The organism is Bacillus sp. LSHTCR4, from assembly GCF_057197025.1.
The window spans coordinates 1,051,086-1,108,756 of the sequence record NZ_JBXUNO010000002.1 but is presented as its reverse complement, the minus strand read 5'-3'; the positions used below and the strand labels follow the sequence as shown (position 1 = coordinate 1,108,756).

Genomic DNA, 57,671 nt, shown 5'->3' with positions numbered 1-57,671 from the left:
ATACGATAACGTGCTCTACACCTTTTTCGATTAATTTTCTTCCATACGGTAAAATATCTTCTACTGTGGAAATCTCTACTCCAAATAACTCACCAAGTTCATGATGATTTGGCTTTATTAAAAATGGTTTATTTTTAACTACATGCTGCAAGGCACTACCACTTGCATCTACTACTACACGAATACCTTTTTCCGCTCCGAACACTGCGATTGATTCATAAAAAGTAGTGGGGATAGACGCCGGTACACTTCCAGCTAATACAATACAATCTCCTTGCTTCATACTTTCAATTTGTTTCATTAATTGTTCAAATTGTTCATTTGTCACACTAGGCCCTTGCCCATTTAATTCTGTTTCTTCTTGCCCTTTTATTTTCACATTAATTCGAGAATCTCCATCTACTTGGACGAAGTTTGTTGTTACACCTTCCGCCTGTAATACATCTTTAATAAATCCACCGGTAAATCCACCAGTAAATCCAAGCGCTACATTTTCAACACCTAAACGATGAAGAACGCGAGAAACATTAATTCCTTTTCCTCCAGGAAACTTCATATCTTTCTCCGCTCGATTTACTGCACCTAAATCTAAGGAATTAACTTGTACTACATAATCAATAGATGGATTTAAAGTTACTGTATAGATCATTGTTTATCAGCCTCAATTACATTGGTTTGTCTTTTATATTTTTCTAAATCAATTTCTAAATGGTTTGTAATAATATTTGCCTCTTCAACATTGGCAATTTTCGCAAACGCAACTTCTGAAAACTTACTTTCATCAATTAAGAAATATCCTTCATTTGCTAATGTTAATGCCATTTGCTTTAAAAGTGCCTCTTCTGGATCTGGAGTTGTAAAACCAAGCTGTTCATGTACACCATTCGCCCCTAAAAAACATTTATCAAAACGATACTTCTGCATACTTTCCTGCGCCATTGCACCGATTAAAGCTTTCGTCCTACTCTTCATCATTCCACCTAGCAAATATGCACGAATATTATTTTCAACTAAAGCTTCAATATGCATAAGTCCATTCGTAACGACTGTAACATCTTTATTTATTAAAAATGGAATCATTTCAAATGTTGTACTTCCTGCATCTAAATAAATGCAATCACCTTGTTCAACTATGTTAGCCGCATACTTCGCAATTTGTTGTTTTATTTGAATGTTTTTGGAAGATTTTTCGATCATCGTTGGCTCCTGTCCTTTTCCTGTTAAAACAGCCGCACCACCGTGAACTCTTTTTAATAATCTTTGCTTTTCCAATTGCGCTAAATCACGACGAATTGTTGATTCAGAGCTTTCTGTTCTTTCCACTAACTGTTGTAATTTAATAACCTTCTGCTCTTTTACAAGTTGCAATATCATTTGATGACGTTCAGGAGTTAACATTTTATTCACCTCTTCTTTGATTACAGTATAATGAAAACGATCACAAAAATCAACCATAAACAATCACAAATAATCAAAAACAATCAAAAACAGTTATAAACAACAGAAAAGAAACCCATTTGATATAACGATCAAATGGGTTTCTTTTCTCGATTCACTTATAAGGAAGCTTTATATATGCTTAAAACATCGTCTTTATTTAATTTTTTAAAATTACCAAATTCGCCATAAGCCATCGCTTTATCCGCCATTACATCAATTTCATTTTTTCCAATAGCGTAATCAGATAACTTTACTGGTGCCTCAATTGAAGTCCAAAATTGACGTAAAGCCTCAATTCCTTCTAACGCAATTTCTCGATCAGTCTTTCCATCTGTTTCTACATCGAATACACGAATAGCGAACTGTTTAAAACGACTTACATTTTCATCTACAACATGCTTCATCCAGTTCGGGAATAGAATCGCAAGGCCACCCCCGTGTGGTATGTCATGAACCGCAGAAACTGCATGCTCAATATTATGAGTTGCCCAGTCTCCTTTTACCCCCATCGCTAAAATGCCATTTAACGCCATAGTACCGCAATATAAGATCGTTTCTCTATGCTCATAATTTTCTAAATCATTTAAAAGCTTAGGAGCTGTCTCAATTACTGTTTTTAAAACAGATTCACAATAACGATCTTGTAATTCTGTATTTGTGCCATGATGGAAATATTGCTCTAATACATGTGACATAATATCTACCATACCGTAAATCGTTTGATCCCTTGGCACAGACGCAGTATGAACCGGATCTAAAATTGAAAACTGAGGAAAAGTAACAGGGCTACCCCAGCCATATTTTTCATTCGTTTCCCAATTTGTAATGACAGAACCAGCATTCATTTCAGATCCTGTTGCCGCAAGCGTAAGTACAGTACCAAATGGTAATGCCTCATTAGCAAATGCTTTTTTCGTTACAATATCCCATACATCTCCATCATATTTGCTACCAGCTGCAATTGCCTTCGTACAGTCAATTACACTTCCTCCACCAACTGCTAAAATAAATTCAACACCATTCTCTTTACAAATTTGAATTCCTTTCTTTACAGTTGATACACGTGGATTTGGTTCAACACCTGTCAATTCAAATACTTCCGCATTTATATCCTTTAAAATAGAAATTACATTATCATAAATACCGTTTCTTTTAATGCTGCCTCCCCCGTATACGAGAAGAACCTTTTTACCGAACTGTGGAATTTCAGTTTTCAATTGCTCTAATTGACCTTTACCGAAAATAAGTTTCGTTGGATTACGAAATACAAAATTTTGCATATCCCTTTACCATCCCTTCTATATGAAAAGCAACTATACTTTTGTATACCATATTTTTTTCATTTTACAAAAATATTTGCCTAACCAAAAAATCCCAGCCTATAGGCTGGGATTTTTTATTGATAATAAGGTGAGATCATTAAGTAAACAATAACACCAGATAAACTTACATATAACCAGATCGGCATCGTCCAACGTACAATTTTACGATGACGTGTTAATTGATTTGTAAAACCAAATACAAGTGCAAACAATGCAAGTGGTACAATAATTGCTGCAAGGATAATATGTGTAATTAAAATGATGAAATACACATATTTAATGAATCCTTCTCCGCCATAATGTGTTGCCGGCGCTAAGTAATGATACGATAAATAAGAAACACAAAATAGCAATGTCGTCGTAAATGCTGCTAGGATAAAACCACGGTGCATTTTCACATTCTTCTTAATAATAGAGTATAGAGCTGCTAATAAGAATACGAACGTAAAGCTATTAAAAATTGCGTTTAACATTGGTAAAATCGTTACATCAAAATGTACTTCTCCTTCATAGCCAACAGGTCCAAAGAACAAAAATAAAATAATCGCATTTACAATTACAGAAAGCGTTATCACAATAGGAGCATAGCTTTTCTGATTTGTTGATTGATCCACCAAAATGGTCACTCCCTCTTCCTTCAAATATGTATACGTAACCTCACTATTTTAACATACTATTCACAGTGTAAATGTGACAATAGTTTGACACAGCAAGACAAAACAAAGAAAAAATCCTTCTTAATAAAACTTCTTAAGAAGGATTTTATCGCTTTATTATTCAAATAGCAATGCGATTAGTTTTTGTTAAAAAATGTATCGCTATATGCTTGAAAAATTTCAGAAACTTGATATCCCATTAAAGAAATTGCTGTTAATGAAAAGAAACCAATCATAAGAAATCGAAACCACATATAAATCTCCTCCTTGTATTTAGCTTAAAAAACATTCGCTATATTACAAGTTGAGTGGTACTCTTCATCGTCACTTTCCTTTTTCTTTACAATTGCTGTAATAAATCGAATCATAAAGAAAACTACAAAAGGAAATTGTTCGTAATTTACCTTGGCATAGTTTAGCAACGGCTCGCGCTGCATATCGAACGGGGATGAGAAGGAATAGAACATACCTTGCTCTTCCATATATACAATTACAATTTTCATACAAAATACGATTCCTAGAAACGAAACAATATCTTGCCATTCTGTCGTATATAACAGGTTATACAGCTCTAATACGTACTCTTCCACCATCATCCCCCCTTCCTTTTTTACCATTCTGCTCGCCTTCGTATAAAAAGTCAAGAAAAAAGTTTATATTCACTATGACAATAGTAATTACTTGTTTCTATGATTATATATGATTCTTTTATAGCAATGATTGGGTGTAACTCTCTTCGAAAATAAGAAAATTAGAATCGAACAGATTCCTCATTCTTACTTTTAGGATTCAACACTTTACTATTTTTATTTCTACTAAAAATAAAATAAGAAAGTATTATAAGAACAGTAACAAGCATCGTTAAAAGTGCCTGTGAACGTAAAGATTCAATTGCAAGCATCGCAACTAAAACTGCTATAATAGCGGCAATTGTAACATACGTTACATACGGGAAAAACCACATTTTCACTTTCAAATTTTGTTGCTCTACTCTTCCCATTTTTTTACGAATCTTAAAATGCGAAACAGCTATAACGAGATAAACGAGCAACGCAATCCCGCCAGATGCATTCACTAAAAATAAAAAGACTTTATCTGGAGATATGTAACTAAAAACAACTCCAATATAAGCGAAGAACGTTCCGAATAAAACTGCCCGAACTGGAACACCACTATTGTTCAATTTCAAAAACGCCTTTGGAGCATCTCCTCTTTCTGCCATCGAAAAAAGCATTCTTGAATTTGTATATAAACCCGAATTTAAACATGAAAGTACAGCTGTTAGAACGATAAAATTCATAATTTGTGCTGCCGCTGGTATTCCTATATGTTCCAGTACCGCTACAAACGGACTTTTTAGTATGTTCGCTGAATTCCATGGAAGAAGTGTAACAACTACAGCGATAGAACCAATGAAAAATACGAGAATGCGCCAAATTACACTATTTGTTGCTGTTTTTACTGCTTTTACAGGTTCAGCAGACTCTCCAGCAGCTACTGCAACAATCTCAGATCCCATAAATGAAAATATAACGACAGTGATTCCAAGTAGCACCGAACTTATACCATTTGGCATAAATCCTCCTTGCCCTACTAAATTCGAAGTGCCAGGTGCTTCCGTTCCTGGTACAAATCCTAAAATAACAGCTAGTCCAAGAAAAAGGAACAAAACAATACTTATTACTTTAATAAAAGAAAACCAATATTCAAACTCACCAAATGATTTCACCGAAAAAACATTCGTCAATGTTAATAAAATCGTTAATATTAGGCTTAATAACCAAAGCGGAATTTCTGGAATCCAGTATTGAATAATACCCGCACCTGCTGTAGCTTCAATTGCAATAACAATTACCCAGAAAAACCAATATAGCCACCCAATTGTATAACCCGCCCATGGACCAATTGCTTCTCTTGCATATGTTGCAAATGACCCACTTGTCGGGTTAATAGCTGCCATTTCCCCAAGCATTCTCATAACGAAAATAACTAGAAGTCCTGCTAATGCATATGAAACGATAGAACCTGGTCCGGCTGAATGTACAACCGCCCCACTTCCAACAAACAAACCAGCTCCTATTACGCCACCAATAGAAATCATTGTAATGTGGCGTATTTTGAGGTCTTTCTTAAGATTTTTATCCAACTCTTGTACATCCCCTTCCAAACGTAATTTTGAAATTTATGTAAGAGTATTATGCGAAAAACCTTGTCCTATACTTTAAAATATATCAAAATATTCTGAATTTAACAATCGTAATGCAAACTCCTTCAAAAATTATTACATTAGGTTTAATAATTTTCCATATACAATTGTTGAGAAAATTATAGTCACCTTACAAAAGAATGAATTTTCAGATATTATTAAACAAACAAGATTATACATCTAGACAACTTTTTGTATAGGAGTGTTGATATGTTAAACAAGTTCAAATTCATTTGTTGTACGTTAGTAATTTTTTTACTATTACCACTAACCCCCTTTCAAGCACAAGCAGCAAACAATTTAGGATCAAAACTACTCGTTGGATACTGGCATAACTTTGATAACGGTACTGGCATTATTAAATTAAGAGACATTTCACCAAAATGGGATGTAATCAATGTATCTTTCGGAGAAACTGATGGTGATCGTTCTACTGTTGAATTTTCTCCTGTGTATGGTACAGATGCAGAATTCAAATCAGATATTTCTTATTTAAAAAGTAAAGGAAAGAAAGTAGTTCTTTCAATAGGTGGACAAAATGGGGTCGTTTTACTTCCTGACAATGCTGCTAAGCAACGTTTCATTAATTCCATACAATCTCTAATCGATAAATACGGTTTTGATGGAATAGATATTGACCTTGAATCAGGTATTTACTTAAACGGAAATGACACTAATTTCAAAAAACCAACTACTCCTCAAATCGTAAATCTTATTTCGGCTATTCGAACAATCTCAGATCATTATGGTCCCGACTTTCTATTAAGTATGGCTCCTGAAACAGCTTATGTTCAAGGCGGTTATAGCGCATACGGAAGCATCTGGGGTGCATATTTACCGATTATTTACGGAGTGAAAGACAAACTAACATACATTCACGTTCAACACTACAACGCTGGTAGCGGGATTGGAATGGACGGTAATAACTACAATCAAGGTACTGCAGACTACGAGGTCGCTATGGCAGATATGCTCCTACATGGTTTTCCTGTAGGTGGTAATGCAAATAACATTTTCCCAGCTCTTCGTTCGGATCAAGTAATGATTGGACTTCCTGCAGCACCAGCGGCCGCTCCAAGTGGTGGGTATATTTCTCCAGCTGAAATGAAAAAAGCTTTAGATTATATCATTAAGGGAATTCCTTTCGGAGGAAAGTATAAACTTTCAAATCAGAGTGGCTATCCTGCATTCCGCGGTCTAATGTCTTGGTCTATTAATTGGGATGCAAAAAATAACTTTGAATTCTCTAGTAACTATAGAACATATTTCGATGCGATTCCCTTGCAAAAATAATAAAAAACAACAATAGGTTTTATATGACCTATTGTTGTTTTTTATTTACCACCAATTAACATCGCTCGTTCATCAGAATCAAATTAAGAATGATGATGTGGAATTGAATACATTAGTTACTATTTTGCTTTAATACAAATACTGAAAGTTCAGGTACACTCCAAAATCTAACAGGCATTCGAGTTGTCCCAATCCCACGATTTACATATAAATATAATGGCTTATTCTTTCCTTCTAATTCATACATACCTTCCACATGACTCTCAGCTAGTTTTGTCGTAATTAATGGGCCTATAAAAGGAATTTGAACTTGTCCTCCATGACTATGGCCTGACATTTGAAAATCAACTGGGTAACTTGCTACTTTGTCTACAACATCTGGCTCATGTACTAATAGCATATTGAAATCTTGTTGTCTTATATATTTTAAAGTCGAATCTATTTGTGGCTTCCCTAATAAAAAATCATCCAAACCTGATATTGTAATATACTTGCCGTTTTCCGCTTTAATTTTCTGCACTTTATTGACTAACACAGCGAAACCAGCTTCCTCCATATATTTTTTATAAAATAAACTACCTCCACCGCCCCTATCATGATTCCCAAACACTGCATATTTCCCTAAGGGCGCATGTATTTTTTGTAAAATACCTTTCGCTTCTTCTCTTTCGGCTTTATACGATCCAAACTTATCTATTAAATCCCCTGTGAAAACTACTACATCTGGACGTAACGCATTCATCTTCTCCACCAAATTTTCTAGTTGTTTCAGTGTGAATTCTGGTCCTAAATGTACATCTGAGAACTGCAATATTTTTTTATTATGAAACTCTTTAGGAATTGTAGAAGCTTCTATTTCATTCCACGTAACTGTTACTAGTTTTCGTTCTATTTCTGTCGCATAGAAATACAAACTTATAGAAATCATTACTATACTTATGAAACTGATTATAAATTTCTTGACGTTTGATTTTTTCTGTTCTTCTTTTACATGATGCGTATTCATGTTCTCACCTCTAGACGTACTTTAAAGACTTATTGTTACATGAATGTGACAACACGAACAACGTTAGTTATATCGAATCCCATCCTTGCTCACTTTGACAAATTTATACAGAAGTCATAACATATTTTTATAATACGTAGATTCTTAAAAATGTTCCATTTATTTTTTATTATTTTATTTAAGGAGAGATTATTCATGTCTGTATTTACACCAGAAGAAATTACGGAACTTGCTGCTAATTCCGGAAGAAAAAAAGCTCATTTATCATTACTCCCTATGCTAATTCTCGGTTTTTTTGGCGGTGCTTTCATAGCATTAGGGTATTTACTCGATATTCATGTTATTGGAACAATGCCAAAGGCTTGGGGATCATTTACTAGTTTTCTAGGCGCTGCTGTATTCCCTATCGGTCTTATTCTCGTTATTCTTGCAGGCGGTGAACTAGTAACTGGTAACATGATGACAGTTTCCATGGCCTGGCTTCAAAAGAAAATTACTTTATTTTATTTCATACGAAATTTAATTATTGTTACATTGAGCAACTTCATAGGTGCTGTATTCGTTGCTTATTTTTTCGGTCATATCGTCGGATTAACAGAGGGAGCTTTTTTAGCGAAAACGGTTTCTATTGCGCAAGCTAAACTACACGATACACCACTACAAGCTTTCATTTCTGCAATCGGATGTAATTGGCTCGTTTGTTTAGCTGTTTGGCTCAGTATGGGAAGTAAGGAATTTATCGGAAAGATTATCGGCATTTGGTTCCCAGTTATGACTTTTGTTGCGATTGGATTTCAACACGTTGTAGCCAATATGTTTATCATCCCAGCTGCAATTTTTGCTGGTGATTTAACATGGATTGAATATTTTCCAAACTTCATTTTTGTTTTCTTCGGAAACTTAGTAGGAGGTATGTTATTTGTGGCATTACCTTATTTCATATCCTATAAAAAGAAGATGCCTTCCAAAGAAGAACAAACCGCATTAGAGAAAAAATCTGTTTCCGCTTAAATGGAACAACTATACAGCAATCCTGAAAAATATTACAAATTTCATTTTTTTTGTGAATATATGTACGCACACTTGTTCTCGAATGTTTTATACGTTATAATAACAACTTAAATAGCAATATTTACATATGAGGTGAAAAACATGAACAAAACTGAATTAATTAAAAACGTAGCACAAAATGCTGAGATTTCTCAAAAAGAAGCTACTGTAGTTGTACAAACTGTAGTAGAATCAATCACTAACACTTTAGCTGCTGGTGAAAAAGTACAACTTATCGGATTCGGTACATTCGAAGTTCGCGAAAGAGCTGCTCGTACAGGCCGTAACCCACAAACTGGTGAAGAAATGCAAATCGCAGCTTCTAAAGTACCTGCTTTCAAAGCTGGTAAAGAACTAAAAGAAGCTGTAAAATAATGAAAAAATAGCCTTCTCGTTTACGAGAGGGCTATTTTTTTCATTACATAATTAATAAAAATCTGACCATTATGCTGTTTCTTTTGTTCCTTTATGCAAATAAAACCTTTAGTTTCAAAGAAAGGTTTTGCTGTAATACTCGCCTCTGTATATATCTCCCCACGCCCCAAGTTCACTGCTTCTTTTTCTAACTTCTGTAGTATGTATGAAGCTATCCTTTTCCCTTGATAATCTTTATGTGTAAATAAACGATCTACGTAATGATCATCATTATAATCACCAAATCCCACTATCACACCGTTATGATCCGCTACATAACTAATATTTTTCTCTAAAGAATGTAACCAACTTTCTCTATCTAGTCGCTCTGGTGCCCACGCCTGCAGCTGTAACACGTTATAATCTTTTGCATTAATTGTATGAACTGTTTCATAGAACAACTGTAATACTTGTTCTAAATCCTCTTTACGGAATGTTCTAATGATCGTATCATTTAACATATTTGAGCCTCCTTACTAAACTATCTATCATTTAACTTTTCTACCATCTACAATTCAATATTTCTGCTTTATTATATCTTTTTTCTTTCTATATAAACAAAAAACAATACTTATTTCAAAGTATTGTTTTTTGTTTAAAAGCATATGCAATTACTCTATAGATTTTCATTTTTTTAATCTCACTCTTTGCAATCGTAATGCATTTAATACGACCGATACAGAACTAAATGCCATAGCTGCTCCTGCAACCCAAGGTGCTAAGAAGCCGAACGCTGCAATCGGGATTCCTAAGCCGTTATAAGCTAGTGCCCAGAATAAGTTTTGCTTAATATTTCTTATCGTCATCTTACTCATAAAGATTGCATCAGCAATACTATTTAAATCACCACGGATTAACGTAATATCTGCTGCTTCCATCGCTACATCCGTTCCCGTTCCAATTGCCATACCGATATCCGCCGTTGCAAGAGCAGGAGCATCATTTATCCCATCTCCAACCATTGCTACTTTCTTACCTTGCGCTTGCAATTTTTTCACTTCTTCTGCTTTTCCTTCTGGTAATACTTCTGCAATTACGTGATCAATACCAACTTGCCCCGCAATTGCCTGAGCAGTTTGTGTATTATCTCCTGTAATCATAACAACGTCTAGACCCATTTTCTTAAGTCTTGCGATAGCTGATTTTGAAGTATCTTTTACAGTATCTGCAACGGCAACTATACCAGCATATTCTTTATTGATCGCAATAAGCATTGCTGTTTTGCCTTCTCGTTCTAACTCTTCCATTGATTTAGAAACTTCTTCAATATCAATATTGAATTTCTTCATTAATCGGCGTGTACCAATTAATAATTGTTTCCCTTCTACGACTGATTCAATACCGAACCCAGGAATCGCTTCAAACGTTTCTGAACTTGGAATATCAATTTTCTTTTCTTTAATTCCTTCTACAATCGCTTCTGCAAGTGGGTGTTCAGAATTTTTTTCTGCCGCACCTACTAAACGCAGTATTTCTTCTTCATGGAATCTATCTGCTACAATCACATCTGTTAACACAGGCTTCCCGTTTGTCACAGTACCTGTTTTATCTAGAATAACTGTATCTAATCGATGTGTTGCTTCTAAATGCTCTCCGCCTTTAAATAAAATACCATACTCAGCTGATCTTCCTGATCCAGCCATAATAGATGTAGGCGTTGCAAGACCTAATGCACATGGACAAGCGATAACAAGTACTGCTATCATTTTCTCAAGTGCTCCGCCAAAATCGCCTGGTGTAACAAATATCATCCACACTGCAAATGTGATAATAGCAATCGCAACTACAACTGGTACGAAAATACCTGAAATTTGATCTGCTACCCTTTGAATAGGCGCTTTTGAACCTTGAGCCTCTTCTACTACTTTAATAATTTGAGCTAATGCAGTATCTCTTCCTACCTTAGTTGCTTTCACTTTTAAAAATCCATTTTTATTCATTGTAGAACCGATTACTACATCCCCAATTGTTTTATCAACTGGAATACTTTCACCTGTTAACATCGATTCATCTATGGCTGACTTTCCTTCTACAATCTCACCATCTACTGGAATTTTTTCACCAGGCTTTACATAAACGATATCACCAACTACTACTTCTTCGATTAAAATTTTCATTTCTGTTCCATCTCGCACAACTGTAGCTGTCTTTGCTTGTAAACCCATCAACTTTTTAATTGCTTCTGATGAACGTCCCTTTGCTTTTGCTTCAAATAATTTACCTAAAATAATTAGTGTAATAAGTACCGCACTCGTTTCAAAATATAAATCTGTCATATGTTCCGAAGAACCGATAGATTGAATGCTTAAATATACACTATAGAAATAGGCGGCCGACGTTCCAAGTGCCACAAGAACATCCATGTTAGCACTTTTATTACGTAACGCTTTATAAGCCCCAACATAAAACTGTCCACCAATGATAAATTGAACTGGCGTTGCAAGAGCTAGCTGTACCCAAGGGTTCATAAGCATATCAGGTAAATAAATAAACGATGTAAATGAGAAGTGACTTACCATTGCCCATAGTAACGGAAATGATAAAATAAACGAAATAATAAACTTCTTCTTTTGTCGCTCAATTTCTTGTAAGCGATGATCAGTTGATTCATCTTGCTCATCTGATTTCACTTCCAATTTATATCCTAATTTCGTAATTGCACTCTTCATTTCATTTACATTAATTTCATCAGGATTAAAATCTACTGTAGCCGACTCCAAAGCGAAATTTACTGTCGCCTCGTTCACACCTTCTAACTTATTTAAACGCTTTTCTACTCTATTGGCACATGCTGCGCATGTCATTCCTGAAACAGTAAATTCAGCTTTATCACTTACAATTCCATATCCTAACGATTCAACTTTTTCTTTAAATTGTTGCGGATTTGTTTTTTGGGGATCATACATTATTTTGGTTTTTTCAAGTGCAAAATTTACATTTGCAGCATGAACACCTTCTACTTTTTTTAGACCTTTTTCAATTCTATTTGCACATGCTGCACATGTCATTCCTGATATTTGAAGATTGGCCTCTTTTTGTTCATTCATGTCTCTCACCTCTATATACCCTTATGAGGTATAATTATTAGCAAAATAAATCGTACTTCCTATAAAGTACGATTTATTTCCATATCTAAAAATAATTATTGAACATCGTATCCTTGATCTTCAATTACAGCAACGATATCTTTTAATGTTACAGCAGACGAGTCGATAGTAACTTCAACAGTTCCTTCTGCTAATTGAACTTTCACTTGCTCAACACCGTTTAGTTCTTTCACACTGCTTTCGATAGCATTTACACAATGTCCACAAGACATACCTTCAACTTGTAATGTTAACTGTTCCATTTAAAATCCTCCTCTTGTTTATTCATTGTTTGTTAATCACAACTTCATCTTACCATACCCCCCTAAGGTAATCAATGGTTTTTTGTCATGATTTTTCAATTATTTTCTAAAACTTTATATTACGTACACTTTTTCATATCAATACCCCGAAATCCTATATAAAGGTAAACAAAAAAAACAAGCCAGTTACATACTAGCTTGTTTTTACGCTTTTGAAAAACGTTCAAATACTGTCATTAATTCTTCAATCGCTTCGTCACCATTACCATCTTTAATAGCACCTGAAACACAATGACTCGTATGATTTTTGAGAACGCCCATTCCTACTTTTTTCATCGCTGCATTAATCGCTGAAATTTGCACTAAAATATCCACGCAATAACGATCATTTTCAATCATATTTTGAATACCGCGGACTTGTCCTTCAATTCTCTTCAATCTATTTATAATTTGCTCTTTTTCTTTTTCTGATCTATGTGTTACTGCTTCATGCTCTTTATGATCCATATTATCACCTTCTTAAAAGTTCTCTTCATCCAATAAAATAACTATTTTTTATGAGTATACCAATTATAGCATTAAATATCCATGCATGATACCCCATATGAGTATATTTCCACTTTATGATTATTCTTAACACATTGTTAGCTTCTCAGTCTCCATTTTCATTATACCCTTTCCTTTTTTCAAAAAACAATAATAAGCGGGGAGTGTCCATCCCCGCTTATTATTCATCCCAAAATATAAAAGTCTCCATCTTCACACGTGTAAATTGAGACTGTTTTCTTCCTATATATAATTATTGCTGATCACATACTTTTGTATCATCCACTACTGAAGTTCCTTCAACGGTTACCGTATGAAAACAATCATTTACACGAACTGTCACAACATTATCTTGCCGATCAATGATATGATATTCATTAAAATTTTTGTTCAGAGCACTACGAATCTGTTCTCCTTCATAAATTGGGATGCCATGCGATAGAACCCAAATAAGTCCAGCAATAGCAAGAATAGTTTTCATACGATCTACCTCCTTGAGAATATAGTGAACTTTTCATCCATGCTTTTTCAGCTCTACGAATCATGATTGGAATGAACCAAGCCTTTTTGAAATAAGTTCATTGCGTCTATTTTATGTTTATGCTAATTGTGACCGAATTGTGACAACTTTTTGTCTCTTTAGACGAAAAGTTGAAACAAAACTTTCAAAAAGGACAATTCTACTTGTCAAAACAAAAGGCTATGGAGAAATTCTCCATAGCCTTTTGTTTGCATTTTATTAAACAATCGTTCCACTAAATAACCTACTACAGATCATAGAAAAATTTAGATTCACTCAAATCACTAACCGTTTAATCGATGGATATGTAACTAATAAATCTCAACCCTTTACTTAAAGAAGTCGGCACAACAGACGCATGATTCTCCCCCTCAGCCTCATAAAACGTAAATCTAAACTGATCGTGTTTTACCTGAAGAAGACGCTCTGACAATTCATTTGCACCTACAACCATATGGTCTCGTTCTAGTGAACCAACTGTAAGAAATACCCCTGTTTTAACCTTTGCATTGTTTAATTGATTTATGAGATTTTCTTCTTTTTCAAGCACAGATTGGTTATTCCACCAAATAGATGGACTACTAATAAAATAATTTTGAAAGGCATTTACGTTTGTAAATAATATATGTAAAGCAAATAGGCCACCTAAAGAATGCCCAAATAGTGTTTGCTTTGCTTTATCAATTTCAAAATTCTTTTCAATTTGCGGCTTTAATTCTTCTTCAATAAAAGTAAAGAAATGATGTGCTCCTCCTGTTTTAGGCCAAGGTTTACCATCTGGTTTTAAAGCCGCATCTTTTGAAATTACGCTAGGCGTAAAATCATAACATCTCTCTTCACCTGAAAACGCCCCTTCGATTGGATAACCAATACCTACTATAATGGCTGATGAAACACCTGTTTTTTCTGCTCTAACTGATTGTATTTTAACCGCTTCATGGAATGTTTGAAAAAAGGCATTGCCATCTAGTACATATATAACAGGATATCCTGCCTCTGGTGCTGGCTGCCTCGGCTTTGAAATATGAATTTGATATTCCTTACCGTCTAATTTTGAATACATGTTCCACTGTTCGGTATTAGATGTTATAATCTGCCGTTTTTTAATCATAGTGTTCATCTTATATCCCCCCTTCTTAACTCGTCACATATATTTCCACTTTTTCTTCTTGAGGTACAACGCTATCATAACCGAAACAAACAGGAGACCCATTATATGGATCAATCATGACACGTGCATCAATATGAAATACTTCTTTTAACACTTCATTTGTAATGATGTCTTCTGGGATACCAGTTGTAACGATTTTCCCTTCCTTCATTGCAATAATCTCATCTGAAAACCTTGCTGCATGGTTAATATCATGTAGTACCATTACGACTGTACAATTATGTTCTTTATTTAACTTCTCCACAATTTGTAATACATCTAATTGATGAGACATATCAAGATATGTCGTTGGTTCATCTAGTAGTAACACTTCTGTCTCTTGTGCTAAAACCATCGCTAGCCATACCTTTTGCCTTTGACCACCAGATAAATTTGCTATTTGTCTCGTTCGAAATTCAGATGTTTTCGTTATATCTAAAGCCCAATCAATCATCTCTTTATCTTTTGAAGTTAACTTATTTACGTTATTTCGATGTGGATATCGTCCATAAGAAATTAATTCTTCTACTTTAAGCTCTCCTGGCGCAATTGGAGTTTGCGGAAGTAAAGCTAACTGCTTCGCAATTTCTTTCGTTGGAATTGTATGTAAATCCTGTCCTTGTAAATAGACTTTACCGCTCTTTTGCTTTAAAATTCTTCCCATTGTTTTTAACAGTGTGGATTTACCGCACCCGTTTGGTCCTATAATTGTCGTTACTTTTCCTTCTTGTATTTCCACATTTAAATCGCGAAACACTGTAAGCTTTTCATAACTCGTTTCTAAATTTTTTGCACTTAAAATACTCACTTTTATTCCTCCTCTTACGCTTTCGCCTTATAAAGTAAATATAAAAAATACGGTACACCGACAATAGAAATAACGATTCCAACTGGTAACTCTACAGGTGTGAAGACTGTTTTTGCAATAAAGTCTGAAGCAATTACAAGGAACATTCCGATTACTCCGCACGTAGGAATAATATGCTTATGCTGAATACCAACAAGTCTTTTCGCTATATGCGGTGCCATTAGTCCAATGAAACCAATACTTCCTGAAACTGCAACACATGCACTGACAAGTCCGATACTACTTAGTAGTAAAATAGATTTCTCTCTTTCTACTGAAACCCCTAAACTTGTAATACTTGTTTCTTCCAATTGAAATAAATCTAATAAGTAAGCTTTCTTTTGTATAAGCGGAATTAATATGATAAGCCACGGCAACATTGCAATAATATACTTCCAGTTTGCATTATATATACTCCCCGACACCCAAACTGCAGCCATCTCGAAATCAGTTGACTTCATTTTGAGTGATAGGTACATAGAAAATGCTCCAAATCCTGATCCAATCGCAATCCCTGTTAATAAAAGACGCTGCGAATCTAACTTACCGTTTTTCCAAGAAAACAGATAAATGATGATAGCTGCACCTAATCCGCCGACTAAACCAAACATCGGCATCATCATAATAGAAACCCAGTCTGTGCTCTTTAATTGTCCTTGAAAGAAAAACATAAAGATGACGATCGCTGTTCCTGCTCCCGCATTTACTCCTAAAATACCTGGGTCTGCCAGTCCATTTCTTGTAATCCCTTGAATTACAGCACCTGCAACGCCTAGGCCTAATCCTACTAATCCAGCAATTATGATGCGGGGAAAACGAAACTGAAAAATAACTAAATCATGGTCCGGTACTGGATCTATTCTAAGGAGTGTTTTAAATACATCTGTAATCGTAATGTCAAACGTACCATTCGTTAAACTAATATAAATAGCACATAGTATTAAAAATATAATAATCCCCATCGTCATTCCAAAACGTTGACTTGAACTTTTAAGCATGTCTCTCTCCTCCTCTTGTACGAATTAAATACAGGAAGAAAGGAATTCCAATTAAGGAGGTAACGACTCCAATCGGTGTTTCAAATGGATAGTTTACAAATCTACTTAAAACGTCACATAATGCTAAGAAAACGCCACCAATAACGCCTGCACATGGCAAAATCCACTTATAATCTACCCCAATTATAAAGCGAGTAATATGCGGAATAATTAAACCTACAAAACCAACTTTCCCCACTAAAGCAACTGCCGTTCCTGTTAAGAAAATAACTGATAAAATTGCAATCGCTTTAACTAATTTTGTACGTTGCCCTAGATTAATAGAAACTTCTTCGCCTAAAGAGAGAATCGTAATAGATTTTGATATTAACAGTGCTAAAATTATTCCAATTATCCCAAACGGTATCGTAATTTTAATAATATTCGGATCCACTTGATCTAATTTTGCATTAAACCAAAAACTAACATTTTGAGAAATTTGGAAATACGAAGCCATTGCAGCAGATACACTACTTAAAAATGTTCCAATAACTGTTCCGATAATTGCCAACCTAACTGGTGATAAGCCATTTTGAAGGAGTGAACCAAAACCAAATACGATACCGGCTCCTAGTGCAGAACCAATCATTGAACATACAACCATACCAATCGATGATATTCCCGGAAGAAAAATCATGCTAATTGTAATAACAAAGGCAGCACCATCCGTCACACCCATAATAGAAGGGGATGCAAGATAGTTTCTTGTCATCCCCTGCATAAGTGCTCCTGATATGGCTAGAAATGCTCCGACTAAAAGAGCTGCAACTACCCTTGGTAAACGTGAAGTAATAATAATATTATGATTTACATCACTTGAATCAAAATGAAATAATGCGTTCCACACCGTTTCAGCATCAATACTTTTCGCCCCATACAAAATAGAAAGTATAACCGTAAATAAGATGAGTATGGGTGCTATACATAATATAGTTACTGGTACTGCATTTGTTTTCTGCATATCATTCAACGCACCTTACTTAATATATTATTTAGATAAATTTTTCACTGCTTCTTTTAAGAATGCTGTTTTACTCCAAGCAGTACCACCTTGTGCCATTGGATCAACAACGTTTACAAATACTTTCTTTTCTTTCGCAGCATTCATACTTTGCCAAATTGGATTCTTTTCAATTTCTTCTAGCACTTTCGGGTTTTTATTTTCAGTTGTCTCATATTGTAAGAAAATATAATCTGGGTTTAGTTCAGCAAGTTTTTCAAATGAAATTTTCTCTTGTGCTTTTACAGTTTTCAATTGTTCTGGAGCAGTTAATCCAAGATCTTTATAAATTACAGGGTTGAAGTATACTCCTTCTGGGTATAGGAATAATTCGTTTGCTCTAAGTCTAATAACAAGTACTTTTTTGTCTTTTAACTTATCTCCTAGTTTTGCTTTTGCTTTTTCAGCGTCCGCATTATAATCTTTAATAATTTTTTCCGCTTTATCTTTTTTACCAGTTAATTCTCCCATTAACTTTAAGTTATCTTCCCAATTTGTTGAAACGTGTGATACCGGGAATGTAGGAGCTACTTTCGTAAATTTTTCAGCTGTTTCTGCTGGGAATTTCGTACTTGATGTAATCACATCTGGTTTTAATTGAAGTAATGTTTCGAAATTTGGTTCCATTTTCTCACCAACAGATTTCGCACCTTCTAAATCTTTTTCAAGATACTTCGGTAATTTGCCACCAACAGTAATGGCACCAACTGGTTTAATTCCAAGTACTGCTGCATCTTCCATAGACTCTAAACTAGCTGTCGCAATTTTATCTACTTTTGCTGGTACTGTATATTCTTTACCTAAATATGTAATTTTTCGTTTTTCGTCTTTTTTCGTTTCCGTAGCTTTTGTCTGCTGCTTCTGCTCTCCTGAAGTCTTATCCGCACTATTACATGCTGCTAGTCCTACACTTAAAACTGTAACCATCCCTAATGTAAATAACTTCTTATTCATCTTTATATATCTCCTCTCGAATTTTTAAAACTATATTCTCAATAAAATTTAACTATATGAAACTTGTCTCACATATATATTTCATTAGATTAATAATTCTATCCAGAACTCATTCTCGTTCACTTCCCCTAAGCTATAATTCTTTTACACCCCATCCATTGATAATCCTTTTCATTGATAATGATTATCGTTACTAAGTATATATTTAATATGCGATTATTTCAAGAAAGATTTGAAAAATTTTAACAAACTGAATTAAAAAAGAAGTATCCGCCTAATATTAGGGGGATACTTCTTTTTTAGAAATTTATATGTAATTCAACTGGGCAATGGTCTGAACCCATTACTTCACTATTAATTTTCGCCTCTGTTATTTGGTCTTTCATTCTTTCGGAAACAACAAAATAATCTAAACGCCATCCAATATTTTTTGCTCTCGCTCCCATTCGATACGACCACCACGAATATGCGCCTTCCTGATTAGGATATAGATAACGATACGTATCAATAAATCCTTCTTCTAAAATACATGTAAACTTCTCTCTTTCTTCATCAGAAAACCCAGGATTTTTACGATTACTTTTTGGATTTTTCAAATCAATTTCTTTATGAGCAACGTTTAAGTCTCCGCAAAAAATAACTGGTTTTTTCTCATCTAATCCTTTAATATATGCACGGAAATCATCTTCCCATTTCATTCTGTAATCTAATCGTTCTAATCCTCGTTTTGAATTTGGTGTATATAACGTAATGATGTAAAAATCTTCGAACTCTAAAGTAATAACCCGTCCTTCTTGATCATGCTCTTCAATGCCTAAACCATAAGTAACAGAAAGTGGTTCTTTTTTCGAAAAAATAGCCGTCCCTGAATATCCTTTTTTTACAGCATAATTCCAGTATGTATAATATTCTTCTAGATTTAAATCAATTTGCCCATCTTGTAATTTAATCTCTTGTAAACAAAATATATCAGCATTTGATTCCTCGAGATATTCTAAAAATCCACCTTTTGCAATCACTGCTCGCAAACCATTTACATTCCACGAAATTAACTTCACTTATAGTCCTCCTCTTGATGTTTCTTTCCAAATTTCATGCTATCACAAAATAGAAAAACAATCATATTTTCACCTTTGTAATCTTGCTCTTACATTTATGAATACATACATACGCACTTTATTCAGGTTATACTAATTTCAGAGGTGATGTTCTTTGCACAATGAAGGAGTTACGTTAACAAATGAACATTGGCAAGCAATTATCCATAATGATTCTTCCTATGATAGCAAATTCTTTTATGCTGTGAAATCAACTGGAATCTTTTGCAGGCCATCATGCAAATCAAGAATACCGAATAAAAACAATGTACGAATTTTTCATCATGCAGAGCAAGCATTAAATGAAAACTTTCGCCCGTGCAAACGTTGTAAACCAAATGGTCTCACTTTACCTAATGAAGAGTGGGTAGAACAAATAAAAGTTTATATCGAAAAACACTTTAATGAATTATTAACTCTCGACATACTTGCGGAAATGTGCCATGGTAGCCCCTTTCATTTACAACGCACTTTCAAAAAAATGACAGGAATAAGTCCAATAGAATATATACAGCGGTTCAGAATTGTTAAAGCGGCAGAACACCTTTTACAAACCAATCAATCCATTAAAGAAATTAGTACTGCTGTCGGGATAGAAAACCCAGAGTATTTCGCAACTTTATTTAAAAAGAAAACCGGATTTACGCCTACTGAATATCGAAAAAAGAATGAAATGAAAGAGGGATACAATAATGAATTCCTATAAAAATAAGTTTATATATTGGACGCTACTTACACATAAACATTTTCAGTTTCATATTGCTGCAACTGAAAATGGACTATGTTTCATTGGGTCTCAAGATGAAAACTTTGAAGAACTCAATATATGGGCTAGAAAAAAATTGCCCCAACATATTTTGACCTGTAATCCCAATTATCTACAAACATATACGAAAGAATTTATCGAGTATTTAGAAATCCAGCGAGAAGCTTTTACATTCCCTATCGATGCTTACGGAACTGAATTTCAATTATCTGTTTGGAATGCGGTACGTGAAATTCCTTATGGGAAGACATATTCTTATTCAAAAATTGCCAAAATAATACAAAAGCCTACTGCTGTGCGTGCCGTTGCTACCGCTATTGCTGCCAACCCTCTCCTTATTACCATTCCTTGCCATCGTGTTATTGGAAAGAATGGTAAACTAACCGGCTTTAGAGGCGGATTAGAAATGAAGAAAGCGTTGCTTACATTAGAAAAGTCGCAGGTAGCATGCATATGACAGCTAACTATACTAACGCATTAATTTTAGCAGTTCCAACAGAATTTAGTTTCCAAGAAAATTTACGCTATTTATCACGTTCTAACAATGAATGTATGTTCCACATTGAAGATAACAAAATTTATAAAGTTATCCCTGTTCACGATGTAAATCCTTTAGTTGAAATTAGTATGAATATAGATGGAAATATTCAAATACGTTTTTTAGAAGAATTATATACATCTGAAGAATCGATACACGAAGCTATAGCTAACTATGTGAACGAGTGGTTTGATTTAACTACTGATTTAGCTCCCTTTTATACATTGGCTAAACATGATGTACTCCTTCAAAGACCAATTGAACAATATAATGGCCTTCGCACCTTAGGTATTCCAGACTTATTTGAAGCACTTTCCTGGGGAATTATCGGTCAACAAATTAACCTCACATATGCTTATACGCTAAAAAGAAGATTAGTCGAGACATTTGGAAGTTATGTAGAATGGAACGATAGAAAACATTGGATATTCCCTTCTCCTGAAACGATTGCCAATTTACACGTAGAAGATCTCAAAAATTTAAAAATGACGACTCGAAAGTGTGAATATTTAATCGGTATTGCAAAGCTTATTACAGAAGGAAAACTATCAAAAGAATCTTTACTACAAACACAAGATGTAAAGATTGCTGAAAAACAATTAACTGCTATACATGGTGTAGGTCCGTGGACTGCCCACTATGTTTTAATGCGCTGTTTACGATTCCCTTCCGCTTTTCCAATTGACGATGTTGGTTTGCACAATGCAATTAAATGTATAACAGGTTCCGAAAGTAAACCGACTAAAAAGGAAATAAAAGATTTTGCGGCAAATTGGATCAACTGGGAGTCTTACGCAACATTTTATTTGTGGCGAGTATTATACTAAAAAACCAAGTAGCGTGTTTGCACTACTTGGTTTTTTTTAAGCTTGTTCTTCAAATCGTCTTGCAATTTCTATAATAACTTGAACCGCTTTTTCCATAACATCTACCGAAACATACTCAAATTTACCGTGATAGTTTTCACCACCTGTGAAAATGTTTGGGGTTGGTAATCCCATATACGATAATTGTGATCCATCTGTTCCACCGCGAATCGGATGAATATTTGGTTCGATATTTAAACTTTTCATTGCCTCATATGCAATATCAACAATTTCTCTCACTGGTTCGATTTTTTCAAGCATGTTATAGTATTGATCATTCATTTCTAAAACGACTGCATCTTGTCCATACTTCTCTTGCATTTGCTTCACAATAGTTTCAACGTCATGTTTACGCGCTTCAAAATTTTCACGATCAAAATCTCGAATAATATAATATGCTTTACTTTGCTCAACATCACCATTTAAAGAAAGTAAGTGATAGAATCCTTCATACCCCTCTGTATATTCTGGTGCCTCTTCTACTGGTAAATAGCTATTAAACTCCATCGCAAGTTTAGTTGCGTTACGCATTTTATTTTTCGCTGTTCCAGGATGTGTATTCGTTCCGTTAAACGTTAACTTAGCGCCTGCAGCATTAAAGCTTTCATACTCTAAACCACCTAATGGACCTCCGTCCATCGTATAAGCAAATGATGCACCAAACGCTTCTACATCAAAATGTGCTGGGCCGCGGCCAATTTCTTCATCCGGCGTAAACGCAACTCTAATTTTCCCATGTTTAATTTGCGGATTATGTATTAAATAATTCATGGCAACCATAATTTCAGTCAGACCAGCCTTATCATCTGCTCCAAGAAGTGTCGTACCATCAGTTGTAATAATGGTATGCCCTTTATATGATGGTAACTCTGGGAACTGTTCTGGTGTTAACACAACATTTAGCTCTTCATTTAACGTAATTGCATTCCCATCAAAGTTTTCATGAATTTGTGGTTTTACATTTTTTCCTGTAAAATCTGTTGCCGTATCTAAATGTGCTAAAAAGCCGATTACAGGAACATCCTTATCCGTATTAGCCGGAAGTGTCGCCATTACATACCCGTTATCATCCATTGTTACTTCTGTTAACCCAATTTCTTTTAACTCTTCAACTAATAACTTACCAAACTCAATTTGCCCAGGTGTTGTTGGCACTGTATGACTGTCTTCATTTGATTGTGTATCAATTTTTACATATCTCGTAAATCTTTCAATAAGTTCTTGTTTCAAATTCATTCACTCCCTTTTTTCTTCTTTCTCTATTATAATCCTTAAAACGAAATATTTTAACTTTTTTGGCTATGAAAATATATATTCCATTTTACATTTTCATAAACAATAAAAATTCATAATATTTGCTCATCACAACTCTAACATGTAACATACATAATTATAAATATGGGAGGTATTAAAGATGAGGCTAACTCTCTTTCGCTATTTTCTTTTTTTCTTAGGCTTAATTTTTTTTGGCCTTGGAAATGCTCTTGCAGTCAAAGTTAAATTTCTCGGTTTACATCCTTGGGAAGTTTTAAACATGGCTCTCTACCAAAAGTTTGGATGGACGATTGGTACGTGGAGTGTCATATGTGGGTTATGTCTCGTTCTCATTTCTTTACTAGTAGATCGAAAATATATAAATGTGGGAACATTTTTAAATGCACTACTTATCGGTCCGATTATGGACTTTTTCTTACAATCAAATATTCTTCCAAATGCTAGTGATTATTTATGGATAAACTTACTCATTTTATTTTCTGGTATTGCCATTACAGGTATCGGGGGAGGTATGTATGTTGCAGCTGGAATTGGAGCTGGACCTCGTGATGGATTCATGCTTACTATTTCCGACAAAACAGGACTATCTATTAGCCGTGCTCGAATCATTGTAGAATGCGTTGTACTAGTTATTGGATTTATGCTCGGTGGTCCTATTTTTATCGTAACTTTTCTATACACTTTTATTCAAAGTCCAATCTTTCAGCAATCATTTAAGGTATTTCAAACACTTTTACATACTTTACAAAACAAAGATAAAGTGAGTGAGCATATTTAAATTACAACTTAATACAAATAAATTCACCCTATTTACGATTCTCACCGCAAATAGGGTGTTTCTTTTTTATTTCATAATTTAAGAATATATACTACTCATTCACAATAAAAGTATATATATCATCATAAGTACAACCGTTTACTCTAATAACATACTTCCCGGGTTTACTAAAGCGAATTGTATATTTATTTAGCTGAATTGCTTCTTTATCTCCAGAAAGAACATCAATGCTTCTGCCACTTAATACATATAATTCATTTAGATTCATCGATACATCAATTGCATTGAAATTTCCCTCTTTCACTTGCTGTGCTTCCGCAGCACTTACACTTGGTTCTAAAAACAGTAGTCCACTTAATCCAATCGTTCCCGCTAAAGCAACTCCCGCAAACTTTTTAATCTGTTTCATCACAATTTCCCCCTTATAGATTTTGTGTAAAGGTGATTTGTCCCTTTACACCACAAAGCCTATATGTAATGAAATGAAAAGTAAACGGGGGACAGTAAGACAAAATTCTACATCTTTTTCTCCTATTGAATATAAATCCAACGTTTGGAATTTTGACACACTTAAAATTGTTTCCCTAAACCAATTTCCTCATAACTTATTCAAATACTGAATAATTACTTATTGATTTAACATTCTAAAAATAGTTGATAAAAATGCTTTCTATTTAAATAAGAAGATTTTGCTATAAAAGTAACTTTTACAATAAAATCCCTACAACCAATTTTATTCCGCTTTCCATATTCTCTCTACATTTATTAATTGCTCTTCTTTAAACTCCATCTTATATATATCTGGTTTTGACGTATTCATTAAAAATTCAAAGCCATATTGTTCATCAAAATAGTTCATCATTAATGTCATGACAAGCCCATGTGTACCAATTACAATTTTTCGCCCTTGAAAATCCATTAATATTTCCTTTAACACTTTCACTACCCGTCTCTGACAATCCTTATATGACTCTCCTTCCGTTCGTGCAAAGTCCGGATTAGAAAACATCTTCTTTACAAGTGGATACACTTCTTTATCTGATATAATCCGTTCCTCACTTGCAAACCTACATTCTTTGAGATTTTCATATACTATTATTTCTTTTTCATAGAAATTAGCTGCCCCTTCTATCGTTAACATAGCCCGATTATAAGGACTGGAAATAAAAGTATCAATCCTCTCCGCTTTTAATATGTCAGTTACTCTACTGGTATCCATATGTCCCTTCTCAGTTAACCCACGCATTCTTTCATTTCCTTCTAGTTTTGGTGATTCACCATGTCTAACCATATAAATATATGTGCTCATAATTTCTCCTTAAAATTATTTATAAGTTAATAAATCACGTTCATTTATCCCATTTCAACACTTAGGCGTAATTGTAATACTAAAATACTTTATAAAATGTACTGATTTGTTCGTCTAATCCATTCCCCTACTAAACTCTCAAATAATTCAGGCTGTTCAATTTGCAAATTATGCCCTGCCATATCTAACACCGCTAATGTCGCTCTTGGATAATCATCAATAATTTCTATAATATCTTGATAACCTACCGATATATCTTGTCTTCCGGCTAATAAAAGGACGGGTTTCTCATATTTCTTACGGTAAAAATCCATAGTAAGAGAGTAATTCTTTTGCAATCTTTCAATAAATTCATAATTAGCAATATCTAGTCCTGGCTTAATTTCCTCTTGAAATCGCTTATATGTATATTCATTTGCTATCACTGCTAGCTCACAAAATGCTTCTCTCTCCGTAGAAGTGAGTTGATTTAAAAATTCCTCATCTTGTAAAATTACTTGTTTATCTGGAAGGATCCTTTTTTCTGGCTCCGCTACAACAACAGGGCATACTAATAATAATCCGTTAACTCTTTCAAACAACTTTGTGAGTATTCCTCTGGCTAAATAGCCTCCATATGACTCTCCTACCAATAAAAATTCTTCAGTAGAAATGATTTCTTCAATAAATGTGATAAGCACTTCTACTACACGATTTGAACTATTTATCCAATCTGGAGCATTCGATTTTCCCATTCCAGGTAAATCAATATATATTCGCTTATAACCTTCATACTTTTGAAATACTGATTCCATACATTCCATCATTAACCTATGGTCAGGAGCACAGCCATGTATGATAATGACTGGTTTTCCTTCTCCAACAATTTCATAGTATATTTCTGCATCTTCAATTCGAAATAACATAAAAAAGCCTCCCTATGTTTACATTCCTTTTGAATGGCAACACTATCAAATTTATAAGAATACACGTTCTCAATTTACATCCCTTACAATTGATTGTCAAATTTAAATTTTCAGACTATAAACAAAAAGCTTCCTTCTATTTTTATTTCCTAGAAGGAAGCTGCTCTATTTTTACCCTATCATAATTTGAAACCTTGTTCTTATTAATTTCGTTATCCTTTATTCTTCTATTTTCATTAACACGATTCTCCAGCCATCTGGATCCTCTATCGTTATCCCCTTATCTTTCCAATATGGGTTCTCTGGTTCGACTTCATCATATCCCAATCCATGCAACCTTTTAATCACTTTTTTTATTTCACTATCTTCACGCATATAAAATACAAGTAAATTATCTTTTGTCGGAGCTGGACAAGGACTTCCATCTATATGTCTTGTAAATTCTAAATGATATTCTTCATCTGGGAGTCCAAACATGATCCCATCATAACCTTCATGATCGTAAAATTCACCTATACGTTTTAAGCCTACCCCTTCTTCATAGAATGCTATAACCGCTTCAAACTTATCCGTCGGACGTGCGATTCGAAACTTCACCCAATTTTTCATGCTTTTCCTCCCATACTAAAAATTTCAAAAACGTGTTACGTATTATTGTACATACGTAACACGTTTTTGAAATCACTCGTTAGTATGAGAATAGATACAAACAAAGGTCTTACTGAAAACAACTTTTACCAGCCAAAAATTAAACTTCAAAAAAGCCCTTATCATTTTATATGTAATTTTGCATCTCCACTTTCAAATCACAAAAAAAACTTTACAATTCAAAAGATGACTAAATATGCAATTTCTATTTAAAATCTTGATGCAGTATATACTATCAAATGAATTTTCTTCATTTTTAAGAGCAATTACATTTTTCAAAACTTTCCTTATAAACATGATTTTTATAAGGAAATCTGATACAATTCTTAAATAATATTATTATGTATAGATATTACGAATATAATGCATAATTAAAGAAGGTGATTTTATTGAAATTAAATAAAAATTTACAACTATGCATATTAATTACAACATTAATATGCTATTCAATCTATTTTATGTTTTTCTATCTGTTCCCTACTCATTTTTCAAATTCAGATGTACGCTTCGCTTCACTTATTGTTGAAGCTATTACATTTGTATCACTCATTTACTCTATATATTCTAAAAAAGTCAGTTCAAATCCATTTTGGGTGTGTATCACAATAGCAATTGGGAGTTTTTTATTAGGAAAAATAGTATATACATATCAAGATAGCTTCTTCGAAATTCCAATACATCGTTTTACTATTTCTGATGTATTTTACATGCTTTTTCTACTCTTCTGTCTTATCGCTTTCTGCTATAAAATCTTAAAAGAATGCGATAAATGGGAAAAAGCGTTCTTTATTTGTGATATATGCATAGTACTTACTTCCATATTCACATTGGAGTGGTATTTATTTAATCAACCAAATTTAAATATATTCTCTCTTTCACTAGGAGATGTTTTCCTTTCATTTCTATATCCAATTGCAGATTTATTATTTCTTCTACTAGGTGTTAGTCTCTTTTTCCGTCCAACCATTTTTAATTCCAAACGGAAAATTTACATCTTTATTTTTGTATTAATAAGTTCTGCAACTTTTAACTATATTTATTTTTATCTAAATAATCATTTATCAACTGAAACGATAACATTATTACGTCTTTTATATAGAATACCTATATTACTCATTGCAATAGCTGGATCTATTTCAGAAGATCATAATAGCCATAAAAATTATTTCATTGTTAACCCTATAATAGGAAAAAAGGCTCTAGTTGTATTTCCCTATCTTGCTGTTGCAATACTAATCGGTTTTACGTTAAAAGAACAAACATCATCTTCAACTCTCATTACGGGAAATTGTATTACTTTTATTTTCGTACTCATTCGTCATTCTATTGTACGTATGCAAAACAATTCCCTAACCAAACGTTTACAAGCATTTAATGCTCAACTAGAAGAAAAAGTTACTTTACGAACTTCTGATTTAGTTTATAAATCAGAGGCTCTATCTCAGAAACAACAAAAATTCAAATCATTATATGAATATCACCCTGATCCTATTTTTACAATTGATTTAAATGGCGTATTCTTAAATGTAAATAAAGCTGGAAGTATACTACTTGGTGCACCAACAGACGAGTTACTTGGTGAAACTTGTTTTTCGATTATTTTAGATGAAGATAAACATAAACTAGCATCAGCATTAGAAAAAGTGAAACAACAAGAATCGGCGTCCTTACAACTACGTTCTCAATATAAAGATGGCTTTACTTATTTTTTATACGTTACCATCATCCCTATTATGATAGACGGGCAAATTTCAGGAAGCTATATTATGGTGAAAGATATTACTGCACTAAAAAAACAGCAAGAAGAAATAAAATATTTAGCATTCCATGATACTGTAACGAAAATTGGGAACCGTGCGTTTTTCCATAAGAAATTAAAAAGAGCTATAAAAAATGCTAAAACGACAGAAAGCGAGTTTGCATTATTATATTTAGACTTAGATCGCTTTAAAGCAATCAACGATACACTTGGACATTCGGCAGGAGATCACATATTAGAAGAAGTAGCAAAGCGAGTCCAATCATGTCTTCCATCACATACTCATCTGTCAAGAATCGGTGGTGATGAGTTTACAATCTTAATTGAAAATTATACTGACGAATATGCCTTATTCGAGTTATGTAACCAATTATTTGAAAGCATAGAAAATCCGTTTGTTATACATGAGCATACATTAACTTTATCACTGAGTATCGGCATCGCTATTTATCCACATTCCGGAATCGATACCGCTACACTTTTGAAAAACGCTAATGTTGCAATGTATGATGCAAAGGCAAAAGAGCTTAACGCTGTCTCTATTTATGACGATGTAATCGCTAAAAAAATTGAAAGACGATTACGATTAGAAAAAGATTTACCAAATGCAATACAAAATGAAGAATTGTTCCTTTTGTACCAACCTCAAGTTGATAGTGAATCTAATAAAATTATCGGTGCAGAAGCTCTAATCAGGTGGAATCATCCCGAATTAGGCGTTATTTCTCCATACGAGTTTATTCCGATCGCAGAAGAAACACTACAAATTATTCCAATAGGAAAATGGACATTAGAGCAAGCTTGTGAGCAAATGAAACGTTGGCACGCACTCGGATATTCCCATTTAAAAATAGGTGTGAATTTATCTGCTAAAGAATTTGAACAAGAGGATTTTGTAAAGTCTATTTCTTCTACTTTAGCAAATACAGGTTTACCAGCAAGTTCTCTTGATCTTGAGTTAACAGAGCGAATTGCAATGATGGATGAGCGAGAAACATTGATAAAATTGCGTACATTAAAAAGTTTAGGGATTCACATTTCAATCGACGACTTTGGTACAGGCTATTCTTCGCTAGCTTACTTACCTTTATATCCGATCGATACGTTAAAAATCCCAAGAGAATTTATTACAATGTCTGAAACATGTGACGATGGAATGGAAATTATTAAGACAATCATCACATTAGCAAATACATTAGGAATGTCTGTCATTGCTGAAGGTGTAGAAACGAAAGAACACGTAAATTTCCTTCAAAAAAATAAATGTCGGTTTATTCAAGGGTACTATTATAGTAAACCTATCCATACGCATGCATTTACTGAACTATTAGAAATCGGTATTCACCTATAGTGCATAGCTAATTGGAATAAATAATAATGAATTGGAACAAATATAGTAAAAAGGAAAGAAGATACCTTCTTTCCTTTTGTTTTTCTATTTACATTTCTATTACTTCACCACTTCATTTATTATATCTATTAATTGATGAATCCCCTCATCATTTGTTTTCTTATATCCATTCATGTTTTGAATATATCTCTCCTTATTTGTATACAACTTATTTACTGCATGTATAAATGTATTCGTACTTACTCTGTCTTGGAGTATAACTTCCGCATATCCTTGCCGAGAAAAATATTCAGCATTTAAAACTTGATCTCCCCTACTGGAACTGTTAGTTAACGGGATAAGCAACATCGGTTTCTTCAAAAATAACAATTCAGAAATAGCAGTAGAACCCGCTCTGGAAACTACAACACTCGCCATATTTAGTATGTGCGGCAATTCTTCCCCTATATATTCGAATTGCATATAACCTTCCATGCCAATAGATGAATCTATCTTCCCTTTACCGCACATATGAACAATATTGAAATTTAATAACAATGTTTCCAAACTTTTTCTTACCATATCATTTATCCATTGAGCACCTTGACTCCCACCCATAATTAACAATACCGGTTTATCTTGCTTAAATTTACAATAGCTTCTTCCCCGCAATACGTTGCCTCTCTCAATTTCTTCCCTTACAATTGGTCCTACATAAACCTTCTTCTCATTACTTACATTTTCTCCTGTCTGAGGAAATGTTGTACATAGTTTTGTAGTAAAAGGTAATGCTATTTTATTTGCCAATCCTAACGTACTATCGGGTTCACGTATTATTACGGGTACTTTATTCATCCATGCTCCTATTACTACAGGAACGGAAACAAATCCTCCTGCCGAAAAAATAACATCTGGTTTTATTCGTTTCATTAATTTATAGCTTTGAATGCAACCTTTTATTATTTTAAAAGGATCTTTAAAGTTCTCCAAATCCCAATATCTCCTAAGCTTCCCTGTTGAAACAATATTGTATTTAACATTTTGAACTAATAGTTTTTCAATTCCATTTTGAGATCCAATATACTCAACTCCCCATCCTTTTTCCATAAATTTAGGAATCAATACTATATTAATCATTACGTGTCCGGCTGTACCGCCCCCAGTAAAGAGAATCTTTTTATTCATAATTTATATCCACCTTTATGATTAAAAATCTTATTTTGTACTAATCTATTACATGTAAGTAAAATTACTATTATTTATATAAACCTTTAACTCAAATCCTATATCTTGCAAAAAATCTTTCATGAGTTCATAAAAATCATTTCCATACTCACTACATTCATACTGAGCAAAAACTCGGATTACAGGCCTAGTTCCTGTATCTATTACTGTATTTTTCCGACCACCCTTTTTTCCTTCCACATAGGCTCGACATTTATTTATCGCCTCATAGATACGCAAAGCATGCTCTTCTTCATTCTTCCAGTCCAGCATATCAACAATTAAAAGAAATAGTGTATTTTGATTATTTATTGTTTCATAGCCATTCATATATTTCTTACACCCTTTTTATTTTTCATTGCATGCAGATGTCACTACACTTCGCATACTCAAGTACATCTTTTAATGATTGATGAAATTGAATTTCTGGGATCCAACCTAACCTTTTTATTTCCTCTATTTCTAAATTATCGTTTGAGTCACTCCCACTTTTCTCTGTTTCCTCTATAAAAAAATTCAGCTGAGTTAATTCTTTATATTGTTCTAGTACCTCTAATAAAGATCGTTTTACTCCTGATCCGATATTATATTGTTTTCCATTTATTCCATCTCGTAATAACACATGATACGCTTTAACTGCATCACGTACATCTAGAAAATCTCTACTATCTTTCAAACTGTTTACTTCAATAACAGCTTTACTTCTACCTGATTCTATATCTATCATTTTTTTTGCGAGAATCGAACAAATGCCATTTGATGCTCCTGGACCAATTAAGTTTGAGGGCTTTGCAATGATAATATTTGAATCCATTAATCCGCCCCAAGCCTCTGCAATAATGACTTGCATCGTTTTACTTAAACTATATGGATTTGAAATTTTTATTTCGTTTATACTCTCTGCTTGCAAAGCAGATCCTATAACTAATGTTCTACAATGCGAGGCTCCTTGCTTAATTGCTTCTAATAAATATAACGTCCCTATTGCATTAATTTCTACATATTCAAGAGCAGCTGTCCAAGACTCTATGACTGAATTCCTTCCTGCTAAATGCAATACATAATCTGGTTTTATTTGTTTTATTACTTTCATTACTTCGCTCTTATTTGTTAAATTACAAGTAATACCATTTCTAATTTTTTCTCTATGTGCACGATTTTGAAACATAGGAATCACATGAAAGCCCTGCTCTAAAAAATATTGGCAAGCATGGCGTCCTGTAAAACCATTTGCACCAGTTATTAAAAGGCTCGCATTTTTTTTCATCGTAAAAACCCTCCTTTTAATAGCATTTGTTTCACTTCATGTTTTGCAAGTAAGTCTTGTTGTGAACTAAAACTCTTCACATCCACAAGCGGATAACTAGCATAATATTCTTGAAGCCCTTCTATAGGAATAGTAGGTAGTACCACAAAATAATTTTGATCAAAACTTATACTCGTTTTACTCTCTACCTCAGATAAAAGCAGTTCACTTAATTTTTCACCCGGTCTTATCCCTACCTCTTTTAACTTCACATTTTCTTTTTTTGAATCTTCAATTAACACTTCTGCTAAATCTGTTATTTTACATGCCGGCATTTTCATAACAAAGATCTCCCCGCCTCTGCCTTGATATACGGCTTTAAATAACAATCCAACAGCATCTTCAATTGTTAAGAAAAATCTAGTCATATTCGCATCGGTAATCCCTACTTGTGAAGATTTTTTAATTTGTTTTTTAAAAAGCGGTACCACACTTCCACTCGTCCCTAAAACATTTCCACCACGAACACAAATAAATTTTGTTTTCTTCGTTTGTACATTCGCATGAACCATTAACTTTTCACCAATTGCTTTTGTCATCCCATACGTATTTGATGGATCGGCTGCTTTATCCGTTGAAACATATATAACTTTCTCAACTTGCATCTGTAAAGATGCTTCGATTACATTTTGCGTACCATGTATATTAGTTTTTATAGCTTCATAAGGATAATACTCACATACTGGAACATGTTTTAAAGCTGCAAGATGGAATACATAATGTACACCTTGGCATGCATAAACTAATTGATCCTTGTCACGAATATCTCCAATAATAAATTTTAATCTATCATCATTTATAAACTGTTGCTGCATTTCAAACTGAACCGTTTCATTTCTTGAAAAAACCCTAATTTCTTTCGGTGATTTTTCTAATAGTTGCTTTATAAGTTCATGTCCCCACGAACCTGTGCCACCAGTGATTAAAATTATTTTATTTAGCATTCCTTTTCCTCCTACCAAGCATTTCAATTAACATGTATTGAATTATTTTCAATTGATTCAAATCATAATCGTCGTTTGTTACATTTAATTGACAAAATAAAAAAACAGAAACTATTAAAAATAGTTTCTGTTTTTCATTTCACCTCACAACAGTAAGATTTTTTATACTGTTTGTATGATAAATAAATTCCTCGTAATAAACAGCGCTCATTTATTTCTTATACTCGTAATAAAATAAATAGAATGATTCATAGCCAATAGTCATGTTTAAATTTATGAAAAAGGGAGGTAACGGAATGTACCGAAGCAATTCAAATCATACATATAACGGACCTTCCAAGGCACTGCCTCTCTCCCTATTTGATGTAAAAAATGAATTGAAACAAAAAAGCAAACTCACTCATTCTGGCACGATGTATAAATTAACGAAAGAAGAGCAAATCATCATCAACAACATAAAAATGCAGACAGAACAGCTAAATAAAAATAATGTCACAAGAACACGTGCATACTACCAATTTTATGTTCAATATCCGGAAATACATTGGGCACTACTTGGGCATATGGTATCACGTAACGGCGGTTGGAATATGACTGATTTAAAGGGAGATTTATATACGAAAATTTTATCAGAGAAAGAGCAAATCACATTTTTTTCTTTTTTAGAAAGAGGGAATTGGCTTATTTTTCAAGATGTATATCCTCAATTTCTGCTTTATGAACAAAGTGTAAAAAGAGCACAAAAGCTATTTCACCTTCTCCCTCACCTAAATGTTTCTACATTTATGGAAACGATGTGGAACGATTTTTGGAAAACAGGCAACAAAAAAACATTAGCAATTGCAACTATTATTAATGAACAAAACTACTTAGAAAAAAGAGTGATTCAAAATGTACACTTTAAAAAGACTGTACTAAATAGTATTGGATTTAAACTATTTGATTTCTTTCAGTTTAATCATATCCTGTTCCCATTCTACGCAAATGATAAGAAACAAAACGTAGTACTATTTGGTGATACAATGAAACATTTCACTTCCTTACACGAACGGATCTTAATTGGAAAAAGGTTGTATTCATTATTATTTCGGGATACACATGTTTTATCTCAAGTAATAAGCTGGGCCCAACACCATCCTCATACAGGCTCAAGGAAAGATTACTGGCCTCATTTATTTTCAAGTGTGAATGAATCTTTTTCTCGTGAATTTTATAAACGCCGAATAAAGAAATGCCAGTTGCGTAATGGCGCTTATCGTATATACAGTCCTGCACTCATCTACGCATGGCGAGATATAGAGCATGCAGAAGTTGACAGTGAAGATTGGTTTACGGACTGGCAAGTCGTAAATTACTTAGTGGATAAGGAGGAAAATATAAATGGACAAATTACAGAAGACTACTGTAAAACACTCGAAAAAATTGAACTTGCCATTCTTGCAAAGAAAAATGTTCTCCTTCGAGAAGACGAATAACCTTTTCGCATTAGTCATTACAATCTTACTCTCTTCTACTATCGGAACTTACTTAGATGCATTTTTTGTTGCGAAACAAATATATTCCTTTCCGGTTAGACCCTTTCCCTCCATATTTTCAGTTAACATTGGCTTTACTTTCTTTGTACTACCGATTTTAACAACGATTTTTATACAAATTTCAAAAAGATTATCTGCAATTTCTAGAATTTTATTTATTATTTCAATCGGTATTTGTGCTAGCATTTTTGAACAGATTGCTGAAAGATTCGGTTTCTTTATTCATAGCTTGGATTGGAATCATACATATTCTTTATTTGGCTATATGATTTTCTTTTCTTTTATTTGGAAAGTATATTATTTCATACAAAAATAAAGAGATCCTTATAGATCTCTTTATTTTCAATCAATATTTTCTACATTTAAATACTTAATTTCACAGTAATAGCCTTTGCCGCCAACATAAACTTTTTCTATTTTATTGTTGCTATTTGTCGCTAATGTAACTAATATTTCGGAAGGCGATTGTAAAGAATAACCTTGTTCAAATACATAGACTTCTTTTTGCAAGTTGTGCTGTTCATAAAGGTAGCACGCTAATGCACCGTTTGAAGTTCCAGTCGCTGCTTCTTCATTGATGTCGTATAGTGGAGCAAAATTTCTGCATATAATTCGATTGTCATTAAAAGTATATAGATGCATTCCGACAACATTATAATACTTGCTGATTTCTTTAATTTTTTCAAAATTAGGTTGCAGTGTATGTAATTGTGTTTCGCTTTTTATAGGAATTAAAATATCTTTTAAGCCTGTGGAGACAATTTGAATTGGATATTTATCGCCTATAGCTTTCATGTCAAAACAGTCGATGAACTCGTTTGGAGATACAACATCATAGAATATCGGTTTGTTTTGTTCCATAAATATGATGTCATCTTTTATGGTAATAGTAAGAACACCGCTGTTCGTTTCAATCGTATAGCGATTCCTGAAAAGTTTATTTAAATGCATCAGTATCACGAAAGAGCCAATTGTAGCGTGACCACATAAATCAACTTCTTCTTTTGGTGTAAAATACTCAAATTTATAATCAGCAATTTCAGATTCTGATATAAATGCGGTTTCCGCATAGCCCAGTTGTTTAGCTATTGCCATTTTTTGAGTTGTGGTCAATGTATTATTCTCAGTAAATACCACTCCTGCTTTATTTCCGCCTTTATGATCCTTGCTAAATGCACTTGCAACATAAACGGATATTTTCATAAGACACCTTCCTTCCTCACTTATAGTAAATTGTAACATAGAAAACAATACGTATATATCTCATTGGATAAAGTGAAACTTTAATCAGTGGGGGTTTTCTTCATCCCCCACTGATTATTAGTTGAACCAATCGGACTTTTATGGGCAGTTGATCCCCCACCTAACTTCTTTGCTTTCGCTGAATTTTGAGGTGGGGGTCTTACTGCCCATTAAAGCGGGATAAATTCACCATAAAGTAAGAGACAAACTATTTTTAGCATCTGAACTCTTAAAAAATAGTTTGTCTACAGTCTGAAAGATCCTTATAGATCTCTTTTTAAGCATACTCTTCGGTTATTACTAATGGTGCAAGAGTTTGAAGACTTTTTGAACGTAAACGATAGGCAACAATTTTCTTTTTATATTGCTTTATTACATCAACATGTTCTTCATGGCTATATAGAGAAAAGCTAATCTCTTTATTCCCTTTCTTCGTTTTAATCACGATTGGAGTTCCTTCCTCGTGCGGCGGAAAATAATGCTTATCTAAAAATAAAGCCTCATTAAATTCATGAATAACTTGTAGTTTCGTTTCTCCCTCTATATTTTTTCCATCTATCGATATAGAGGTATTCTCTTCCTCAAGTTTTTGATGCAATTCAAATTTACTAATAATTGATTCTACAACAGAAGTCGGCATACTAGAAACTAATACTTTAAGAGCACCAAAAATAAATAATGTAACTATAAACCATGTTGTCATTTTCATCATCTCCATTACATGTTAAAATATAAATTTCGTTCCAAACGGTATGAATATACTAATAAGTATTCCCGTAACAATCATCGTCACCGAACCGATTGTCGCTTCTTTCTCGCCTTCCTTCACGAGACGACTTACCCCGATAATATGTGATGCGCAGCCCATTCCCACGCCTTTTCCAATCGTACTTGTTATACGGAACAACTTAAGTACTGTTGGCCCAATCATAGCACCTGTTATTCCCGCAACAACTACAAAACTAGCAGTCATAGATGGAATGCCACCAATTTGCTCCGCTAATGAAATAGCAATAGGCATCGTTGCTAATTGTGGTAGAGTGGTTAGTATAAGTTCCTTATCTATATTTAACATTCCACCAATCACTACATTCATAGTCGTTAAAGCCAGTATACCTGTCACTACGCCGATTAGTATCGATAAAAAGTTTTTCATAAGTATCTTTCGCTCTTTAAATAGTGGTATCGCTAACGCTACGATTGCAGGGCTCAATAAGCTTGAAAGAATGTCTCCCCCATTTTCCCTATACTCATGATGAGAAATACCAAAAATCAAAAATAAACCAATCATAATTGTAGTAACTGTTAACACCGGTAACGTAAATGGAAACGTAAATTTTTTATATAACTTTGTCGCCAATACATACATTACTACAGTAATAATAATGAAGACCATTTGCACCTTGCACCTTGTCGATTTTATTTTTTTGATGTTACTACTAATTGACTTATATACCCTGAAATAATTAAAGTTACTACCGTACTTACAACTACTAAAAGAAATATAATACTCCCCTTACTGAAAAGAAAAGACCCGTATTCCACCAGGCCTGTTGTCGAAGGGATTAAAAATAACGGTAAAAATACGATTAACTTTTCCGCACCTTCCTCAAACCACTTTAATGGTAAAATACGAATAGAAAGGAGCAGAAATAGCATTAACATCCCTATTAAACTCCCGGGCATTGATAGATGGAATACTCCTTGAATCCAAGTACCAACTAGGCTAAATACATATAGCACGCCTACTTGAAGTAAAAGCGTCACGTACTTCATTTCTTTCCCTCATTTCAATATTACGCATTACTATTATGAAATCTCGTTTAACGTTTCCGCAAATCTCGTCATTCCCAGCTGAATGTGTTCGACATTTACTCTCCCAAAAGTAAAACGAACATATTCACTTTTAGTACCTAAAACACTCCCCGGGACAAACGCTACACCATTTCGTATAGATTCACCTAATAAATGATATTCATCAAACGTTCCTTGCACTTTGCACCATAAATGTATTCCACCCTCTGGAACAAAGAATTCAACCTGGTCCCCTAATATTTCTTCAAGCTTTCTAATTAATGCATCTCTTCTTTCCTTCAATTGCCCGCGGAGCATTGTAATATGTGCATGAAAATCTTCTGATTCTAAAAATTGATTTGCTACCCACTGCGTAAATACGCTATGGCCAAAATCAACTTGCTGCTTTGCATCCGCTAAACGTTCTATTACACGCATTGGGCCAATTACCCAACCAATACGTAATCCTGATGCAACAATTTTTGATAATGAACTTATATAAAGAACATTGCCGTTTTGATCCATTGATTTTAATGTTGGATTCACTTCTCCATTAAATGAAGTTAAGCTATACGGATCATCTTCTACAATCGGTATACCAAATTCAGAAGACAGTTCTAAAATCTTTTTACGTCTTGCTAATGAAAGCACGGTTCCAGTTGGATTTTGATAATCCGGATTTAAAAATACCATACGAATACGATGCTTTTTATGCAAATCAATTAAGTCTTCTGGATTCATTCCATGCTGATCAACAGGTAAATGGAATATTTTTAAGCCAGCAGATTTAAACATCGGCAGTGAAAAACAATACGAAGGGTCCTCAATTGCAATCGCATCGCCAGGTTTTAATAAGCATTGAACGATAAGATTAAGTGCCTGTTGTGCTCCAGATGTAATAAGGATAGAATTCGAATCTGCTTCAATTTGTTTATATTGCTGAACATGTGCTGCAATTGTTTTTCTCAACATTTCATTTCCAAGTGGATGGTCATAACCGAGGTTTTCCATAAATGTTTTCTCCGACAAAATCGTGCGGAATCTATCACTCGGAATTAATTCTGGTGCCAATTCACCACTCGCTAAATTAATTAAGTCGTTTTTTTGTGTTTCCGTTCGAATTTGTTGAACGAGTGGTACATTAGGTAAGAATGACCCATCCTCGACGTACCTACCCCAGTTCGGTATTCGTTTATGTGAAACACCCCATATGTCTGTATTCACCCGTGTTCCGCTTCCTTTTTGCCGTTCTACTACTCCAAGTGATTTTAATTCTTCATATGCAGCTACTATCGTACTCCTATTCACCTGTAATTCTTTTGCTAACATACGCTCAGAAGGTAACTTACTGTCAGAAGGAAACTCACCTGAAGAAATACCCCTTTCAATATAATCCGCTATTTGTTTATATACAGGCGTCTTATCTGCACGATTTGGTTTCCATTCCATATAGTTGCCTCCTTTCAAAGCTAACTATCCTCAATTTATTACTATCAGTATTCACTGTAACAATGGTATTAATTAGGTGCACAATTTAAAAATGTTTCTACCGTCACATTAAAGCTAGTTGGCTGCTCTAAATAAGGTAAGTGCCCGCTATTTTTAAATTCAATGAAAGTTATATTTTTTAAATATTTTTCAAACTCTCTTACATATTTTTCTGGCACAAAATCATCATTTCTCCCTCTTATAATTAAAGCCGGACATAAAACATTTGAAAGAAACGGTCTTTGATCATAATCTACTAATTCAGCAAATAACCTTTGAATATGCATCGGATGAATAGACTGTAAAGATTGATAAAATCCCCTGACAATTACCTCATTATTTGCTACTCCCATTGCCTTCAACAATGTATCCGCCCACGTTTTTCCATTATCATGCAAGCTAAGTAAGTCATATACTGCAAGTCTTTTTTTTCGATCTTCAGGCTCCAAATAGGGAAATGCATTTACAATAATTAAGCTAGAAACAAAGTCTGGATATTGAATAGCAAAATCGATACCAACTCTAGCTCCTTTTGAAAGACCGCAAATGACTACTTTTTTTAACTTTAAATACTTGCATAACTCATACAAAACATTTACACATTCTCTAAAGTTAATTTCTTGCCCTTCAGATTTCCCATGTCCCGGTAGATCAAGAGAAATTACTGTCCATTTTTTCTTAAAATATTGCCTTTGATATAACCAATTATTTGCGTTTCCTCCAAGTCCGTGTAAAAACAATATGACAGGACCCAATCCTTCTATATTGTAAAAAACCTTTCGATTCTTATATTCAAAATACATATTCATCACCTTTAGCTGTAGCATCACTTATTCTTATCTTTGAATGGATATATCCAAAACGGTTCTCTTTCTAACCACTCGACTGTTTCCGGTACACCATCTTCATACTCTCTTTTTAGTTCCGTTACTTTCGTCGCAAATTGTGATGCATGTGCTTGCAATGCTTCTAGCTTTTTTGGAACATATTCTTTCACTTCATTTTTAAAATGTGGTGGACCTATTTCCGCTTCATGATTATTTGAAAAAGCTACCGCATAAAATGTTGTTGGCCTTTTATTTTCAGAAATAGTAGCTAACGCCTCAACCACCGCTTCTCCTGTTGCATCATGATCTGGATGAACTGCATATCCAGGATAAAAAGAAATGACCAACGAAGGATTCACTTCTTCCACACATTTTTGTATTACACGTCTTAACTCTCCAGGAGTTTCAAATTCAAGAGTTTTATCACGATATCCCATCATACGTAAATCTTTAATACCTAAAATATTTGTAGCCCTCTTTAGTTCTTTCTCTCTTATAGCATATAATGATTCACGTGTTGCAAAAGGAGGATTTCCCATCGCTCTCCCCATTTCACCTAACGTTAAGCAAGCATAGGTAAGGGGAACATTTCGCTGCGCATAAGCTAAGATTGTACCCGCCATGCAATATGACTCATCATCTGGATGCGGAAAAACAATTAAAACGTGACGTTCATTTTTTATCAAAACAATACTCCTCCATCACTTTCGATATTAGTCTTTTCTATCAAATCACTACCGCATACCACGTTACTCCAACAAGTAGTACAAAAAGAAGGATAATATAAATAGTTGATAAGTTTTTCACATTTCTCTTTGTAGACTTTCCGTAATTCTCCTCCACATTTCGTGCAACTAGTACGGTCCCAAACAGCGATACAGTTACAATAATAACGACTAGTGAAATCGCAAAGCTCATTGTATATTCACCTCTCTAAGGCCAGTCTATTTTCATTAAGAACTTCCCTTTTAAAACGTTAATAACATACTACCTTTCTTCTCTTATCATAATAGATGTTTGTAAAAAACGGACCAACCACTTTTATGTTTTTTTGCTCATCCACTTTAACAATAAAAAACAACTGATCACTTATGATCAGTTGTTTTTTCGCAGGGTTATTTAAGCTAATTTTCATTTGAAATTAATTCGATTTAAAAGTTTGGCCTTTTCATAATGAAACATCGATTGAGATAACTCGAAAATTGTTCCATTTACAAGATACACTGTATTTTCAATAAGAAGCGCCGTATTTTATCGCTTCTTACTCTCATCATCTTTATTCTTTTATAAGTGACTCATTCGCTCTTATAACTTCTTGATACAGCAATGGTGACCACTTTTCATTTATATAATCTTGAATGATCCAACCTACTCTTGTAGGATTCTTTTGTTTTATATAGTTTGCAATTTCAGGATTTATGTAAGAGGCGTAGTAATATGGACTATTCCATGCTGTACCACCAGAAGACAAACTTGTAAAATTAATATATAGATGATGTAAATCCTCACTATTATTCATCGTTTCATTGATCGTATCTTTAATAGATTTTACTTTCTCATCATAACCCACTTTATATTTATCTTGTACCGTTACATTTACGTTTTGATTTACAGTTGTCGTAAACGTCTCATTATCTGGCCAATAAAAATTATTATATCCTCCAGATTCATTACTACCGCCATATCTTTTTAGTAGTACAATTTTCCCACGAGCATCTCCCAATTTTATATTTCCTTCTGTTTTTAAAAAGATAGGGTCAACAAAATATTTTTTTTCAAACACATTACTAAAGGAACCTTCTGCTCCTTTCATATCCTCATACTCTTTTTTTAAAGACATAATAATTGTTTCACTCGGGTTATCTTTTAAAAATTGTTTCGCTTCGTTTATGAATTCGTGCAGGGTTACATAAAGATATAATGGCCCATGATGAAGAACTATCGTATTATCATCTGTTAAACGTCCTCTTATATCAAAAATTCTAGCTCCATGATCCATTTGGTAACGAAAATCATATTCTTGCGTCATTCCCCATACTTGCTTAATCGGATTTTGCAACTTGAACGTCCCACTATCATGTGTTCCTGGAATTGAAATTCGTGCTAACGGGATATTATCAGGTATAGGTTGCATCCACTTTGACCAATTTTCAAGCTCATTAACAGAGCTAGCCGCAACGACTCTCTTATCATGTAAAGCAAATACAAATGTGATAAATATTGTACTACATATGAATAATTTCAAAATAAATTTCTTACTGCTCATTATTATTCCTCCTTTTTTGTTTTATATCAAACTTATTGAATATAATATAATCTGGTGAGTAAAAAATAAATATCATTTCATAAGTATGAAATATTGCATAGAAGTAAAGTTAAAAAATCATTCACATATACTAAATTAGAAAAATTCAAAGGAACTTCATCTGAAGTTCCTTTTGCTTATTTTATGTTCAATACATATGAACCATCTTTATTCTCATATTTATAGACGTATAAATAATATTTACCTGGCTTTGCATTATAAATACCTTTCACTACATTCCCTTCATTTTCACCATATGCTACATATTTATTTAAATCTGATTCATGATGAAGTACCCATGTCATTCCGATATTTTGTTCATTTAGTAGAGATATATTAATATTTTCCGGCGAGTCAATTTGGAAAGTAAATACATCTACTCTATCACTATTATGTAGCGTTCCTTTCACCGGTGTATGAAAGTTAACTTTATTTGCCTGTCTAGGCTCATTATTTGGTTCATTTTCTATTACTTGTAACTCATTCCCACCGTTTGGTTTTCTTTGTTCATAGCCTAAGTTAACGAGTATAGACTTCAAATCTGGTAAAACACCAATTTTATCTGCATATGGATCTTTAGATTTTGTTCCTGTGTTCTGGTTGCTTAATATTACTCTTAGTTCACTCGGTCTATATGGTTGGCCTAAATTTTCTTTTGCAATGCTTTGTACTAAAGTCGCTGCTCCGGCAATAATAGGCGAAGCACTCGACGTGCCACTAAAGCTAGGTGTATAAAGATTTATAGCACTTCGACTTTGCTCGGCTGTAGTTGTATCTACATTTTCTCCCCAACCATAGACATCAATACGGCTTCCATAATTCGAAAACCACATACGCTCATGAGGGAAAGATGAAGAGCCCGCTCCTACCATAATTGCACCTGAATCTTTAAAATCTTTACTATTACGATTTAAAATTTGTTTACCATTTCTATCTTTAAATTGATCTAAATCATTCCAACCATTTGCTCCAGCTTCTATAATGACAACACCTTTATCTGTACCAGCACGAATCGCATCAAAGATATCTGGTTGTACCTCAACAGGTAAATATTTATCACCATATCCATCGAAAGATGCTTGTGCCTCTAACAATAAAACATCCCCAGCTTCTAACTGATTTACAGCACTTAATATTGCATCAGCCGTATTATACTGTCCGTTACCTCTTATTTGAGAGATAACTTTTGCTTTCGCTTTTGGCGCAATCCCAATATTTCCAACTTCATTGTCCTCAGAGGATACAATTCCTAGTACAGACGTCCCATGACCGACATGCTGATCTATATTTCTTCCAGACATTAATTCAATATTTTGATGTACTAAATCCTCATGATTTAATAGCCATCCGTATTCCATATCAACAAAAGTGATACCATTTCCATTACCACCTTGAATTCCCCAGGCGAAAGGCGCATTAATACCGTATGGGGCTACTTCAAGATAACCTTGTTTTTTAAATCTAGGATTATTATTAGGATTAAGGGCTACACTTGATGATTGCACTTCAGGTGGCATTATTTTCTCTTGTTTCTTCATATAGACATCTTCTATTAAAGAAGATGCCTTTAACTTATCTACTATTTCTTCTTCATACCCACTATTTTGATTTTGAAGAATATAGTAGTTTAATAAACTTGTAGATATATGATTAGGTGCTTTCACTTCAAGGTTTTGTATTTGTTCCGGGCTTACAGATGTGAATAAACGAGTAAATGTTACATCTGGGTATTCTGCCAAAAGATTTTTTATTACTTTATCATTCGTTTGAGATTGTATTTGTTTTTCAATACCATCTTCATATGGCAAATCCAAATCCGCTTTAAATTTTACAATGATTTGCTTATCTGTTTCTTGTTCTATTCCTAATTTACTCTGCTGTTCTATAGAATCAGCATGTACACTATTGACATTGCCTCCTATTCCTAAAAGTGTTGTAATGATTACAGTTGACGCACACATTTTTTGAAATATTTTCATCACATCAATCCTCCTATTATTAATAATTAATCATTATATTAATCTATAATGATTTTATTTATATAACATATTCCCTTTCTACTAAATAGATTATAGTAATCAGAAATATGAACTTCAATGTATTTTCATATGCAATATTTCATATTTAGGCTCTACACTACATGAATAAGAAACTTATAATGATTATTTATTTTATATGTACTAATATACTTACATTAATATATTACGCATATAAATATTTAAAACTACATTTTACTTAACAGCTTCACCTTAATTTTTTCTTAGGAGGATTTACAATGAAATTATTAAAAATAAAACATATACTCCCTTTATCTGCAGCTGCAATTACATTTGTATGTAGTCAAAGTACAGCTGAGGCTTCTACCATTCATACAGTAAAAAAGAATGATACACTTTGGGGCATTAGTAAACAATACGGCGTTTCAATACAATCTATTAAACAGGCTAATCATAAAGGAAATGATCAAACTTTTATTGGTGAACAGTTACATATTCCAGGGTCCATCAACTCAAATGAAATCACTGTTCGCCAAAACGCCAAGCCTGCGAATATTTCTGAGCAAATTATTTATCAAGTACAACCGGGAGATTCATTGGAAACGATAGCAAAGCGTTACAATGTTACTGTTCAATCTATAAAACAAATTAATAATATAGTCGGAAACAGGCTTTATACAGGACAACATATAAAAATAAACTCAAGCATTTCAGAAAAAGAAAAAGACTTAATGGCACGCTTAGTTACTGCTGAAGCAGGTGGCGAATCGTATAAAGGAAAAGTAGCAGTAGCGAAAGTTATACTAAACCGTGTAAACGCAAAAGGTTTTCCAAATACAATAACAGGCGTTATTTATGAACCTATTAAATACGGATATGCATTTACTCCTGTTACAGATGGAAGAATTAATCAACCTGCAAGCGCAGAAGCAAAAATGGCTGTAGAAGAGGCTATCTCCACAAATGGAATACATTCTGATTGGCTTTATTTCTATAATCCGAAAACATCAACAGACAAATGGATTACGACACGTCAAACAGTAGCAGTAATCGGTAACCACGTCTTCGCTAAATAAGATTTAAATTCATTAACAGACCTATTCACTTAAAAGGTCTGTTTTTTTTATATGTAAGATTTTATTAATCATATGACATAGTAATCTTTTAAAACTATCTCTTCTTTCAAATGCAAACATTTGTATTTACTCCACCAGTCGAAGAAATGAAAATGCATCAAGTTCAAAAACTCCCTCTTTATTAAGAAAAGCTATTTCTTAACTTCATAAAATTGTTATACACTAGAAAAATAAAAAACAAACTATTCGTTAGCAGGTGAAAGAATATGTATGATGTTACAATTATCGGCGCTGGAGTAAGTAGCATTTTTATGGCTTATTCACTAGCTAAAAGTAACAAAAAGGTTTTAATTCTTGATAAAGGTAAAGCGCTAGAAAATCGCCATTGTCCTTTAGACGAAGGAAAAGCGTGTAACTGTACTACATGTGATAAATATTTCGGATTTGCTGGTTTAGGAAAATCTGAAGGGAAATTTAATTATACAAACGGATTTGGTGGAGAACTTGAGCAAAAAGTTGGGAAAGAGGGTTTTATACAACTTATGGCTGAAGTAGATGAAATTCTATGTCAGTTCGGAGGAAATTCAGTTTCAAAATATTCTACAGAAAATCCAAATCTCAATAAGAGAGCTGAATCGTGTGGTTTACAAATGCTAACAACAGAAGTACGGCATCTTGGTACTACCCTTTCAAGTGATATTTTTCAGCAACTCTATGAATTTTTACTTACGAAAATAAATATACAATTTCATATAGATGTACAACATATTATGAAACAGAAAGATCATTTTACTATAGATACAAATGAAGGAACATTTCAATCTAGGCAACTAGTATTTGCAACTGGGCGTTCCGGAGCGGATTGGTTAAAGGAGATGTGCACTTCTCTACATATTTTTCAGGAACAAACTCGTGTAGATTTAGGTATCAGGGTAGAGATGAAAGAACACCAATTACGTTCTATATTAAAAGATACATTTGAGACAAAACTTTCGTATGAGCATAAAGGTTTCACAGCAACTACGTACTGTATGAATCCAAAAGGACGCATTATTAGAAAGTACGAAGAAGGTCTAGTTATGCCTGACGGTCAAAATTTTCGGGAGAAAGGAACTGGTACACCTAACTTAAACTTCACTTTATTTATCCCGCTTTATTTTCCAACTCTCAAAGAAGCAAATCTGTATGCAAGCTCAATTATTAAAGGCATTAACCAAGGACAAGATCGGATTGTTATACAGCGCTTAGAGGACTTATTAAAAAAAGAACCTACAATAGCGAACGATATGAAACATAACCGTATACAACCTACACTACAAGGAGATTATGGAGATTTGCATACAGAAATTCCTCCATTATATATTGAAGGACTTAAAGAATTTTTATTACGCTTAGAACAATTTATCCAAGAACCGATCGATAAAGATACTTTATTATATGGAATTGACGGAAAGTTTTATGCTCCTACGATAAAACTCAATAATCATTTTGAAACAAGTATACATGGACTATTTTTAGTTGGGGATTGTTCAGGCGTCACTCATTCATTATCTCAAGCTGCTGCAAGTGGATTGTATGTTGGAAAATATTTATCTGACATCTAATTGCATAATTAAGATACCAATCAAATATTTTAAGTTTCACAACGCTTTATTTATGTAGTAATAGCATAAATCACTATCCTCCCTCCGCTAACGATTATCCCACAAGGAATCGAGATTTCATGAGATACATATGTAATATAAACGTGTATATATAACTATTGACATTCAATTCTAACAAATTGAATGTCAATAGTTTTACAAGCCTCTATTCAGTTCCACCTTCATTTGTTCGATATTTTGTAACATCACCATAGTGTTTAATATGTTAGGATGTCTATAAGTATTTTTTACTACAACTATGACTTTTTCTGCTCTGTTCTAAAAAATAGATTTACGCTTGAAAATTCCCCATTGTACGTATGTGAATACTTTATATTTTTACCTTTAGAAACCATTAGCTAATTGATTCATTACACTCTAATAGTTATAAAAATATAATACAAGTTAAATAAATTATATAAAGAAGGAGTAAAAATGAAAAATAAAATCAATTTACAAATGCAAAATATAAGCTTTGTTTTAATAATTGCTTTAGCAGTATGGTTAAAAACATATCTTATTACAAGATTCAGTTTTGATTTAAAAATTGAATCTTCTACACAAGAGCTTATTTTGTTTATTAGCCCTCTCGCTGCTTCATTAGCTTTTGTCGGATTCGCATTATTTGCAACCGGTGAAAAGCGAAATTATATCGCGCTATGTATTAATTTCTTATTAACAATTGTACTTGTTGGGAATGTAATGTTCTATGATTTTTATAGTGATTTCGTTACGTTACCAGTACTTGGACAAACATCAAACTTTGGCCAATTAGGCGGTAGTATTATAGAAATATTGAACTACAAAATTATACTCGCATTCGCAGACATTATTTTCTTCTTTATTTTATTAAAGAAGAAGGCACTAGTCTTCCAAACGGGGCGCGTAACTCATTCGGCACGCTTGTTATATTTTCTCTTAACGATTGGTGTATTTTTTGCAAATCTACATCTTGCAGAAAAAGAGCGACCTGAATTACTAACGAGATCATTCGACCGAGTCATGCTTGTTAAAAATTTAGGACTATACACGCATCAAGTATATGATTTAACACTACAAGTAAAAGCAGGATCACAAAAGGCACTTGCTGATAGTAGTAAATTACAAGAAACAGAAAACTACGTGAAGGCAAACGAAAGTGAGCCGAATCCTAACATGTTTGGTATAGCGAAAGGAAAAAACGTAATTGTTGTTACTCTTGAATCCTTACAAACCTTTTTAATAGGCGCAACAGTTAACGGACAAGAAGTTACACCATTTTTGAATGAATTCATAAATGAAAGCTATTACTTTGATAACTTTTTCCACCAAACTGGGCAAGGAAAAACATCCGATTCTGAATTTCTAATTGATACGTCGTTATATCCATTAAATCGAGGAGCTGTATTCTTCACACACGGTAACAATGATTATACTGCGACTCCAGAAATTTTACGTCAGCAAGGTTATTTCACTTCTGTATTCCATGCCAATAACGCAACATTTTGGAATCGTAATATCATGTACTCTGCTCTCGGTTATGACCGTTACTATAATGAACTTGATTACAAAATTACGCCCGAAACAAATTTAAATTGGGGATTAAAAGATATCGAATACTTTGATCAATCAGTAGATATATTAAAAACTGTTGATCAACCATTTTATGCTCGTTTCCTTACTTTAACGAACCATTATCCATTTACGTATGATGAAGATACAAAATTCATTGAACCATATAACTCTGGTAATGGCGTATTTGATCGTTATATCGTAACAGCACGTTACTTAGACGAATCAATTAAAAAATTTATTGAGCGTTTAAAAGCCGAGGGAATGTATGATGATTCTATTATTGTATTATACGGTGATCATTATGGCATTTCTGAAAAACATAATCGTGCAATGGCACAGTTTTTAGAAAAAGATCAAATAACAGAATTTGATACTTTAAATTTACAACGTACACCTTTATATATTCATGTCCCTGGACAAACAGAAGGTCAAACGATTTCAAAGCCTACGGGACAAATCGATATGAAACCTACTATTCTCAATTTATTAGGGATTGATACTATGAACGATATTCGTTTTGGTCATGATATGTTTTCAGATGAATATACCGGTTTTGTTGTTTTACGTGATGGTAGCTTCATTACAGACAAATATGCATACAAAAACAACACTTTCTATGACCGCATAACAGGTGAAATTGTAGATTTACCAAAAAAAGAAGCTCAAGCACTCATTAACCGTGCACAAAATGAATTACGAATGTCTGACAAAATTATTGAAGGAGATTTACTACGTTTCTCAGAAAGTAATAAAATTAAAACTGGCGAAGTACAAACTAAAATTAAAGAAACTGAAAAATAATGTGAATATGCAAAGGGAGCAACTCATTACAGTTGCTCCCTTTTACTCTCTTATAACATGTGATGCAATTTCACATAAAAAATCTTAAATATTTTACTTTTATTCTGCACTTGTTTCTAAAATTACATCTGTATAAGTATGATCATCACCTATATGTAAAATTACTTCACATTGACGTAATCTCAATTCAAAGAGCATGATAGAATCATGATAAACTTCAGGATTTGATTTCATTTTATGTAACATCTCTTGTTTTTCTTGTATTTCTAATTGCATATTTTCTACAGCTTGTTTCAAGGAGTTAAATGGATTCCTAAAGAAGATATGAATATCTCGCTCTTGTGTGTTTTCGAATAGCTCAAATTGCAAGAAAAATTTCTTCATAATAGAATCCGTTACCTCAGTATAATCTTCATTTTCTACATACTGTTTGTATTTGTTATATAACATAGTTTTATTTTTAGGAAGAACTCCAAATAATTTACCGGCACTTTTCAGTAAAAATTGTGCTGGCGTAAATCGACGTAAAATATTTACTTCATCCATTTGTATTCTAGTCGTCATTCTGTCAGTATCTCTGCGCCAGTCATCCAGCACTTTAAAGTCACATTCTAACTGTATTCGATTTTCTCCAAATAAAGAATTAAGTCCTTCACTAAGTTCTTCTAAGTACGATTGACTTTGAAGGAGCTCATTATGAGAAGTTGCAATCCAATTTTGCATAGAAAGAGCAAGATGAGGTAATACCGTTTGTTCTAAATATTTATGCACTCTTTCATTCATTGCTTTATTTAGTTGCGTATCCATGTGACCGAAATCGCTTTCTTCACTTATTAAATCAGAACAACTCTGTAATACCTTCGGTATATTTTCAGTAAGATCATTCGTAATTTCCGTTTTCATTGTACGATATGACTCTGTAATGAAATGAATTTTTTCCCTCTCAAATGCAGTAAGGTTATTCATGCTACCGTTTAGTTTCACTAGCATATCTTCATTCCACTTAATCGCATCCACTAGATTGTTTTCTTTCTCAACGCGTTTAGCTAAAAGATATGTAATTGTTTTTCGGATGAAGAACAATAGCTTTTCAGTACGTTCTGCATCAATATTTTTATAATTAAAGTTAAAATGAATAAACTCAGTTAACTCATTCAATTGTTGATTACTCGTATATAACGAAGAATAAGGGAAAATCCTCGCATGCGGGAAATATGTGTTTATTCTCGCTGCCGTATCATGTAATACTCTTTTCACTTCTGCTTCACTATAAATGTTATCGATTTTATTTAATAAGAAATGCACTTGTAAATTTGGTGTATGTTCTTGAATGCTTAATAGAATATCACGCTCTTTATCAGTAAAAGGTGAATCCGCATTCAATACAAACAATAATTCATCCACGGAATTTAGATATTCAAATACCTCATCCCTAGTGTCGTTATTCCTATTAAAGCCAGGTGTAACTACAAATGTAAGTTTATTTTCACTTAAAAATTTGCATGGTAATTTAAATTCAACACATGCTCTATCTCTATACGTTTGATGGTGTTGAGACATCATATTATGATAATCAGAGATATCTTCCGTTGTTGTAATTGCAGCATCTGTTATGGCGTTAATTTCTGTATGAGCATCATTTTTTAAAACTACTACATTTGAAATTGATTTTTCTAATATATTTTCTCCTAATATAGAGTTGATAAATGTAGTTTTTCCGTTCCCTGAAGTTCCTGTTACTAAAATACGATTTGTTCTTAAATCTGCAAGTTCGTCAACTAACCATCTAAATCGTTGACCTATTTCTATATTGTTCTTTTGTGCCCACTGTGTAATAGATTCAAAAAGATGTAGACTGTACTCTAAACCATTCACATGATTCATAGAATATAACAGTAGCTTTTCCGCATGTTGTATATCGCCTGAATCTATTTTAGATGGAAAAATCTCATCCCATGCCAATACAGCTGCTGATGGAAATACAGCATAAGACGGATTGACTACTTTTAACCAATTTGTTAAAAGACTTGGAATGATATCGTGTAATTGTTTAAGCATATATTGCCCTTGAATTAATGCAAAGTATGTTTCTTCGTAAAGAGAAGAAATTTTGTCCCATATATCGGACGACTCTATTTCAATATGTAAGAAAAATTCATTTATTGTGTTAAGCCACAATAAGTAATTTTGTTCATTTTTATAACTGTTCCAAAGTGATGAAACCATTTGCGTAAATTGTACTTGATCTACATTATTTAATGTAACTAATGCATCATAAAAATAATCTGGTGAAATATGTTTAGTAAATCCTTTATCGATATATCCTTTTAACACCTCAAACCAAGGATAAGATTCTATTCGAATTAACTCATTCACAGCAAGCTCTACTGCACTATCAAAATCTTGTTGTTCCTCATAAAAGGAACGGGCAATTTTTGTGACATTCGGATAATCCGGATTTAAAGAAACCGCTTCTTTAATAACAGCGAAAGCTGCTTCAAAATTATTTTGCTCTATGTAAAGAGAAAGTAATTGTAGTCTAATTTCGGTCATTAATATTTTATTATCAGTAGTGATGGAAGTATAAACATTTTCAGCAACTGCTAATTGATTCAGTTCGAAATAAGCATCCGCAATATTTTTTTGTGCCCATGGTGCTAATTCATTACTAACCTTCTCCCATTTAAAAATAGCTGCTTCAAAATCTTGATGACGATAATAAAATTCACCTTGCGCAAAGCGAATATAAGATCCATCAGAAATCTCATTTTTTTCTTCGTTTACATAAGCTTCTCCAAGTACGTCAAGAGGTGATTTTGTTACATTCTCCATTAGAAATGTTTCATAATACATCTTTTTTATTAATTGTTTTTCTATTCTCATCTTTTCCCCCACTATATCTTGAAAATACATTTTTAAGATATGTCAACACTTTATTTATGTATGCTTTTTATCTTAACAAAGAATATCTTTTGGAAAATTTCATTTTCCTTTCATTTTTCAAGTTAGATTGAATTTTTATGAGAAAAGTTTCAGTTTTTTTTCAATTCCCTTTCAGTTATGAAACAGCATTAAATGTTCCTAATAACATAATAACACTATAATATTCCGCATTATATTATCAGGAAAAACCTATATGAATCATATTATAAAAACAATTTATAACGAATATATATGCAAAAACACCTCCCAAAACAAATAACAAAAATCAATATCATATATTTCACAAATTATTTTCCTTTGAAATATTTCAGTAGTTTCGTAATTAAATTCCATTAACCTCTATAAATAACTAGTCCAAAAAAAATCTATATGCATATCATGTTATAGTAAAGAATTCAGGAAATCCTAAAAGGAGGCATTCTCATGTTTGAAGATAAATCTAAAATAAACTACCCATATGAATTTACTGAAACTACAACAATTCCGCTAAAAAATCCTATCAATAAAAATTTCAAAAACGGCTCTGGTACACATACTTTCCCAATTAAGAAGCATTATAAAGAGCAGGTGCTATATACGGAAAAAATTAATAATAATAAAAATAAATAAGCGTATAGGCTCTTATAACAATTAATCAAATAAGAATCTATATTAGACCTTGCATAGTTATAGGTAATATATAAATCTTTCTTATACAACTCATGTACTTTTAAAAAGTGCTGATATACAGCGCTTTTTTATACATAGATAATAGAAGAACCAAAAAGGTATGGGTAGTTTCCATACCTTTTTGGTTCTTTAACTATTTATAAATAAAGTACGCCCATTTTTATTTTACCTAGTAGCAATTGATTGGCACTTCTAGAAGAAATAAAAGTTAGTTTAATTAAAAAATAAGTTTCTTAGCGTTTTCAGAGATATTCAGGATAATACTATTCGAATACATTAGGCAATAAAGTCCACCATCAATGCTCCTAACAGTAAAATTTTTCTCGTTGGAGTCATTGGAGAAAGGACTAGATTTATGATGAATCACAAAGTTAAAGAAGCACCCAAGAATGATATAGGTCATTATTGCCCTATTATATATATTTAAAAATTTACCAAATGTTGCTTCAAAGCAACTTAGTTTTCATAAAATATTTTTTGTTTCCGTTGGAACGGATAGGCTTTAATCTCATCTGTATCTAAATTTTCATGAAATAAATGAATAGCTATAATTTGTCTACAATCGTAAGTATGATAATAATACGTTCCGGATTCCATACACATTACGCTTGTATATATGGTATTATCTAATGTACCTTCTTCTGTTATTACTCCGCCTTTAGGAACTTCGCAATTTGATAAGATATGAAAAAGGGCGGATACTCCCTCTTCTTCACTATCTATACCTTGAATGTTTTGTTTGCCATATGCTGCCCGCACAAACCTCGATGGCGGGGTGAAATCCCCTGGAAGTCCCATTGAGCCCGAGCCTTGACCAAAAGCACTTAATGGTAAATTACTCCACTCTGTTGGCGCGAATGGCTGCGATTTAAGGCCAATATATTGTCTTAAATTTTGCAAATGCCAATTAAACTCCGGACTATTCGTCATCACTCCTAGTGGGTTATCATACATCTTTAATCCTTCATTTGTCGGCTCCAGTACAATGCAATCTCCCCATTTATCCGCTAAGATCCAATGTAGCGGTGGCGTAAGTCCTAAATCCGGTAATGGTATATCCAAAAAGGTAATGCTATCTACAGATTTCTTTAACTCTTTGACAGAATTGAATTGTGTAAGACTCCAAGCTACAAAATCAAATGGAGCTAAATTCGTTTTATTGTCATCTATGCTTTGACTATAAGTAGCGAATCCTGGAAAATAGAGTGTTGCACATGTCATACCTGCTTCATTTACTCCGTCCGCCATAATGATCCTTCCTTGATGATTAATTCCCATTCCGACCGTAGCATGTTTCGTATTAATGATTTCACCAGTTATATTATTCCACTGGTAATGTCGAGGAATGATTATTACTTCTTGATTCATATCTAATGTGAAGTCCATCGTTCTTGCAAAAAGATGCTGACCGTTTTTTGTCTCTAATGTCAAACTAGTACACATAAAGAACACCCCATTTTATGGTTTTATCTACACTTTACATAATTCCGATAAGTCTGTAAATTAAAAACCTCTTTCCTTACAAACAAATTAAGAACGTACATATAAATTACAAATAGGTTGAGGTTATCTCTAGTTTATAAATGAATTTTTAACATATAGTTGTAAAAGAATTATATTAAAAAGGAGCGAATTGTTACTATCGCTCCTTTTGATTTCTCTCTATATTTTACTAAAATAACCAGAAATCATTTTTTCACTATGAACATTATCCCTACATAACCCTCTTAAACATCTTCTCCAACTCATAAGTAGAATGATGCACAAGAATTGGTCTTCCGTGCGGGCATGTGTATGGGTTTGTTGTTGTACGAAGTTCTTCCAGTAAAGCAAATATTTGATCGTTCGTTAAATATTGATTTGCTTTAATGGATGCTTTACAGCTCATCATGATGGCTGCTTCTTCACGTAACTTTTTAATATCAACTTTTTTTAGTTTAACGACTTGCTCCATCATTTCATCGATAATTTCTGTTTCTTGTCCTTTTGGGAACCACGTTGGATGTGAGCGGACAATAAAGGATTGATGGCCGAATTGCTCCAAGAATAAACCGACTTTCTTTAGTTCTTCTAGCTGCTCTTCGACACGTAAAAATTCAGTAAGAGATAAGTCAATACGGTATGGTACGAGTAGTTCTTGTACTTCTTGCGCTACTCGTCCTACTTTATCACGGAAGTATTCATAATTAATACGTTCCTGCGCGGCATGCTGGTCAATCATATATAAGCCTTTATCATTTTGGGCGAAAATATATGTTCCGTGCATTTGTCCAATTGGATAAAGTGGTGGTAAATCATTACCATTCATTTCAATCTCTTTTATTTCCTGAACTTCTTCTTCCAATTCTTCTAATTCAAAATCCTCTTCGTTACTATCCCACGATTTCTCTTCTCGAATCGGTTCTTCCATTATCGGTTTTGTAGATGGTTGCCAACTTTGTTCTTCTCTTACGAGTGATTGTGGTGGTTGCCATTCTTGCTTTGGCGGTTGCCACACTTGTGCTGGCTGTTTCACAGCCAGTGGTTCTTCTTGTTTTTCATCCATGCCCGTCGGTAAAACGATCTCTGGCATAGATGGTTCTTTCGGCTTCGCATGCTCAAACTGGAACTGTTCTTGCACACTTTCATCTTTTTCTTTTTTCTTCGTTGTTACACCTGCATCTGGAATGAGCTGTATTTTTTTGAATGCTGCTTGCAATGTTTCTTCGATTAGCTTTAGTAATTCTTGTTCTTTACTAAAACGAACTTCCAATTTCGCTGGATGTACGTTAACGTCAACTAGCATTGGATCCATTTCAATCGATAAGAAGCCGATTGGATATCGTCCGACTGGCAGTAATGTATGGTATCCTTGCTGAATGGCTTTCATTAATACGAAATTTCGAACGTAACGACCATTTACAATTGTTGACATATAATTTCGAGATGCTCTCGTTACTTCTGGTAATGTTACATAACCTTTAATGGTAAAATCTAAAGATTCAGCTTCAATTGGAATGAGCTTCTTCGCAACTTGAATGCTATAAATCGATGCAAGTACTTGTCTTACATCACCATTTCCTGATGTATGAAGCAATTTCTTTTCATTATGAAATAGCTTTAATGATACTTCTGGATGTGACATTGCAATACGATACACGATATCTGTAATATTACCAAGCTCTGTATGAATGGTTTTCATATATTTAAGACGCGCTGGTGTATTAAAGAATAAGTTTTGTACTGTAATATCGGTTCCTTTTCGGCTCGCTGTTTTCTCCTGCTTTATAATGTCTCCACCTTTAATAATAAGGTGCGTACCAGGTGCATCACCTGTGCTAGTGATTAATTCTAATTCACTAACTGAGGCAATACTCGGCAATGCCTCACCGCGGAAACCGAGTGTTCTTATGCGAAACAGATCGTTTTCATCTTTAATTTTGCTCGTCGCATGTCGTTCAAAAGCGACGATACAATCTTCTTCTGCAATGCCATCTCCATTATCAATGATGCGAATTTTCGATAAACCAGCTTCTTCTAAGTGGATTTCAATAGATGTACTATTCGCATCGATAGAATTTTCCACAAGTTCTTTTACGACTGAGGCAGGGCGCTCTACTACTTCCCCTGCCGCAATTAAGTTAGAGAGTTGGTCATCGAGTTTGCGAATTTTCCCCATCTACTTACTCATCCTTTCTTTAACTTTTTCTGTAAGCGATATAATTCGTTCATCGCTTCTAAAGGTGTCATATCAAGTAAATCGATTTTTTTAATTTGCGCCAATACTGCTGTTTCTTTTTGATCTAGCAGAGGCTTTTCTTGTTTCTTCGAAGACTGTTCTCCTCCAAAGAAAGATAGTTGCGATTCTTCTTCATTCTCTACCTTCGTTTCTTCTATTTCTACTGGATCTTCTTTTACAACTACAGGTTCTGAAATTACTTCTTGCTCTTGCGCTTTCACTTCTACACGCTTTGGAATAATAATTTCTTCTTGTCCTTCTAATTGTGCTAACACTTCTTTCGCACGAGCAATTAAGCTATCTGGAAGCTCCGCAAGTTGCGCAACGTGAATTCCGTAACTTTTATCAGCTGCTCCATCTTGAATTTTGTGAAGGAATACTACTTTTCCGTTCTCTTCAATAGCTGAAACGTGTACATTTTTTAGTTGATCTAAACTTTCTTCTAGCACCGTCAATTCATGATAATGCGTAGAGAATAACGTTTTCGCACCAATTTGGTCATGAATATGTTCAATGATTGCTTGTGCAAGTGCCATACCATCAT

At 33.6% G+C, this 57,671-nt stretch carries 55 protein-coding genes and 1 pseudogene (2 of these 56 cut by a window edge); 14 read left to right on the top strand and 42 right to left on the bottom strand.

Features of this window, described 5'->3' with window-relative positions:
* The 6 genes from pfkB to gabP form a co-directional block, all read right to left on the bottom strand.
* Window positions 1-649 carry the 5' portion of a 1-phosphofructokinase gene (pfkB, locus tag AC2CGR_RS19495; RefSeq protein WP_087966469.1) on the bottom strand. The gene continues 263 nt to the left of window position 1, outside the view, so 649 of the gene's 912 nt are visible here — the first part of the coding sequence; it begins with the start codon at window positions 647-649; its stop codon lies off the left edge, out of view.
* On the bottom strand, window positions 646-1,398 hold the full coding sequence (locus AC2CGR_RS19490) for a DeoR/GlpR family DNA-binding transcription regulator (protein ID WP_029439520.1): 753 nt from the start codon (window positions 1,396-1,398) through the stop codon (window positions 646-648). Before AC2CGR_RS19490 ends, pfkB begins: the two co-directional genes overlap by 4 nt.
* 158 nt (window positions 1,399-1,556) lie before the next feature.
* A complete protein-coding gene (locus AC2CGR_RS19485; RefSeq protein WP_087966467.1) occupies window positions 1,557-2,720 on the bottom strand; it encodes an iron-containing alcohol dehydrogenase in 1,164 nt (387 codons plus the stop codon).
* Window positions 2,721-2,836: 116 nt separating this feature from the next.
* Complete coding sequence (locus AC2CGR_RS19480) at window positions 2,837-3,379, bottom strand: DUF420 domain-containing protein (RefSeq protein ID WP_087966465.1); 543 nt, start codon at window positions 3,377-3,379, stop codon at window positions 2,837-2,839.
* Between the two features lie 317 nt (window positions 3,380-3,696).
* Entirely contained in the window at window positions 3,697-4,035 is a 339-nt protein-coding gene (locus AC2CGR_RS19475; RefSeq protein WP_131100587.1) for a hypothetical protein, read from the bottom strand.
* Between the two features lie 134 nt (window positions 4,036-4,169).
* A complete protein-coding gene (gene gabP / locus AC2CGR_RS19470) occupies window positions 4,170-5,564 on the bottom strand; it encodes a GABA permease (protein WP_087966461.1) in 1,395 nt (464 codons plus the stop codon).
* A gap of 270 nt (window positions 5,565-5,834) precedes the next feature.
* On the opposite strand from gabP, the gene AC2CGR_RS19465 reads away from it, so the two are divergent.
* On the top strand, window positions 5,835-6,917 hold the full coding sequence (locus AC2CGR_RS19465; RefSeq protein WP_484481071.1) for a chitinase: 1,083 nt from the start codon (window positions 5,835-5,837) through the stop codon (window positions 6,915-6,917).
* A 112-nt stretch (window positions 6,918-7,029) separates the two neighbouring features.
* On the opposite strand, the gene AC2CGR_RS19460 is transcribed toward AC2CGR_RS19465, so the two are convergent.
* Window positions 7,030-7,923: a metallophosphoesterase gene (locus tag AC2CGR_RS19460; RefSeq protein ID WP_484481070.1), complete on the bottom strand. Its 894-nt coding sequence runs from the start codon at window positions 7,921-7,923 to the stop codon at window positions 7,030-7,032.
* Window positions 7,924-8,118: 195 nt separating this feature from the next.
* Between AC2CGR_RS19460 and AC2CGR_RS19455 the strand changes: the two genes are divergently transcribed.
* Together AC2CGR_RS19455 and AC2CGR_RS19450 are read left to right on the top strand one after the other, a co-directional pair.
* Complete coding sequence (locus AC2CGR_RS19455; RefSeq protein ID WP_087966456.1) at window positions 8,119-8,934, top strand: formate/nitrite transporter family protein; 816 nt, start codon at window positions 8,119-8,121, stop codon at window positions 8,932-8,934.
* A 141-nt stretch (window positions 8,935-9,075) separates the two neighbouring features.
* The gene (locus AC2CGR_RS19450) at window positions 9,076-9,348 is read left to right on the top strand and encodes an HU family DNA-binding protein (protein WP_001043904.1); all 273 of its coding nucleotides are present in this window, start codon (window positions 9,076-9,078) and stop codon (window positions 9,346-9,348) included.
* Window positions 9,349-9,368: 20 nt separating this feature from the next.
* On the opposite strand, the gene AC2CGR_RS19445 is transcribed toward AC2CGR_RS19450, so the two are convergent.
* The 11 genes from AC2CGR_RS19445 to AC2CGR_RS19395 form a co-directional block, all read right to left on the bottom strand.
* On the bottom strand, window positions 9,369-9,848 hold the full coding sequence (locus AC2CGR_RS19445; protein ID WP_087966454.1) for a GNAT family N-acetyltransferase: 480 nt from the start codon (window positions 9,846-9,848) through the stop codon (window positions 9,369-9,371).
* Between the two features lie 165 nt (window positions 9,849-10,013).
* Window positions 10,014-12,434 (bottom strand): heavy metal translocating P-type ATPase, encoded by a 2,421-nt coding sequence (locus tag AC2CGR_RS19440; RefSeq protein ID WP_087966452.1) that lies wholly within the window; start codon window positions 12,432-12,434, stop codon window positions 10,014-10,016.
* 95 nt (window positions 12,435-12,529) lie between these two features.
* Window positions 12,530-12,736, bottom strand: a complete 207-nt coding sequence (gene copZ, locus AC2CGR_RS19435) for a copper chaperone CopZ (RefSeq protein WP_000436973.1) — start codon at window positions 12,734-12,736, stop codon at window positions 12,530-12,532.
* A 204-nt stretch (window positions 12,737-12,940) separates the two neighbouring features.
* Window positions 12,941-13,243, bottom strand: coding sequence for a metal-sensing transcriptional repressor (locus AC2CGR_RS19430; protein WP_000349636.1), 303 nt, complete (start codon window positions 13,241-13,243; stop codon window positions 12,941-12,943).
* A gap of 292 nt (window positions 13,244-13,535) precedes the next feature.
* On the bottom strand, window positions 13,536-13,763 hold the full coding sequence (locus AC2CGR_RS19425; RefSeq protein WP_071716246.1) for a hypothetical protein: 228 nt from the start codon (window positions 13,761-13,763) through the stop codon (window positions 13,536-13,538).
* Window positions 13,764-14,094: 331 nt separating this feature from the next.
* Window positions 14,095-14,922, bottom strand: a complete 828-nt coding sequence (locus AC2CGR_RS19420; protein ID WP_484481069.1) for an alpha/beta hydrolase — start codon at window positions 14,920-14,922, stop codon at window positions 14,095-14,097.
* Window positions 14,923-14,938: 16 nt separating this feature from the next.
* A complete protein-coding gene (locus AC2CGR_RS19415; RefSeq protein WP_087966447.1) occupies window positions 14,939-15,760 on the bottom strand; it encodes an ABC transporter ATP-binding protein in 822 nt (273 codons plus the stop codon).
* A 14-nt stretch (window positions 15,761-15,774) separates the two neighbouring features.
* On the bottom strand, window positions 15,775-16,797 hold the full coding sequence (locus tag AC2CGR_RS19410; RefSeq protein WP_484481068.1) for a FecCD family ABC transporter permease: 1,023 nt from the start codon (window positions 16,795-16,797) through the stop codon (window positions 15,775-15,777).
* The gene (locus AC2CGR_RS19405) at window positions 16,790-17,797 is read right to left on the bottom strand and encodes a FecCD family ABC transporter permease (RefSeq protein ID WP_484481067.1); all 1,008 of its coding nucleotides are present in this window, start codon (window positions 17,795-17,797) and stop codon (window positions 16,790-16,792) included. Before AC2CGR_RS19405 ends, AC2CGR_RS19410 begins: the two co-directional genes overlap by 8 nt.
* Window positions 17,798-17,824: 27 nt before the next feature.
* The gene (locus AC2CGR_RS19400; RefSeq protein ID WP_060631908.1) at window positions 17,825-18,790 is read right to left on the bottom strand and encodes an iron-hydroxamate ABC transporter substrate-binding protein; all 966 of its coding nucleotides are present in this window, start codon (window positions 18,788-18,790) and stop codon (window positions 17,825-17,827) included.
* Between the two features lie 299 nt (window positions 18,791-19,089).
* The gene (locus tag AC2CGR_RS19395) at window positions 19,090-19,848 is read right to left on the bottom strand and encodes an exodeoxyribonuclease III (protein WP_484481066.1); all 759 of its coding nucleotides are present in this window, start codon (window positions 19,846-19,848) and stop codon (window positions 19,090-19,092) included.
* Between the two features lie 154 nt (window positions 19,849-20,002).
* Here AC2CGR_RS19395 and adaA point away from each other — a divergent pair, with 154 nt between their 5' ends.
* From adaA to AC2CGR_RS19380, 3 genes are read left to right on the top strand one after another with little or no spacing between them, the layout of a single operon-like run.
* The gene (adaA, locus tag AC2CGR_RS19390) at window positions 20,003-20,593 is read left to right on the top strand and encodes a bifunctional transcriptional activator/DNA repair enzyme AdaA (RefSeq protein ID WP_087966438.1); all 591 of its coding nucleotides are present in this window, start codon (window positions 20,003-20,005) and stop codon (window positions 20,591-20,593) included.
* Window positions 20,580-21,110: a methylated-DNA--[protein]-cysteine S-methyltransferase gene (locus AC2CGR_RS19385; RefSeq protein ID WP_484481065.1), complete on the top strand. Its 531-nt coding sequence runs from the start codon at window positions 20,580-20,582 to the stop codon at window positions 21,108-21,110. Before adaA ends, AC2CGR_RS19385 begins: the two co-directional genes overlap by 14 nt.
* Window positions 21,107-22,018 carry a DNA-3-methyladenine glycosylase family protein gene (locus AC2CGR_RS19380; RefSeq protein ID WP_270184871.1) on the top strand — a complete coding sequence of 304 codons (912 nt, stop codon included), beginning with the start codon at window positions 21,107-21,109 and terminating at the stop codon, window positions 22,016-22,018. The genes AC2CGR_RS19385 and AC2CGR_RS19380 overlap by 4 nt, the downstream gene beginning before the upstream one ends.
* A gap of 36 nt (window positions 22,019-22,054) precedes the next feature.
* Here the strand turns inward: AC2CGR_RS19380 and pepT are convergent, their stop codons facing one another.
* Window positions 22,055-23,287, bottom strand: coding sequence for a peptidase T (gene pepT, locus AC2CGR_RS19375; RefSeq protein WP_087966432.1), 1,233 nt, complete (start codon window positions 23,285-23,287; stop codon window positions 22,055-22,057).
* 184 nt (window positions 23,288-23,471) lie between these two features.
* Here pepT and AC2CGR_RS19370 point away from each other — a divergent pair, with 184 nt between their 5' ends.
* The gene (locus tag AC2CGR_RS19370) at window positions 23,472-24,110 is read left to right on the top strand and encodes a YczE/YyaS/YitT family protein (protein ID WP_087966430.1); all 639 of its coding nucleotides are present in this window, start codon (window positions 23,472-23,474) and stop codon (window positions 24,108-24,110) included.
* 91 nt (window positions 24,111-24,201) lie between these two features.
* Here AC2CGR_RS19370 and AC2CGR_RS19365 read toward each other — a convergent pair whose 3' ends face one another.
* The 4 genes from AC2CGR_RS19365 to AC2CGR_RS19350 form a co-directional block, all read right to left on the bottom strand.
* Window positions 24,202-24,519, bottom strand: a complete 318-nt coding sequence (locus AC2CGR_RS19365; protein ID WP_484481064.1) for a hypothetical protein — start codon at window positions 24,517-24,519, stop codon at window positions 24,202-24,204.
* A gap of 324 nt (window positions 24,520-24,843) precedes the next feature.
* On the bottom strand, window positions 24,844-25,419 hold the full coding sequence (locus AC2CGR_RS19360) for a histidine phosphatase family protein (protein WP_087966426.1): 576 nt from the start codon (window positions 25,417-25,419) through the stop codon (window positions 24,844-24,846).
* 89 nt (window positions 25,420-25,508) lie between these two features.
* Window positions 25,509-26,324, bottom strand: a complete 816-nt coding sequence (locus AC2CGR_RS19355) for an alpha/beta fold hydrolase (protein ID WP_484481063.1) — start codon at window positions 26,322-26,324, stop codon at window positions 25,509-25,511.
* A 219-nt stretch (window positions 26,325-26,543) separates the two neighbouring features.
* Window positions 26,544-26,933 (bottom strand): VOC family protein, encoded by a 390-nt coding sequence (locus tag AC2CGR_RS19350; RefSeq protein ID WP_087966422.1) that lies wholly within the window; start codon window positions 26,931-26,933, stop codon window positions 26,544-26,546.
* Between the two features lie 428 nt (window positions 26,934-27,361).
* On the opposite strand from AC2CGR_RS19350, the gene AC2CGR_RS19345 reads away from it, so the two are divergent.
* Entirely contained in the window at window positions 27,362-30,082 is a 2,721-nt protein-coding gene (locus AC2CGR_RS19345; RefSeq protein WP_270184869.1) for a putative bifunctional diguanylate cyclase/phosphodiesterase, read from the top strand.
* 99 nt (window positions 30,083-30,181) lie between these two features.
* On the opposite strand, the gene AC2CGR_RS19340 is transcribed toward AC2CGR_RS19345, so the two are convergent.
* Genes AC2CGR_RS19340 through AC2CGR_RS19325 form a run of 4 tightly spaced genes read right to left on the bottom strand, consistent with a single transcriptional unit; the run spans window position 30,182 to window position 33,535 of the window.
* On the bottom strand, window positions 30,182-31,246 hold the full coding sequence (locus AC2CGR_RS19340; RefSeq protein WP_270184868.1) for an undecaprenyldiphospho-muramoylpentapeptide beta-N-acetylglucosaminyltransferase: 1,065 nt from the start codon (window positions 31,244-31,246) through the stop codon (window positions 30,182-30,184).
* Between the two features lie 48 nt (window positions 31,247-31,294).
* Window positions 31,295-31,615, bottom strand: a complete 321-nt coding sequence (locus AC2CGR_RS19335) for a DUF6572 domain-containing protein (RefSeq protein WP_270184867.1) — start codon at window positions 31,613-31,615, stop codon at window positions 31,295-31,297.
* Between the two features lie 25 nt (window positions 31,616-31,640).
* Window positions 31,641-32,552 carry an SDR family oxidoreductase gene (locus AC2CGR_RS19330; RefSeq protein ID WP_270184866.1) on the bottom strand — a complete coding sequence of 304 codons (912 nt, stop codon included), beginning with the start codon at window positions 32,550-32,552 and terminating at the stop codon, window positions 31,641-31,643.
* Complete coding sequence (locus AC2CGR_RS19325; RefSeq protein ID WP_087966412.1) at window positions 32,549-33,535, bottom strand: UDP-N-acetylglucosamine 4,6-dehydratase family protein; 987 nt, start codon at window positions 33,533-33,535, stop codon at window positions 32,549-32,551. The genes AC2CGR_RS19330 and AC2CGR_RS19325 overlap by 4 nt, the downstream gene beginning before the upstream one ends.
* Window positions 33,536-33,831: 296 nt before the next feature.
* On the opposite strand from AC2CGR_RS19325, the gene AC2CGR_RS19320 reads away from it, so the two are divergent.
* Together AC2CGR_RS19320 and AC2CGR_RS19315 are read left to right on the top strand one after the other, a co-directional pair.
* The gene (locus tag AC2CGR_RS19320) at window positions 33,832-35,010 is read left to right on the top strand and encodes a DUF2515 domain-containing protein (protein WP_270184865.1); all 1,179 of its coding nucleotides are present in this window, start codon (window positions 33,832-33,834) and stop codon (window positions 35,008-35,010) included.
* A complete protein-coding gene (locus tag AC2CGR_RS19315) occupies window positions 34,916-35,386 on the top strand; it encodes a CBO0543 family protein (protein WP_484481062.1) in 471 nt (156 codons plus the stop codon). The genes AC2CGR_RS19320 and AC2CGR_RS19315 overlap by 95 nt, the downstream gene beginning before the upstream one ends.
* 26 nt (window positions 35,387-35,412) lie before the next feature.
* Here the strand turns inward: AC2CGR_RS19315 and AC2CGR_RS19310 are convergent, their stop codons facing one another.
* The 11 genes and pseudogenes from AC2CGR_RS19310 to AC2CGR_RS19260 form a co-directional block, all read right to left on the bottom strand.
* Entirely contained in the window at window positions 35,413-36,273 is an 861-nt protein-coding gene (locus AC2CGR_RS19310) for a PhzF family phenazine biosynthesis protein (protein ID WP_270184863.1), read from the bottom strand.
* 316 nt (window positions 36,274-36,589) lie between these two features.
* Entirely contained in the window at window positions 36,590-37,015 is a 426-nt protein-coding gene (locus tag AC2CGR_RS19305) for a YfmQ family protein (RefSeq protein WP_087966405.1), read from the bottom strand.
* 21 nt (window positions 37,016-37,036) lie between these two features.
* Complete coding sequence (locus tag AC2CGR_RS19300) at window positions 37,037-37,708, bottom strand: LrgB family protein (RefSeq protein WP_270184862.1); 672 nt, start codon at window positions 37,706-37,708, stop codon at window positions 37,037-37,039.
* A 23-nt stretch (window positions 37,709-37,731) separates the two neighbouring features.
* Entirely contained in the window at window positions 37,732-38,088 is a 357-nt protein-coding gene (locus tag AC2CGR_RS19295) for a CidA/LrgA family holin-like protein (protein WP_087966400.1), read from the bottom strand.
* Between the two features lie 33 nt (window positions 38,089-38,121).
* Entirely contained in the window at window positions 38,122-39,555 is a 1,434-nt protein-coding gene (gene pdxR, locus AC2CGR_RS19290) for a MocR-like pyridoxine biosynthesis transcription factor PdxR (protein ID WP_270184861.1), read from the bottom strand.
* Window positions 39,556-39,623: 68 nt separating this feature from the next.
* Complete coding sequence (locus AC2CGR_RS19285) at window positions 39,624-40,397, bottom strand: alpha/beta fold hydrolase (protein WP_087966396.1); 774 nt, start codon at window positions 40,395-40,397, stop codon at window positions 39,624-39,626.
* Window positions 40,398-40,420: 23 nt separating this feature from the next.
* Entirely contained in the window at window positions 40,421-41,104 is a 684-nt protein-coding gene (bshB2, locus tag AC2CGR_RS19280) for a bacillithiol biosynthesis deacetylase BshB2 (RefSeq protein WP_484481078.1), read from the bottom strand.
* Window positions 41,105-41,147: 43 nt separating this feature from the next.
* On the bottom strand, window positions 41,148-41,339 hold the full coding sequence (locus AC2CGR_RS19275) for a hypothetical protein (RefSeq protein ID WP_087966394.1): 192 nt from the start codon (window positions 41,337-41,339) through the stop codon (window positions 41,148-41,150).
* 213 nt (window positions 41,340-41,552) lie between these two features.
* A pseudogene (locus AC2CGR_RS19270) lies at window positions 41,553-41,666 on the bottom strand (GntR family transcriptional regulator); the annotation flags it as partial.
* Window positions 41,667-41,697: 31 nt separating this feature from the next.
* Entirely contained in the window at window positions 41,698-42,687 is a 990-nt protein-coding gene (plcA, locus tag AC2CGR_RS19265) for a phosphatidylinositol diacylglycerol-lyase (protein ID WP_071716238.1), read from the bottom strand.
* Window positions 42,688-42,863: 176 nt separating this feature from the next.
* A complete protein-coding gene (locus AC2CGR_RS19260) occupies window positions 42,864-44,705 on the bottom strand; it encodes a S8 family peptidase (RefSeq protein ID WP_484481061.1) in 1,842 nt (613 codons plus the stop codon).
* Window positions 44,706-45,001: 296 nt separating this feature from the next.
* Between AC2CGR_RS19260 and AC2CGR_RS19255 the strand changes: the two genes are divergently transcribed.
* The 3 genes from AC2CGR_RS19255 to AC2CGR_RS19245 all read left to right on the top strand — a co-directional run bounded on the left by AC2CGR_RS19255 (window position 45,002) and on the right by AC2CGR_RS19245 (window position 49,797).
* Window positions 45,002-45,799 carry a cell wall hydrolase gene (locus AC2CGR_RS19255; protein ID WP_087966390.1) on the top strand — a complete coding sequence of 266 codons (798 nt, stop codon included), beginning with the start codon at window positions 45,002-45,004 and terminating at the stop codon, window positions 45,797-45,799.
* A 266-nt stretch (window positions 45,800-46,065) separates the two neighbouring features.
* Entirely contained in the window at window positions 46,066-47,403 is a 1,338-nt protein-coding gene (locus AC2CGR_RS19250; protein ID WP_000272418.1) for an NAD(P)/FAD-dependent oxidoreductase, read from the top strand.
* Window positions 47,404-47,877: 474 nt separating this feature from the next.
* The gene (locus AC2CGR_RS19245; protein WP_484481060.1) at window positions 47,878-49,797 is read left to right on the top strand and encodes an LTA synthase family protein; all 1,920 of its coding nucleotides are present in this window, start codon (window positions 47,878-47,880) and stop codon (window positions 49,795-49,797) included.
* Between the two features lie 99 nt (window positions 49,798-49,896).
* Here AC2CGR_RS19245 and AC2CGR_RS19240 read toward each other — a convergent pair whose 3' ends face one another.
* Window positions 49,897-52,710, bottom strand: coding sequence for a dynamin family protein (locus AC2CGR_RS19240; protein ID WP_484481059.1), 2,814 nt, complete (start codon window positions 52,708-52,710; stop codon window positions 49,897-49,899).
* A 453-nt stretch (window positions 52,711-53,163) separates the two neighbouring features.
* Here AC2CGR_RS19240 and AC2CGR_RS19235 point away from each other — a divergent pair, with 453 nt between their 5' ends.
* Window positions 53,164-53,349, top strand: coding sequence for a hypothetical protein (locus AC2CGR_RS19235; protein WP_000461128.1), 186 nt, complete (start codon window positions 53,164-53,166; stop codon window positions 53,347-53,349).
* Window positions 53,350-53,865: 516 nt separating this feature from the next.
* Here AC2CGR_RS19235 and AC2CGR_RS19230 read toward each other — a convergent pair.
* The 3 genes from AC2CGR_RS19230 to mutS form a co-directional block, all read right to left on the bottom strand.
* Window positions 53,866-54,852 (bottom strand): choloylglycine hydrolase family protein, encoded by a 987-nt coding sequence (locus AC2CGR_RS19230; RefSeq protein WP_087966384.1) that lies wholly within the window; start codon window positions 54,850-54,852, stop codon window positions 53,866-53,868.
* Window positions 54,853-55,123: 271 nt separating this feature from the next.
* The gene (gene mutL, locus AC2CGR_RS19225; RefSeq protein ID WP_270184856.1) at window positions 55,124-57,067 is read right to left on the bottom strand and encodes a DNA mismatch repair endonuclease MutL; all 1,944 of its coding nucleotides are present in this window, start codon (window positions 57,065-57,067) and stop codon (window positions 55,124-55,126) included.
* Between the two features lie 8 nt (window positions 57,068-57,075).
* Window positions 57,076-57,671 carry the end of a DNA mismatch repair protein MutS gene (gene mutS, locus AC2CGR_RS19220; protein WP_270184855.1) on the bottom strand. 2,083 nt of this gene lie beyond the right edge of the window, so only the last 596 of its 2,679 coding nucleotides appear in the window; its start codon lies off the right edge, out of view; its stop codon occupies window positions 57,076-57,078.

Excerpts from the sequence above, each read along its gene's own strand:
- AC2CGR_RS19460 (WP_484481070.1), bottom strand. The coding sequence starts at position 7,923 with ATGAATACGCATCATGTAAAAGAAGAACAGAAAAAATCAAACGTCAAG.
- AC2CGR_RS19335 (WP_270184867.1), bottom strand. The coding sequence starts at position 31,615 with ATGAATGGCTATGAAACAATAAATAATCAAAATACACTATTTCTTTTA.
- AC2CGR_RS19300 (WP_270184862.1), bottom strand. The coding sequence starts at position 37,708 with ATGGTCTTCATTATTATTACTGTAGTAATGTATGTATTGGCGACAAAG.
- AC2CGR_RS19315 (WP_484481062.1), top strand. The coding sequence starts at position 34,916 with ATGGACAAATTACAGAAGACTACTGTAAAACACTCGAAAAAATTGAAC.
- AC2CGR_RS19305 (WP_087966405.1), bottom strand. The coding sequence starts at position 37,015 with ATGACAACATGGTTTATAGTTACATTATTTATTTTTGGTGCTCTTAAA.
- AC2CGR_RS19340 (WP_270184868.1), bottom strand. The coding sequence starts at position 31,246 with ATGAATAAAAAGATTCTCTTTACTGGGGGCGGTACAGCCGGACACGTA.
- AC2CGR_RS19250 (WP_000272418.1), top strand. The coding sequence starts at position 46,066 with ATGTATGATGTTACAATTATCGGCGCTGGAGTAAGTAGCATTTTTATG.
- AC2CGR_RS19450 (WP_001043904.1), top strand. The coding sequence starts at position 9,076 with ATGAACAAAACTGAATTAATTAAAAACGTAGCACAAAATGCTGAGATT.
- AC2CGR_RS19245 (WP_484481060.1), top strand. The coding sequence starts at position 47,878 with ATGAAAAATAAAATCAATTTACAAATGCAAAATATAAGCTTTGTTTTA.
- AC2CGR_RS19425 (WP_071716246.1), bottom strand. The coding sequence starts at position 13,763 with ATGAAAACTATTCTTGCTATTGCTGGACTTATTTGGGTTCTATCGCAT.
- AC2CGR_RS19485 (WP_087966467.1), bottom strand. The coding sequence starts at position 2,720 with ATGCAAAATTTTGTATTTCGTAATCCAACGAAACTTATTTTCGGTAAA.
- AC2CGR_RS19320 (WP_270184865.1), top strand. The coding sequence starts at position 33,832 with ATGTACCGAAGCAATTCAAATCATACATATAACGGACCTTCCAAGGCA.
- AC2CGR_RS19350 (WP_087966422.1), bottom strand. The coding sequence starts at position 26,933 with ATGAAAAATTGGGTGAAGTTTCGAATCGCACGTCCGACGGATAAGTTT.
- AC2CGR_RS19240 (WP_484481059.1), bottom strand. The coding sequence starts at position 52,710 with ATGTATTTTCAAGATATAGTGGGGGAAAAGATGAGAATAGAAAAACAA.
- AC2CGR_RS19380 (WP_270184871.1), top strand. The coding sequence starts at position 21,107 with ATGACAGCTAACTATACTAACGCATTAATTTTAGCAGTTCCAACAGAA.
- AC2CGR_RS19260 (WP_484481061.1), bottom strand. The coding sequence starts at position 44,705 with ATGAAAATATTTCAAAAAATGTGTGCGTCAACTGTAATCATTACAACA.
- AC2CGR_RS19440 (WP_087966452.1), bottom strand. The coding sequence starts at position 12,434 with ATGAATGAACAAAAAGAGGCCAATCTTCAAATATCAGGAATGACATGT.
- AC2CGR_RS19275 (WP_087966394.1), bottom strand. The coding sequence starts at position 41,339 with ATGAGCTTTGCGATTTCACTAGTCGTTATTATTGTAACTGTATCGCTG.
- pdxR (WP_270184861.1), bottom strand. The coding sequence starts at position 39,555 with ATGGAATGGAAACCAAATCGTGCAGATAAGACGCCTGTATATAAACAA.
- AC2CGR_RS19410 (WP_484481068.1), bottom strand. The coding sequence starts at position 16,797 with ATGCTTAAAAGTTCAAGTCAACGTTTTGGAATGACGATGGGGATTATT.
- copZ (WP_000436973.1), bottom strand. The coding sequence starts at position 12,736 with ATGGAACAGTTAACATTACAAGTTGAAGGTATGTCTTGTGGACATTGT.
- AC2CGR_RS19370 (WP_087966430.1), top strand. The coding sequence starts at position 23,472 with ATGAGGCTAACTCTCTTTCGCTATTTTCTTTTTTTCTTAGGCTTAATT.
- AC2CGR_RS19355 (WP_484481063.1), bottom strand. The coding sequence starts at position 26,324 with ATGTTATTTCGAATTGAAGATGCAGAAATATACTATGAAATTGTTGGA.
- AC2CGR_RS19235 (WP_000461128.1), top strand. The coding sequence starts at position 53,164 with ATGTTTGAAGATAAATCTAAAATAAACTACCCATATGAATTTACTGAA.
- AC2CGR_RS19360 (WP_087966426.1), bottom strand. The coding sequence starts at position 25,419 with ATGAGCACATATATTTATATGGTTAGACATGGTGAATCACCAAAACTA.
- AC2CGR_RS19455 (WP_087966456.1), top strand. The coding sequence starts at position 8,119 with ATGTCTGTATTTACACCAGAAGAAATTACGGAACTTGCTGCTAATTCC.
- AC2CGR_RS19475 (WP_131100587.1), bottom strand. The coding sequence starts at position 4,035 with ATGGTAAAAAAGGAAGGGGGGATGATGGTGGAAGAGTACGTATTAGAG.
- AC2CGR_RS19230 (WP_087966384.1), bottom strand. The coding sequence starts at position 54,852 with ATGTGTACTAGTTTGACATTAGAGACAAAAAACGGTCAGCATCTTTTT.
- AC2CGR_RS19365 (WP_484481064.1), bottom strand. The coding sequence starts at position 24,519 with ATGAAACAGATTAAAAAGTTTGCGGGAGTTGCTTTAGCGGGAACGATT.
- AC2CGR_RS19405 (WP_484481067.1), bottom strand. The coding sequence starts at position 17,797 with ATGCAGAAAACAAATGCAGTACCAGTAACTATATTATGTATAGCACCC.
- AC2CGR_RS19445 (WP_087966454.1), bottom strand. The coding sequence starts at position 9,848 with ATGTTAAATGATACGATCATTAGAACATTCCGTAAAGAGGATTTAGAA.
- AC2CGR_RS19385 (WP_484481065.1), top strand. The coding sequence starts at position 20,580 with ATGAATTCCTATAAAAATAAGTTTATATATTGGACGCTACTTACACAT.
- AC2CGR_RS19255 (WP_087966390.1), top strand. The coding sequence starts at position 45,002 with ATGAAATTATTAAAAATAAAACATATACTCCCTTTATCTGCAGCTGCA.
- AC2CGR_RS19400 (WP_060631908.1), bottom strand. The coding sequence starts at position 18,790 with ATGAATAAGAAGTTATTTACATTAGGGATGGTTACAGTTTTAAGTGTA.
- mutL (WP_270184856.1), bottom strand. The coding sequence starts at position 57,067 with ATGGGGAAAATTCGCAAACTCGATGACCAACTCTCTAACTTAATTGCG.
- AC2CGR_RS19490 (WP_029439520.1), bottom strand. The coding sequence starts at position 1,398 with ATGTTAACTCCTGAACGTCATCAAATGATATTGCAACTTGTAAAAGAG.
- AC2CGR_RS19330 (WP_270184866.1), bottom strand. The coding sequence starts at position 32,552 with ATGAAAAAAAATGCGAGCCTTTTAATAACTGGTGCAAATGGTTTTACA.
- AC2CGR_RS19285 (WP_087966396.1), bottom strand. The coding sequence starts at position 40,397 with ATGTATTTTGAATATAAGAATCGAAAGGTTTTTTACAATATAGAAGGA.
- AC2CGR_RS19325 (WP_087966412.1), bottom strand. The coding sequence starts at position 33,535 with ATGCTAAATAAAATAATTTTAATCACTGGTGGCACAGGTTCGTGGGGA.
- AC2CGR_RS19420 (WP_484481069.1), bottom strand. The coding sequence starts at position 14,922 with ATGAACACTATGATTAAAAAACGGCAGATTATAACATCTAATACCGAA.
- AC2CGR_RS19310 (WP_270184863.1), bottom strand. The coding sequence starts at position 36,273 with ATGAAAATATCCGTTTATGTTGCAAGTGCATTTAGCAAGGATCATAAA.
- AC2CGR_RS19465 (WP_484481071.1), top strand. The coding sequence starts at position 5,835 with ATGTTAAACAAGTTCAAATTCATTTGTTGTACGTTAGTAATTTTTTTA.
- AC2CGR_RS19295 (WP_087966400.1), bottom strand. The coding sequence starts at position 38,088 with ATGAAGTACGTGACGCTTTTACTTCAAGTAGGCGTGCTATATGTATTT.
- plcA (WP_071716238.1), bottom strand. The coding sequence starts at position 42,687 with ATGAGCAGTAAGAAATTTATTTTGAAATTATTCATATGTAGTACAATA.
- AC2CGR_RS19430 (WP_000349636.1), bottom strand. The coding sequence starts at position 13,243 with ATGGATCATAAAGAGCATGAAGCAGTAACACATAGATCAGAAAAAGAA.